This window comes from Clostridium sp. CAG:265 (assembly GCF_000436575.1).
Lineage (GTDB): Bacteria > Bacillota > Clostridia > Clostridiales > Clostridiaceae > Clostridium > Clostridium lentum.
Window position 1 is genome coordinate 69,424 of the sequence record NZ_FR886611.1, and the last position, 53,574, is coordinate 122,997.

The window sequence follows — 53,574 nt, forward strand, 5'->3', positions numbered from 1 at the left end:
AAAAGATGTGGTTTCCTATATTCCTATAAAGCCTGTGGAAGAAATAATTAAAGATGGAGAAAGAAGAGATAGGATTACTAGAGAAGAAGCTATTGAAATGAAAAAACAAGTAGATAGAGTTAAGAAGTTATGGTCACTACCTAGAAATAAGATATTATTAGAGCTTAAGAAATTTGTTAGAGATTTTAATAAAGCATGGTATGGTGATAGCACAGAATTTTTATATTTAAAGATATTTAATACACCAGAAGAGCTTTGTGAGTTTGTAATAAACTCTAGTTATATGAGTAGTTCTGTAGAGGAGTTTGAGCGAAATACTAGCAAGAATATAGAAGACTGGAGAATAATTTGTAGTACAGCAGATAAAGATAAGATAACGGGAGAAGCTTTCAAAAAAATTCTATTGAAATATTTAACAGAAGTTATATAGTATTGTTGACAGTAAAATTCCAAAGTGCTATAATTTTATTGTAAACGATAAGCGCTATTAGCTCAGTTGGTAGAGCACCTGACTCTTAATCAGGGTGTCCCCGGTTCGAACCCGTGATGGCGCACCATAAAAACGTTGTGATTAAATTTCACAACGTTTTTATTTTTAATACAAATAATAAAATAATTAAGTGGACGAACAAATGAAGAAGGTAAGCATAAGTGCATTACTACCATTATTGATATTTTTAATATCTTATATAGGATTATCGATAATAGCTGGGGATATGTATGGTGTATAAGTTATAATACTATTACAATAGGAAAAGAGCAGCTAAATAATCTAGCTACTCTTTTTTGTAAGTAGGCAGATACTTTGAGAAGAAATTCCTTTACCTTCACCGGTAAAGCCTAAACCTTCTTCAGTTGTTGCCTTTACATTAATTTGACCAATATCTATGTTTAAAGCTTCTGATATATTTTTTCGCATATTTTCTATATGTGGAGCCATCTTTGGCTTTTGTGCAATTATAGTAGAATCTATATTTTCGATAAGCCAATCATTTTCTTTTAATAATGAGCCTACATATTTTAATAGTTCAATACTTGAAATTCCCTTATATCTATCATCACTATCAGGAAAGTGTTTTCCTATATCACCTAAAGCAGCAGCACCTAATAAAGAATCCATGATAGCATGAAGCAATACATCTGCATCTGAATGACCTAATAATCCAAGGGAATAAGGTATTTTAACTCCACCCAAAATAAGATCTCTATTTTCAACTAATTTATGGACATCATATCCCATTCCTATTCTCATTTTATCACCTCGTATAAATTATAAAACAAATATATTAATTTATAAATAGTAATGGGACTTTAATTAATAATTTGATGTTTTTCTTTTGGCAGTATTATTTAAACGTTTACTACTCTTATTATACTTAGGTAATGGTAAAATTTTAACTAATGAAAATGTTATTTTATATAAAATCATTAGAGTTTTTGATTTAATTTTTTTCTTTGTAAAAGTGAAATCAACATATATAACATTTTTTTTACCTCTTTTCATAAAACCACACCCCTCTATATTATTATCTTATGATAAGTAATCATTTTTAAAACCCTTTATGATATAATATATGTAATAAAATTTATATATGTAACAAAATATAAACAGGTAATGGGAGGTCTATATGGATAAGTTTAGAAGAATAATAGGTATCTTACTAATCATTATTGGTGTGGTAATAATTGGTGATGTTGCCTATAAGAAAATTATAACACTTAACAAACAAAAAAAAATAGTAAAATTGTTTGAAAATGGTTTTTCTGAAGGTACTTCTACAGGAGAATCTACTGAGTCTAGTGAATCAGTAAATTTAGATATGGTAAATGGATATAAGCCAATAGCAATGGTTGAAATACCAAGTATTAATTTATCACAAGCATTAGTAGAAGGAATTAGTGATGATGTATTAAAATATTTTTTAGGACATTTTCCAGATTCGGCAGCGCCTGGACAAGTAGGTAATTTTGCTATTGCAGGACATAGGGTATCTGATTATACAGATGCATTTATAAATTTATATAAAGTTTCAGCAGGGGATAAAATTATAGTTAAAACACACGATAAAAAATATACGTATGTAATAGAAGAAAACTATATTGTAAATCCAGATCAAATAGAAGTTTTAGATGCTACAGAAAATGCCACTATCACATTAATTACATGTACAGTGGGAGCAAAGCAAAGAGTTATTGTGAAGGGAACATTACAATCAACAGAAGACTTATAAAAGGTGGAAAAAATGAGTGAATATAAAAAGGGCAAATATAGCTTTTCTTTAGCTCCAGCTTTAGTATTAGTTGGCAAGGAAATAGTTGAAGAAAGAAAGAATCAGGTAGAAAAGTTTATTAGAGAATTAGAGGATTATGACGTAATATTAAGAGATCTGGCAGAGGAAGAAGTTAGCTTTGATTTGAGAAATGATCTTTTAAATATAGCAATGTATATTTCTGAAACTGCAGAAATATACAATGAGTTTTATGAAAAAAAAGAACTTCCCATTAACAAAATAAGTAAAGGTGTTCTTAAGTCAAGACAATTTTTACAAAAATGGCGCGATTATATAATAGTATATTCTTTAATATTAGGGGATTATAATTATAAATATATTGCAGATTATTTAAAGATAATTCAAAAGAAAGAAGATGTTGAAGAGAAAATAGATAATAATGTAATAAGCTTTAATAATATAGATAATTTTAATTCTAAAGATAAAGAGGATGAAAATGATGAATATTCTAATGAAGAGTCAGAAGAGCCATCATTGTTAGAAGATAATTCAGAAAAGGTAAAAGGTGTTATTTTATATAAAAGAAAAGAAAAGGCAATTATCCTTACATCTAGTGGAGAATTCATTAAATCAAAAATAGATAACGAAAATATAGGTGAGGAAGTAAGCGTAAATATAAAAAAGAAGTTTAAAAATATAAAGTTTTATATAGTTATCTTAATATTATTTACAATATGTGGATTATCTATAGGGACATATAAATATTTTAAGGGAGTGACCACTATCATATTTGAAGCTGATGAGCAGATAACATTAGAAGTCAATGTTTTTAACAGGGTAGTTAGAAGTAAATCTAATGTAAGCAATGTAAGAAGCATATTAGAAAAAGTAGAAGTGCAGGATAGAGATGTGGATACTGCTATTTATAAGTTAATAAAGTATTGTAATGAAGAGGAACAGATAAGCAAAGGACAGGTATTGATTACTGTAACAGGAAATGCCATTAAACATGGAGTTTTAAGTGATACAAGCCAGTATATCTCAGAAGAAGGAATTAATGTGAAGTTTAATAATGCAGGGTATGAGTCAAACTTAAAATAATAGCAACTAATGATGATTTTACAATTAAACTAAAGGAAGGTTCATATGAAATCAAATAAAAAGAAAGATCCAATAATAGTACATAATGATAGAGGAGAAAGCATAAGGCTTAATAAATATATAAGTGAATCAGGATTTTGTTCAAGAAGAGAAGCTGATAAGTTTATAGAAAGTGGCAAAGTTACTGTTGATGGAGTGAAAGCAGTTATGGGAACTAAGGTACAAAAGGGCCAAAAAGTAAAGGTAAATGGTAAGCTTATAAGCAAAGTTGAGGAAATGATTTATATAGTATTAAATAAGCCGGTAGGAATAACATGTACTACAGAGCATAAGGTACGCGGAAATATTGTTGATTTTGTTAATCATGAAAAAAGAATATTTCCTGTAGGTAGATTGGATAAGGACTCTGAAGGATTAATTATATTAACTAATGATGGGGATATAGTCAATAAAATATTAAGAGCTGGAAATAACCATGAAAAAGAATATATAGTTAAGGTAGATAAACCTATTAATGATGAGTTTGTTAAAAAGATGAGAAACGGTGTAAAAATATTAGGTCAAGTAACTAAAAAGTGCTATGTGAAAAAAGAAGGTCCTAATACATTTAGAATAATACTTACACAAGGCTTAAACAGACAAATAAGAAGAATGTGTGAAGTACTTGGATATAATGTTACTAAGCTTAAAAGAATTAGAATAATGAATATAAATCTTGGCGAACTTAAAAAAGGTCAATGGAGGGATCTTACAGTAAGAGAGCTTAAAGGTCTTAATAATCTTATTGTAGATTCAGGAAAAACTAAAGAAGTAGACGAAGAGTAAAAGGATTGAGCAGAAGCTCAGTCCTTTTATTTAGTAAGAACATTAAGAAAGTTAAGAATTAAGATAGTGTGTAAATAACTATAACTTTGAGCGAAACGTGTTATAAATTTTTAGCATACAGCAGAGAAGGAAAGATAGAAATTATTAATAAAGTTTAGTAATTACCAGAGACTTTCTAATATATGAATTTATCCACCGAAAATTATAAAATGTGGATAATTCTGTGGATAATTTTACTGATAAATATAAGTAAATTAAAGAAAGTTTTAAATAGTAAAATCATTGTTTATATATATAAAATTGGAAGTTACGCACATAATCCACAGATGCTTGTGGATAAGTTGTGGTAAACTTGTTGATATATATGTTAATAATTATTTAGAGATTTGTAGATAATAATAAAAAAGATTAGAAAAGTATCGAAAGATAAGGGGTGAAAGTTACATGAAATGTCTAAAAAAGGCTATTTTACTGACTTGTGGAGTTTTATTTTTATTAACAAGTTATCCACAGGGGGTGTTGATAGATTGTGTATTAAATAATTATGCAGAAAAGTATAAAGTTGTGGATAAAAAGTATAAGAGTGAAAATGATTATCTTATTATTGATGTAATTATTCCAGTAATAGAAAACATTGATAGTAACCCTAATATAGATAAACTAAATAATAATATTATAAAGTGGACAGAAGATTGGATAAATGATGTGAAAAAGATTTCTGATGAATACTTTAAGGGATTAGTACCTCCACCAATCGGTCCATATCAACTTTATAGTCGATATAAGGTTACTAATAGTCAGAATATAACTAGCTTTTATATAGATTATTATCAGTTTACAGGAGGGGCTCATGGAATAACAACTAGGCTTTCGTATAATGTGGATAACATAACTGGTAAAGAACTTAAATTAAGCGATTTGTTTAAAGGTGGATATGAGTATAAGAATGTAATTAATTTAGAAATTGCTAATGCTATACAATTTGATAAGGATAAGTACTTTACTGGGAAGGATGGCTTTAAAGGTATTAGTGAAAAGCAAGGATTCTATGTAAGTTCAGGCAACGTTGTAATATACTTTAATGTTTATGAAATTGCACCTTATGTTACAGGAATTCCTGAATTTTATATACCATTTGAAAAATTTGATCAAAAAGAACTTAAATATGAATTACAACCATATAATATAAAAAATATATGAATAGAGTGTACTAATTTTAAGTTTTAATAAAAATTATTTATGAAAAATAAAAAATTATCTTATCCTATAATTAATGAACTATAGGAATAAGATAATTTTTTTATTTTTTAATTATTTTTTTTAGTAAATTTAAGCCCTGATAATATAGCTAATATTGCAACAAATAAACCTGTACATATAGCTATAAATTTAGGAATAAATGATTTCTTTGAATTTATAGTAGATGAAGATTCAATACTGGAAGGTATAACAGTATCATTAACAGATTTATCTATATTTGATGAAGTTGTAGCATTAGCTGAAGAGGTAATACTTTCAGGTGTATTTGTATCAACATCATTTTTAATTTCATTTATATTCTTATTGAGTTCATTAGTAGTATTAGTATTTATAGTATTATTTGCATATGTAATATTTGAACTTTTACTACTAGAAGTATTAATAACAGTAGATGTATATTTTTTATTAGAAGTATTAGAACTAATATTGTTATTTGTATTATCATTTCCATTAGTGTTGCTGCTACTATTATTACTATTGATATTGCTGTTAGTATTACTATTATTACTATTGATATTGTTGTTAGTATTACTATTATTACCGTTGTTGTTAGATTTTATGTATATTTCTTGAGATATAGAAGAGCCATCATCTAATCTAATGTTAATTTTATAATTATTAGAATTAGAACTTATATAAGATAAAGTTTCAATAGGAATAAATAGTTTATTATTTTCAATATACACACTATGTTTAGAATTTCTATAAGTATATCCAGTTCTTAAATAAGAATTATTATCTCTATAAATAACATCTAAAATTTTATTATTAATAGTAATAGAAGTAATTTTAGAACCTTCAGGAATTAAATTAGGAATTTCTATTTCTCCATTAGTATTTGCATTAACATTTATCATTGGTTTAGTAGTTATATTTGTAGAATTAATAACAATTAAATCTGAATATCCAGATAAAGTAACACCATTTGAAAAAGTAAATACAATTTGATGAGTATTTACATCTAGGTTTAATGATTTTAATACATCAGCAGATATAATTATTGAATTATCAGTTGTAGAGAATTTTGATGAATTTAAAATTTTATTACCTATTGTAATATTTTTAAGTTTAGTTCCATCAAAGTTAACATGAGTTATTTCAATTCCCATTGGATTAGATAAATCAAACTCAAAATTTTGAGTTATCATGTTTGGCTGTCTAATAGTATCATCAGTATATTCATCTTTATTCCCTGGATTAAGGATATCATTATCTACTATTTGAATTGCTGCAACACCTGAAACATATGTGCCGTTAGAGAATATAGCAGATGTATAATAAGTACTATTTTTTAAATATAAATCAAAAATAACTTCTTTAGGGATAGTTATGGAGTTTTCAGTTATTTTTAATTTATTTATATCTATTTTTCTTCCATATATATAAAATTCAGTTAAAGTTAATCCTTTAAAGTCTACATTTTTTATAACAACATCAGTAGCATTATCTCTATTGAATACTATAGTTTGTTTTTCTACTTCTGGTTGTATGATTTCAACTTTATCATCAGATGTGGGTGGTTTAGCAATACTATCATTTCCTGAGTTATTATCAGGATTAGGAGTTTCATTATTATTATTATTATTATTATTATTATTGTTGTTGTTGTCAGGATTGCTGTTAGGTGGTGGAGTAATTGCTCCAATGTTTTCATTAACTTGTGGAGGCTTAACATTAGCAACATTATCAGAATCAGTTATAGTAATAGATACATAATTTGATATAATTGCTCCATTAGAGAAATGGAAAGCTAAATAGTAAGTACCATTTTTAAATCCTAAATCAAAAATAGCTTCTTTAGATATTACTATAGAATTATCAACAACTTTTACTTTGTTTACGTCCATTTTAGCGCCATACATATATATATCAGTTATAGTTAATCCATTTAAGTCTACATTTTGTATAACCAAATCTTTAGCATCATCTCTATTGAAAACAAAATTCTCTCTGTTTATTGTAGGAATATGAGTGTTTTCAGTATCTCCATTAGGCTTATTATTATCGCTACTACCTTGATCAGGATTAGTTTCAGTATCATTTTTATTATCATCTGGATTATTAGGTGTATCTGTATTATCATTATCATCAGGCTTTTGCTCTGGTTTATTTGTTATATCATCTTTACCACTTGAATCTTCTTCAGGTTTAGAAGAACCACTATCAGAATCAGTGTTAGGTGGTATAGATGGATCATTTATTATATTAATAAAGATATATCCTGATGCATAAGAGCCATCTGTAAAATTTATTGATGTATTATAAAGTCTATTAGGAGTAAATTTTAATGCTAATATTTCTTCTTTAGGGATAGTAATAGAATTTTGAGTTATTCTTAATTTACTTGGATCTATTCTTTTAGCATAAACCATTAACTCAGATACTGTTAAACCTGATAAATCTATATTATCGATAACTAAGTCAGTAGGATGAGCCATATTAAATGTAATAGTTTTTTTAGTCAATCCAGGGATTTTTTTTGCATTTATTGAATTTTTATAATTTTCATAAGAGAAAGTATCAATTGATTGAGCAGATACAACTTGTGCACCTATAGTGCAGCTAACTAATCCCCCAGATAAAAAAACAGCTAATAATTTGTTTTTATTTTTTTTACTCAGTGTATTACGAGCATTTTGTTTTTGCAATATTTCTTTTGTATTCATAAGTAGCTCCTTTATTTAATTTATTGATTAAAGTGATTTTTTCTTTAGTTAAAGCCAATAAGCATTATGAAATAAATATCGAATAAAGTTTAATATAACTTAAATAGGCATGGTAATATTCTATAAATATATAAGAATTTAATCTGTACTGTTAATTGTATTGACCAATAATATTTAATTTTTGCAATAACAGAGTAGTTCATATAAAAGAATGAAATGATATTATAATTTCACAATTGATAAAAAGACCTCATATAATGAAATATAGCATTACATGGAGTTGAAGTGTGTGATATACGCGCTAATTTTAGCAGGGGGAAAAGGCACTAGGTTATATCCTTTATCAAGAATGAATAAACCGAAGCAATTTTTAAAAGTTATAAATAACAAAAGTTTTTTAGAAAATACAGTTGAAAGAATTACTCCCTTAATTAATAAGGATAATATCTATGTGGTAACTAATACTGATTATTTAGATAAAATAAAAAAAGAGTTATCATATATTAATTCTGACAATATATTCACAGAACCTTCAAATAAGGAAACTGCTACATGCATTGGGTTATCAGCAGTGAAATTATTGAAAAAGGATAATAATGCAGTAATGGTGGTGTTACCTTCTGATCATCATATAAAGGGTGAAAAGGAGTATACAGACACTTTATTAGAGGCTATTGAATTGGCCAATAGACGTAGGGGAATAGTAACTATAGGAATTACACCTACAAGACCTGAAACAGGATATGGTTATATAGAAATGGGGGACAGGCTCCAGTCATCAGCTGGTGCTTATAAAATATCTAGATTTACAGAAAAACCTAATATTGAAGTAGCTAAGGATTTCTTGCTTAAGGAAACTTATCTTTGGAATTCAGGCATATTTGTTTTTAGAGCTGATGTTATCTTAAGGGAAATGGAAAAATATCTACCTAAGATATATAAATCATTAATGGAAATATATACACACATAGGAGAAGATGACGAAGAAGAGGTCATTAAGGAACAATATAATTTAATTGATGGAATATCTATTGATTTTGGAATTATGCAAAAGACAAGAAAAGCATATGTCATTAAAGGCAATTTTTATTGGGATGATATCGGTACTTTTAATGCCTTAAGTAGATATTTAAATAAGTGTAGTGGAAATGAAATAAGTAAAAATGTATATGTACAGGAATGTGAAAATTGCTCTATCTTTGGTGATAAAAATTTAATCATAGGTTTTGGCGTCAAGGATTTAGTGATAGTTGATGCTGGTGATGTTATTTTGGTAATGGATAAAAACAAGGATCAAGAAATTAAACATCTATTAAATGATTTAAATGAAAATGTTGATTACGGAAGCTATATTTAGCTTCCGTTTTTTATGGTAATACAAAAGTTAAATTAACATAACATAAATTATAATATTATATTTTTACTTTTATTTTATGATAGAATTAATACTATAAAAAATGTAGTAGATAGGAGACAATTATAATGGCAAAGCTTACATTACAAGAGTTAGAATCAACACTTTGGCAATGTGCTGATATTCTTAGAGGAGAATTAACTGGTGCAGAGTACAAAGATTATATATTTGGAATGTTATTTTTAAAGAGATTAAATGATGAATTTGATGAAGAAAGAGAAGCTAGAAAAAAAGAGTTCCTAGAAGATGGTCTTGAAGAAGATGAAATAGAAGAACTTTTAGAAGATGCTAGTATTTATGAAACTTTCTTTGTTCCAGAACAAGCAAGATGGTCAAAGCTTAAAGATTTAACTTTAAATATAGGACCTGAATTAGATAAGGCATTTAAAGCAATTGAAGATGAACCTAAAAATTCAGAGCTTGTTAGTGTTTTAAGTACAACTAACTACAATGATAAAGAAAAGGTTCCAGATAAGAAATTATCTCAACTTTTAATATTATTTAATAGCATTAATTTAGCTAATTCAAATTTGGAATCAGAAGATATGCTTGGAGATGCTTATCAATATTTAATTAAACAATTTGCAGACCAAGGTGGTAAGAAGGGTGGAGAATTCTATACCCCTACGGAAGTAGTTAAGATTATTACTAATATCTTAAAACCTCAAGAAGGAGATAGAATTTATGACCCAACTTGTGGTTCTGGTGGTATGCTTATTCAAAGTATAGAATATGTTAAAAAGCATGGTGGAAATCCTAAAAATTTAAGTCTTTTTGGTCAAGAAATAAATCTTTCTACATGGGCAATATGTAAGATGAATATGTTATTCCATGGAGCTAAAGGAGCAGATATTCAAAAGGGTGATACTATAAGAGAACCTAAGCATACAGAAGGTGGAGCATTAAAGGTATTCGATAAGGTACTTGCGAATCCACCATTTTCTTTAAAGAACTGGGGAGTAGAAGAAGCAAAACATGATGCTTTCCATAGATTTAGTTATGGAATCCCACCAAAGTCTTATGGAGATTTAGCTTTTGTTGAGCATATGTTATCTAGTTTAAATATGAAAGGTAAGATGGTATCAGTTGTTCCACATGGAGTTTTATTTAGAGGTTCTGCTGAATGTAAGATAAGAAAAGGATTTATTAATGATGATTTAATAGAAGCTGTAATTGGTTTGCCTCAAAACATTTTCTATGGAACAGGTATACCTGCTGCTATATTAGTTCTTAACAAGGCTAAGTCAGAAGAAAGAAAAGGTAAGATTTTATTTATTGATGGTAGCAATGATTTTGTTAAAGATGGAAATAAGAATAAGCTTAGAGATGAAGATATAGAAAAAATAGTATCCACATTTGATGCTTTTGAAGATGTGGAAAAGTATGCAACTGTTGTGGATATTGAAACCATTAAAGAAAATGACTGCAATTTAAATATTAGTAGATATGTTGATACTACTGAAGAAGAAGAACAAGTTGATATTCAAAAAGTTTTAGGAGAAATTGTTGAGCTTGAAAAGAAAGAAGCAGAAACTAAGGAAAAGCTTAATGGATATTTAAAAGAGCTTGGTTTTGATGTACTGTAAGGTGGTGATTTAGTGAAGAAGGTTAGAGATAAATATAAGATGACGGAACTTGGGGAGATACCTAGTGAATGGCATATAGAAGTTTTAGGTGAATGTTCAAATGTAACTAAATTAGCTGGATTTGAGTTTACTGAGTATATCGAGTATATTGATGATGGAGAAATAATAGCTTTAAGAGCATTAAATTTAAAAAATGGTAAATTGAATTTAGAAGATATAAAGAAAATAGATAAAAAGGTTTCAGAAAGTTTAACTAGGTCTAAATTATATATAAATGATGTATTATTTTCGTACGTAGGAACTGTTGGGGAAGTTGCATTAATAGAAGAAAATGATAAGTTTCACTTAGCTCCTAATGTTGCTAAATTAACATTTAATGACTCAGTAGTGCCTAAATTTGCTTTACAGTATTTGATGAGTTCTAATATGCGAAATGAAATCAATAGATATGTTACAACAACTTCGCAACCAGCATTATCGATGGAGAATATAAGAAAATTAAAAATTATAGTTCCTAAAAAAGAAGAACAAGAAAAAATATCTTTTATTCTTTCAACTGTAGATGAGCAAATTGATAATGTTGATGCTCTTATTGAAAAAAATAAAGAATTAAAAAAGGGTTTAATGCAAACTTTATTTACTAAAGGAATTGGACATACAAAGTTTAAGAACACTGAGATTGGAGAAATTCCTGAGGAGTGGGATGTTAAAAAGATTGGAGATATATGTGAAGTTAAAGGTGGAAAAAGACTTCCTAAGGGATATCAATTAGAAGATGAAGATAATGCTTTCCCGTATATAAGAGTGGCTGATATGTATATGGGGGGGATAAGACAAGATGACATTAAATATGTACCTAAGGATATTGTTGATAAGATTAAAAATTATAAAATTTCAAAAGATGATTTATTTATATCAGTTGCAGGTACATTAGGTATAGTGGGGCAAGTTCCATATGAATTGGATGGAGCAAACTTAACGGAAAATGCAGATAAACTATGTAATATACAAATAAACAAGTTGTATTTGATGAAGGTATTACAATCTAATATTGTACAAAGTATAATTGAAGCAGAGCAAACTAAGAGTGCACAACCGAAGTTAGCTTTAACAAGAATAAAAGAGTTTTTAATTCCAGTTCCAAGTGATATAGAACAAGTAAAGATAGCATCAATATTAATGGAAGTCGATGAAAAGATAGGACAATATAAAAATAAGAAACAAAAGTTAGAAGAACTTAAAAAAGGTTTAATGCAACAATTATTAACAGGAATGATAAGAGTTACAGTATAAAAGAAATTTATAAATATATAAGACAACATAAAGAGAGGATATTTAATGAGAGAGTTTAATGTAATAACTGAATTTAAGAATAGTATTAATGCAAATAATATTGAAATTTATATTTATAAAATGAGAGTAAGGGATTTTGAAAATAAACATAATGAAAATTATGATATAGTTAAGGAATTAATTAAGCTAAATAACAATCCTACTATAATTTTCTATGAACAATATATTGCTTCATTTATTGAAATACAAAATTGGGGTAGTGAGAAATATATTGATGTAGAGAAGAGAATTATAACTTTAGATAGTAATGAAAAAAAGATATTGGAAAGATTACTATTAAAAGAAATAAAAGATAGTATAGATAAAGAAAAATATAAGGTTATTAAAAATTCAATTTATATTAACAAACCAGTATATTATGAAAAAGGAATAAAGATAGATAGATATTTTAATTTTGACATTAATATAAATTGTAATAATGAGATTATTATAGGCTTTGATGCAAAACATATTTTTGAATATATAAATACACTAGAGTGTGAGATAAAGAATGATAATGTAAAAATAGGAGATAAGGTTAAAGATTATTTTTATAATTTAACTTATGAATATGTTGGCATAGCTCCATTTACTATAAGTGAAGCTAATGAATATATGGGATGTTCTATAATAGATTATTATGAAAACAAAAATCAAGGTTATATAGTAAATAAGCTACCAAAAGATATGAAAGCTGTATTAGTAAAAAACAATAAAAATAGTATATTTCCTTACATACCAAGTAGATTAAAGAAAGTATGTAGATTTGAGAATTTACCACAAAATGTACTTAAAGATTTTAATAATAGAGTTAAGCAAAAAACAAATGAAAAGATGCAGTTTATGGTTAGTGAAGTTATAAATATAGTTAAAAATAGTGAGCATATAAATGTAGAAAAGATAAATATGTTGTGTGGTAATATTGGATACAAGCTTAAGGATTTACAACATCCAGATTTATTATTTGGAAACTCTAGAGCTCAAAAGTATCCTTTATATGGTCTTAAAAATTTTGGAGTTTATGAAAATAAAACAATTGAAATAAAATATTTTATAGATCCGATATTAGCTAAAAATAACATAAATTTAAAAAAGGTGATAAAGTTTTGTGATGAGCTTGAATGTTTTTCTAATATGTTAGGAGTAAAATTAGATAGGGTAAAGCTTAAGGATAAGGTTAATTTTAAAGAAATAAAAATTGATAATGAAGATATATTCAGTTATGAATTAAAGAAAATAGCGTCTAATTACAATGAAACCACTATAGTTATTTTAAGTGAAGAAAATCTAAGTAAATATTACAATATAATAAAGAAAACATTTAGTGGTGGAAATGAGATTCCAACACAGTGTATTGGATTTGATACTCTTAGTTATAATGAAAAGAATAAAGATAGTATTTTTTTTAATATATTATTAGGTATTTATGCTAAAAGTGGTATACAACCTTGGATTTTAAAAGAAAAGCTAAATTCAGATTGTTTTATAGGTTTAGATGTAAGTAGAGAAAATAAAGTTAATAAAGCAGGAGTTATTCAGGTTGTAGGCAAGGATGGTAAAGTATTAAAAACAAAAGTTATTTCAGCATCACAAAGTGGTGAAAAGATAAAGTTGGAAACATTAAAAGAGATAGTTTTTGAAGCTGTAGGTTCATACGAAAATGCATATGGATGTAGACCTAAGCATATTACTTTTCATAGAGATGGAATAAGTAGAGAAGAACTTGAAAACTTAAAAAATACTATGAATAATTTAGGAATAGAATTTGATTATATTGAAATAACTAAAGGTATTAATAGAAGAATAGCAACAATATCGGATGATAAGCAGTGGAAAACAGTTATGGGAAGATGCTATTATAAAGATGATTCAGCATTTATTTGTACAACTAAACCATACGAAGGAATGGGCATGGCTCAACCAATAAGAATAAGAAGGGTATTTGGTTCTTTAGATATAGAAAAAATTGTTGAAGATGCATATAAATTAACTTTTATGCATGTTGGTGCAATAAACAAGGTAAGATTACCTATAACAACATATTATGCAGATTTAAGTTCGACTTATGGAAATAGAGATTTAATACCAAGTAACATAGATACAAATTGTTTATATTTTATTTAATATGAAAGAGTCACAGACAAATCTGTGGCTTTTTAATATTAAATAGAAGATTAATAGTTTTTAAAATAGTATATAATTGAGATAATAACTTTATTTATAGGAGAAATTTTTATGAAAAATAAAATAAAAGATATTTGAAATGTACAATAGTATGGCTGAGTCGTCTACAATTCAAGTTGGATTATATCAAAAAATTGCTGAGTTAATAGGAAATGATTTTTCAAAGAAATGGTTTATTGATGATAAATTCAAAGAAGTAAGAGAAGAATATAGAGATGATATTAAAAATAAAGTATCACCTATTAAGATAGAAATAGCAAAATATATAAAGGATAATAGTTTAAATTTTGTAGAAGATCAAAAAAGTGAACTTGAGTTATTAAAAAAAGTTGGTAAAAAGAGTATTGCAGGGGTTATAACTACTAATTATGATTTGTTATTAGAAAATATTTTACTAGGATATAAAACATATATAGGACAAGAAGAATTAATTTTTTCACAACTACAAGGTGTTGGTGAAATATATAAAATACATGGATGTTGTACAAATCCATCTTCAATAGTAATAAATGAAGAGGACTATAAAGAGTTTGATGATAAAAATGCATACTTAGCATCTAAGATACTTACTCTATTTTTAGAACATCCAATAGTATTTATGGGGTACTCTATAGAAGATGAAAATATTAGAAATATATTAAAATCTATAGTTAGATGCTTATCTAAAGAAAATTTAAAAAAGTTAAAGAAAAGATTAATATTCATTGAATGGAGTTCTAATGATGAAAGTGAAATATCATCTCATACATTGAGCTTTGATGATGGAAAAGTAATTGAAATGACTAAAATTAAATTAAATAGATTTGAAGCATTATATGAAGCTATGCTAGAAAATAAAGCTAAATATTCTGCTCCCATATTAAGAAAACTTAAACAAGATATATATGAATTAGTTTTAACTAATGAAGCAACAGAGAAAATGAAAGTTGTAGGATTAACAGAAGATGATAAATTAGAAGATATTGAAGTTGTATTAGGTGTTGGTATACTTTCAGAATTAGGTAAAAAGGGATATGAAACATTTAGTGCAGAAGAAATTTATAATGATATAGTATTTAATCATAAGGATATAAATCCACAAATGATAGTTGAAACAAGTCTACCTAATTTGCTTAAACAGCATAGTAAAAGCATTCCAATATACAAATATATTAAAGAATTTAATGGAGTTTTACCTAGTATAGTAAGCCAGTCAATAAAAACAGAATTTGATGATTTTTTAAATAAAACATTAAAGGAAAGAAGAGAGAGTTTAAATTTAGGAGAGTTTACTATAAAAGATTTAAGAAAAGATTATGGTGATATGAGGTGTTTAGAATATATACCTCTACTTAATAAAGATAAAATATTTATAGAAGAATTGAGTGAATTTTTACAGTATATATTAACAGAATATCCAAAGTTATTAAGTACAGAAGGGAAACAGAGTGATAGAACAAATTTAAAGCGATTAATAAGAATTTATGACTGGATAAAGTATTACAAATAAATTAAAGAGCCCTAATTTAAGCAAGGAACATTCACTTACCTAAATTAGGACCCTTTATAACGATCAGTAAAAAGTACTATATTTTATTAGCGAAATCACCAATAAAATATGCACTATTTATTACATATGCAATTATAATTAAATTATACATTAAATTTGAAAAAAAGCAATAGAAATTAGGGGGATTGGCATGTCGTACTTAGGAAATGAAGAAACCTTAGTAGAGCTACCAGCAATTGAATATTTAGAGAATAAATTAGGCTATAACTTTATTCATGGAAAAGAATTAACTTCTATAAGTGGAGAAAGAGACTCTTTAGCTGATGTTGTATTATCTAAAAGATTAAAAGCTTCATTAAGAAAGCTTAATCCTTGGATGAATGAAGATAATTTAGATAGAGCAATAAGATATATTAGTAGAGCTGATAGTTTAGGAACAGGTTTATTAGAGATAAACGAAAAGATTTATGATGCTCTTGTAGATTTAACTTTTACTGTTGAGCAGGATTTACATGGTGATGGTCAAAAGAAGCATCATACTGTTCATTTTATAGATTGGAAAAATGTTGATAACAATGACTTTTTAGTAGTTCGTCAATTTGAAGTTCAAACTTTAAGTGGAAAATCTATTTTCCCTGATATAGTTATTTTCATAAATGGTATTCCTGTAGTTGTTTTAGAAGCTAAATCTCCTTTCTTAGAAAAAGGAAATAATGAGAGCATTGGAAAAAAACAAGCTTTTGAACAATTAAGAAGATATATGAATGTTAGAGATGAAGCTTTAGGTGAAGGAGCTCCAAGGCTATTTTATAGTAATTTCTTTACTGGAATTTTAAATAGATATAATGCTTATGTTGGAACAATAAGTTCAAAATATAATCATTATTCTCAATGGAAGGACCCACATCCATTTAAGAAAGAAGAGATAGAAAACTATAAAGATTGTGGACAAAACATATTTATTCAAGGATTTTTAGAAAAGACAAATTTACTTGATTTAATGAGAAATTTTATTGTCTTTGAAGCTGATAATGGAACTGTTATTAAAAAGGTTTGTAGATATCAACAGTTTAGAGCTGTTAATAAAGCTATAGATAGAATTGTTAATGGAAAAGATAAGCTTACTAGAGGTGGAGTTGTTTGGCATACTCAAGGTTCTGGTAAGTCTTTAACTATGGTTTTCTTAGCTAGAAAGATAAAGAGAACTAAAGGGTTAACTGATTCTACAATAGTTGTAGTTACAGATAGAATAGATTTAGATAAGCAAATTTATGCAACATTTGATAGAACTTTATCTAAAATAACTACTCCGGTTAGAGCAGATAAAATTGATATTATGAAGAAGCTATTATCTAATCCACAACCACAAATAATAATAACAACTATACAGAAGTTCCAAAATGAAACTGAAGAAAGAGAAGTATTATTTGAAGGTAAAAAAATTAAACAAAAATATGCTGTAGATTATCCTCTTTTAAGTACAAAACAAAATATTATTGTATTGTCTGATGAGGCACATAGAAGCCAATATAAAGACACGGCAGCTAATATGAGAACTGCATTGCCTAATGCTGTTTTTATTGGATTTACAGGTACGCCAATAGATAAAGAAGATAAATCAACACCAAGAACATTTGGTGGGTATATAGATAAATATTCTATTAAAAGTGCAGTTGAAGATGGTGCTACAGTTAAAATTGTTTATGAAGGCAGAAGACCTGATTTACAAGTAGTAGGTGATTCTTTAGAAGAATTATTTGACCAAGAATTTAGTGATAGAACTGAAGAAGAAAAAGAAGCTATAAAAGCAAAGTATGGAACTAAGAAAACTATTGTTGAAAGTGAAGAAAGAATTAACGATATAGTAGTTGATTTACTTAATCATTATAAGGAGCAAATACTTCCAAATGGATTTAAAGCTCAAATAGTATGTGTTTCAAGAGAAGCTTGTGTTAAGTATTATGATGCTTTAAATAAACACATGCCAGAAATATTAGGTGAAGATTTTGAAGCTAAAGTAATATTCTCTGGAGATAATAATGATTTACCACATTTAAAGAAACATTTTACTACAAAAGCAGAGCAAGAAAATCTAATTAATAGATTTAAACAACCTATAAATAAAGATAAACTTTGCTTCTTAATAGTAAAAGATATGCTTTTAACAGGCTTTGATGCTCCAATTGAGCAAGTTATGTATATAGATAGACCACTTAAGGAACATACATTACTTCAAGCTATAGCTAGAGTTAATAGAACTTGTACTAGAGAAGTAGAGGTAACTTTAGAAAGTGGAAAGACCACAAAAGAAAACATTATAAAACAATGTGGATATGTTGTTGATTATTATGGTATTTCCAACTTCTTAGAAGAAGCATTAGCTATTTTTGATAAAGAAGATTTAGGCAAACCTATGGAATCATTAGGTGATTTATATAATGAAATGCTTTCTTATAGAGAAGCTATAATGTCTATGTTTAGAGGAATAAATAAAAATAATTTAGATGAATTAGTTAATAAAATTGAACCGGATGATAAAAGAGCAGAGTTTGAGCTTATGTATAAAAAGTTTTCTGGAGCAGTAGAAAGTTTATTACCTTCTCATGTAGATACAGATATTTTAAATGATTTAAGATGGCTTTCTTATATTAGAGCTGCTGCAAAAGCTAAGTTCAATCCAAGTGATTCTATAGATATTTCTGATTGTGGTGAAAAGGTAAGAGAAATAATAGAGAATCATTTAAAATCTCTTGGAGTTAGGGGATGGATTGAACCTATAACTTTATTTGAAGATAATTTTAAAGCCAAAGTAAATACTCTAAAATCAGATGAAGCACAAGCATCAGCTATGGAACATGCTATAAAGCATATTATTAATGTAAAAATAAAAGAGAATCCTGTTTACTATGAATCCTTATTTGAAAGACTTCAAAGAATTTTGGATGAAACTAAAAATGACTGGATTGCAAGAAAGAAGCAACTAGAAGAGTTTATTAAAAATGATGTTGAAACAGGAGCTTCTAATAAAGCTAATGATTTAGGACTTGATGAAAAGGAGTTTGCTTTCTTTGAAGTTATTAGAAAGTATTTAGAAGATGATGCAAATGAATTTAAACTTAAAGAAGAAGAGGCAACATATATTAGCGATGAAACAATGGAAATTTCCAAGGAAATAGCGAAAGATGTCAAAGCTGTAGTTAAAGATAATTATGTTATTGATTGGGTAACTAATCAAAGTAAAACTAATGATATTCAAAGAGCTATTAAGCTTATGATAATTAAGAAGTATGCTAAGAGAATTCCTAGAGATGTTAGGGAAAAGATAATGGAACCATTATTAAATTTAGCTAAGATACATTTTGATGTATTAAATTAAAGAGGCGATAAAAATATGAAGTACAGTGTTAAGTACGGAACTAAAAATATAGAATTCAATGTTGAATTTAAGAATAGAAAAACAATGAGTATTTCTGTTGAGCCACCTAAGAAAATTACTGTAGTGGCTCCGGTAGGTACCAGTGAGAAAGAAATTAAGGAATCTGTTAAGTCTAAAGGAGCTTGGATAGTTCAAAAGCTTTTTGAGTTTAGAAATATTGAGAGTAAAAGAGTTAATAGAGAGTTTGTAAATGGAGAATCTTTTATTTATTTAGGAAGAAATTATTCTCTACAAATTCATGTAGATGAAAATTTACAGAATGGATCAAGTGTTAAATTATTTAGAGGAAAATTTCATGTTTATGTTAAAGAAAAGAATGATGAATTAATAAAAAAAGCCATGGAAGCTTGGTATAGGGAAAAAACTGATGAACAGGTAAAGAAAAGAATTAAATATTATCAGAAGTTCTTCAATAAAAAGCCAAGTGCCATAAAGGTTAAAGAACAAAAGAAAAGATGGGCTAGTTGCACTTCTAATAATGAACTTTTATTTAATTGGAGATGTGTAATGGCTAAATCTACAGCTCTTGATTATATAATTGTTCATGAGATGTGTCATATGTATTATATGAATCATTCACAAGAGTTTTGGGATTTAGTTTCTTCTGTAATGGCTGATTATGAAGTAAGAAAAGAATGGCTTAGGGATTATGGGATAAAAATGGATTTATAATTAAATATAAATCTAAAGATTACAGAAGGGGATTAGGATTTTATGATAAAAACAATTAAGAATTTTGTTTGCGAAGGAATTATAGTAGCCATAATAGTTGGTGTAATTTTAGATTATAAGAATATACCATCTTCTTTATTATTTTATTGATGATAGCAATGATTTTGTTAATTAAAGAATTAAAAATAGCATTAATATTAAATTATTAACTATAATTATTAGAAAATATAGCAACAATAATTCTAAGAAAAATTAGTTTTATGAAAAGAACTTACATTAACTGATATTGCATGGTTAGAATTTACTCCATTAATGGATAGTAAAATTAGTAAAGATAAAGTAATAGAGTTAAGTACAGATATTAGTGATAAAGATGTGAAAAACCAATGTCAAACTATTTTATTATCATTGGCATTAAAATTTAATATTGAAATTAGTGATGAATTAGGAAGGAAGATACGTATGTCACCATTAGGGCAAAAGATATTTAATGAAGGAATTGAAGAAGGAAAAATTGAAAAACAAAGAGAAATAGCAAGAAATTTACTAGATGTATTAAATGACCAAATGATTGCAAAAAAATGTGATTTATCATTAGAAGAAGTAAAGCAGCTTAGAAAAGAATATGAGAATAAGAAATAGGATATGGACATAGATTTTTCTATGACCATATCTTATTTTATTTATTAAGCTGATAATTCTCCAGAATAACCTTGAGATAAAAATCTAGGTGAAGTAAGTTTTATTCCAATGGCGCCTATAGGAGCTGTAATTAATACGCTTAATATGGCTAAAGCTTGCATTATTTCTCCACCAGCTATACCCATTTGTAGTGGAATACCAGCTTTGGCAGATTGAACAGTTGCTTTAGGAAGATAAGCTACTACACAAAAGATTCTTTCTTTTATACTTAAATTTGTACCTATCAATGAAATAAGGACACCTATGGAGCGAATACTTAAGGAAATCATAAGCATAATAACTCCAATCCAGATATATTCACCTACTAAAGTAGGGTTTATGGCCATTCCTACAAAAGCAAAGAGATATAGTTTGCCGTACTTCCATACAACATTAATTTTATCTTGTATATTCTTAGCAGTATCACCTAAATATGTTCTTAAAAAGAAACCATAAATCATAATTGTTAATAATGAATTAAAACCTCCTAAATGAAAATAGTTTTCCACAAATCTTATTAAAAGACAAAGAGAAAATGTGGATAATACTCTTATGTTTTGTGAATTAATATTTTTTAATAAGGCTTTAGTGGCTAATGATAAAATCCAGCCAATAAAAATACTGATAATAATAGTTAAAGGAATAGAAATAAGTTCATTAATAATAGAAACAGATTCACCATTTATACCTGCAAAATAAATGCTGATAAAAGTAGTAAACAGTGTTATGGCTACAGTGTCATCAGCAGATGCTCCAACTAAAAGCATTTGAGGAATAGCTTTATCCTGTCCTATTTTTCTATTTATCAAATCTACCATGGAAGGAACTAAAACAGCTGGACTTACAGCTGCAATAATAAATCCAAGTATGGCACCTTGTACAAAGGTGAATTTTAAAAATATGGTTGCTAAAAAAGCAATGGTCAATCCTTCTAATGTGGCAGGAACAACACTTAATAATATTGCAGGGCGTCCAATTTGCTTCATTTGCTTTAAGCTTATGCCAAGTCCGCCAATGAAAAGTACAGTAACTAAGGCAATATCCTTTAATGTAGGAGCTATATTTAAAGTTGCTTTTGGCACAAGATTAAGAAAAGAAGGACCTATAATCATTCCAATAAGAATCATGCCTATAAGAGAAGGTAATTTTAATTTTTCAGCTAGCTTTCCGCTAAAATGTGCTAAGAATCCTATTAAAATTAAGCTTAAAATAATTAGTATAATTTTAGTTAACATAAGAAACCTCCAGTTTAAAATAATAAAAAAAGCTAATGAATTCCACAACAAAAAAAGTTGTAGAAGTCATCAGCTATTACGCAGTTTTGATATTAATCAAGGGAGAACTTCATTCCCTACGTTAATGAATTATATCAAAATCTATCTTAGTATTCAATATATAAATAAGAAGTAAAAATAGAGGAAATATATGTAAAAAATATAGAGATATGGTATTATATACATATAAGTAAGAGGTAAATGGAGGAGAAATAATGAAAAAGGTTATATTAGCAGCAGTTATAGGAATATCAGCAATGTCTTTTGTTTCCTGTGGAAATACTGAAGTAAATGAAGATAATATTAAAAATAAATATAATGTTGATGAATATGTTGAAAAGGGAGCCACTGTAGAAAAATATTTGCCATCAGGTTCAGTAGTTATGAAGGATTCTAAAGGAACGAAGTTTTATTTAGGTAAAGATAGTTCCTATAAAGTAGCATTAAATGATGAGGGCATAATACTACCATATGTGGATGTAAATGATAATGTTTATTATTTTGATAGTTCGGTAAAAGCTTTACCAGAAGGCTTTGAAAGGTCAGGAAGAATAAGTAGTTATGGTGGGAGTGAAAATTTAGTGAAAAGTGATATTAAGGATAGTTATTCTTTTATTCAGAGTTTAACAGTATATAGTAATCCAAAAGAAAAAGATCTTATATATACACAATATAGAGGTGAAGATACCTATGATGTATGGAAAGTTTATGAAGAGCTATAATTAATCTAAGATTAAAAATAATATTATGGAAAATAAAGTCATAAAAAGTGTAGAATAGAGGGAAGTAAATTAATGAGTAAGATTTTTTTAGTGGATTGTGAAAATGAATTTAATGATGATTTTATAGAGCTGTATAATGCTAGAAAAGGAGATGAAGTACATTTTTTTATATCTCCAAATGCCCATAAGATAGATGGATATTTAATGAATAAACTAAAGGAAAAGCAAATAAAGTATTGGTTTGAAGAATGTGTAGTTGATGAAGATAATGATATGGGGAAATGCCTTATAGCCTTTTTAGGAGTTATGATATCTAGGTATCCCTTAAGTGGATGTGAATTTTATATTGTTTCTAATGATAAAGGATATGAAAATCCTGTTACCTTTATAAAAAATACCATTAGAGGAAATTATGAAGTCAATTATATTAATACATTTAAGGTAAGAAATAAGGATATAGAAACAGCTATAACTGAAATTCCTGAGATAGTTTTAGAATAATATAGCAATGATACACATATAATTTTAAAAATAACATAAGCACAAAATATTTATGATTTTAAAAGGGAGTAGTTTAAATTATAGCATCAACAATCCCGGCATTGCCTGGTGCTATAAGCCACCTAATGGTAACGAGACTTTTAATATAATTCTTAAAAAATAAGAATTATATTAAAGGTCTTTTTTATTTATTTAAAAATATTATTTAATAAATATTGGAGGAATTACATGGAAAAATTATATGGTAAGGATAGGAAAACTATCTTAAGGGAATTTCAAACTACGGAAAAGGGTTTATCAGATAATGAAGTAAGAAATAGAAAGGATATATTTGGTGATAATGCATTAAAGGAAAAAAAGAGAAAAGGCATTTTAAAAGTATTCCTTAATCAATTTAAGGATTTATTGGTAGGCATATTAATAGTTGCTGGAATTATATCTATAATTACCGATAATGTTGAAAGTACTTTAGTTATTTTTGTAGTAATACTTCTAAATGCAATTCTAGGAACTGTGCAATATTTTAAAGCAGAACAGTCATTAGAAGCATTAAAATCACTTACAGCAGCAAAATGCAGGGTTATAAGAAATGGAGTGAAGCAGGAGATATTATCTAAAGATATTGTGCCAGGAGATATTTTGTTTTTAGAGGCAGGGGATCTTATTGCAGCAGATGGTAGAATAATAGAAAATCATTCATTGCAAGTAAATGAAAGCTCTCTTACAGGAGAATCTTTAGCTGTTGAAAAAAGTGTAGAGGTACTTAGTGATGGGGAAATACCATTAAGTGAACGAAAAAATATGGTCTTTGGAGGAACATTAGTAACTTATGGACGAGCAATAGCTGTAGTAACTGCCACTGGTATGGATTCAGAGTTAGGAAAGATAGCAAATTTAATGGAAAATACTAAAGCAAAAGAAACACCATTGCAAAAGTCATTAGATAAGTTTAGTGGAAAGTTAGCTATAATAATAATTACCATATGTATTATAGTATTTGTTTTAGAAATATATAGAAATGAAAGTATATTAAATGCATTGATGTTTGCTGTAGCATTGGCTGTGGCGGCAATTCCAGAAGCGCTAAGCTCAATAGTAACGATTGTATTAGCTTTAGGAACAGAAAAAATGGCAAAAGAAAATGCCATAATTAAAGATTTAAAAGCAGTTGAAGGATTAGGAGCAGTTTCAGTAATATGTTCCGATAAGACAGGAACACTTACACAAAATAAGATGACTGTACAAAAGGTTTATATAGATAATAATCTTATTGAAGGACGAGAGCTTAAAAAAGATAATTTAGCACATACATTCTTAATTAATAATGCCCTTCTTTGCAATGATTCAGTAACAGTAGAGGGTAAAGAAATTGGTGACCCTACAGAAGTTGCTTTAGTAAATTTAGGTGAAGAACTTCATTTAGATGAACTGGTTATACGTGAAAAGTATCAGCGAATTTCTGAAATACCTTTTGATTCAGATAGGAAACTAATGAGTACGGTAAATATAGTAAATAATAAGAGCGTATTATTTACTAAAGGTGCGTTAGATGCATTAATTAATAAAGTTAATTATTTGACTACTTCTGATGGTGTAAGAAGGTTAAGTGATGAAGAAAGAAAGAAAATAATACTTGTAAATAAGCAATTATCAGAACAGGGGCTTAGGATTTTAGCCTTTGCTTATAAAGAATTGCAAGATAGAGAAGAAATAACAAAGGAAGATGAAAATGATTATGTATTTACAGGGCTTATTTCTATGATAGATCCACCAAGATTAGAAAGTAAAGATGCTGTTTATAAATGTATAATGGCAGGAATTAAACCAGTTATGATCACAGGTGATAATAAAGTTACAGCAGTGGCTATTGCTAAGGAAATTGGTATAATGTCAAAAGATGATATAGCTATTGAAGGACTTGAAATTGATAAATTAAATGATGAACAGTTAAAAGATAAAGTGAAAAATATAGCTGTTTATGCCAGAGTTTCTCCGGAACATAAAATTAGAATTGTTAGAGCTTGGCAGGCACTAGGAGAAATTGTAGCAATGACAGGTGATGGAGTTAATGATGCTCCTGCACTAAAGCAAGCAGATATAGGAGTGGCAATGGGCATAACAGGAACAGAAGTATCCAAGGATGCAGCCTCTGTAATACTAACAGATGATAATTTTTCAACCATAGTTAAGGCAGTTGAAAATGGAAGAAATATATATAACAATATCAAAAATTCTATAAAGTTTTTATTATCAGGAAATCTTTCAGCCATAATAGCTGTTCTATATTCAGCTATAATTAATTTGCCTATGCCTTTTGCAGCAGTACACCTATTATTTATAAATTTATTAACTGATAGTATGCCAGCTATAGCTATTGGAATGGAAAAAAGTAATGGTAATTTATTAAGGGAGAAACCAAGAGGTAGAAGTGAAAGTATTTTAAATAAAGAATTATTAAAAATAGTAGCATTTGAAGGTATTATAATATCTATTTTTACGATAATATCTTTTTATGGTGGAAACCCTCATTTAAATCCTAAAGCGGCATCTACCATGGCATTTTCAACATTATGTCTTGCAAGATTATTTCATGGATTTAATTGCAGAGGAAATAAATCTATTTTTAAATTAGGAATTACCACAAATATATATACTATATTTGCATTTTGCATAGGAGTGCTTTTATTAAGTATAGTTTTGTTTATGCCACCTTTAAAGCAAGTTTTTAATGTTGTGTCATTAAGGGGTAATCAGTATTTGTTATTAATATTTTGTGCAATTATGCCTACAGTAATTATACAATTGTTAAAAATAATAGTTTTGTATAAAAAAGTTCAAAATAAGTAATAAGGAAGCCCAGAAGTTTATGGGCTTCCTTATTAATATATAATAATTTTTTAATCATTATTTTAAAAGGAAATACTAGTAGTAACAATTTTTTTAAAAAATATATAAAATTGTTGACAATAGAAGGTAACAAGCATAATATATAAATATAAACATATGAACAATTATTCATATGAAAAAAGAGGTGCAGTTATGGAAAATAATGAAAGAAAAATTGAAAGTTGTAATGGAAATATAATTCATGAAGATATTGTAGTAAGAGTTAAAGATCAATTACCAGCAGAAGAAACACTATATGATTTAGCAGAGCTTTTTAAAGTTTTTGGAGATACAACAAGGATTAAGATAATATGTGCACTATTTGAATCAGAAATGTGTGTATGTGATTTATCTTGTCTTTTAAATATGACTCAATCAGCTATTTCTCATCAACTTAGAGTTTTAAAGTCAGCTAGATTAGTTAAGTTTAGAAGAGAAGGAAAAGTGGTTTATTATTCATTAGACGATGAGCATATAAAACACATATATGATGCAGGATTAAATCATATAAGCGAATAAAGGGGAGGATGGTTATGGAAAACAAAGAAGAATTGCAATTGACTTTAGAAGGATTAAATTGTGCTAATTGTGCAAGGAAGATTGAAGAAAAAGTTGGCAAGATGGAAGGAGTAAAAGAAAGTAATTTAAATTTTACAACTACAACATTAAATGTAAAGCTAGAAAGAAAAGTTAAGGAAGAGCATGCCATAAATGAAATTAAAAAGATAGTTGAAGCATTAGAACCTCATGTTAAAGTAGAAAAAAAGGTCTCTGGAAAAACAAATGTACAAAGGGCAAAATTTGAAGTAAAACCAACCCTTATAATTGGTACAATATTATATTTAATTGCTGTAATTGGTGATTTCCAAGGAACCTTAGGATTAATATTATTTGGAGCTAGTTATTTATTAATAGGTGGAGAAGTTGTTCTTACAGCAATTAAGAATATAGCCAAAGGACAGGTATTTGATGAAAACTTTTTAATGACTGTGGCAACTATAGGAGCATTTACTATCAATCAATATCCAGAAGCTGTAGCAGTAATGTTATTTTATGAAATAGGAGAAACTATTCAAGGGTATGCTGTTAATAAATCTAGAAGTTCTATATCATCACTTATGGATATAAGAGCTGATTATGCAAATATTATTATAAATGGAAAAGAAAAAAAAGTATCACCTGAAACAGTGAAGGTTGAAGATGTGATTTTAGTTAAACCAGGAGAAAAAGTTCCTTTAGATGGTGTTGTTATTGAAGGGGAAAGTTTTATTGATACTTCTGCACTTACAGGAGAATCAGTTCCAAGAAAAATAGTGCCTAATGATGAAATATTATCAGGCGGAATAAATACCAGTGGTTTATTAAAGGTAAAAGTAACTAAAAAGTTTGGTGAATCTACAGTTTCAAGAATATTAGAGATGGTAGAGAATGCAGCAAGTAAAAAAGCTGATACAGAAAAGTTTATCACTAAATTTGCCAAAGTTTATACACCTATAGTAGTAGTTTTAGCAATATTAATTGCTGTGATTCCTTCAATATTTATAAAAGATGCTTTATTTTCAACTTGGCTTTATAGAGCATTGGTATTTCTTGTTGTTTCTTGTCCATGTGCTTTAGTTGTTTCAGTACCTTTAGGCTTCTTTGCAGGTATAGGTGGAGCTTCAAAAAAAGGTGTACTAGTTAAAGGTAGTAACTATTTAGAACTATTAAAAGATTTAGAAACTGTTGTATTCGATAAGACTGGTACTTTAACAGAAGGAGTATTTAGTGTTGCAGAAATAAATACTAATGGCATTGATAAAGAAAAACTTATTGAAGTAGCAGCTATGGCTGAAAGTTTTTCTAATCATCCAATAGCTATTTCTATCATAAAAGAATATGGTAAAGAAATAGATAAGGAAGTTATAAAAGAGTATAAAGAAATATCAGGACGTGGAATAAAAGCTGTAATAAATAATGAAGAAGTGCTTGTAGGGAATTCAAAGTTAATGAATGAATTTAACATTTTATATAATGAAGTAGATTCAATAGGAACAGTAGTATATTGTGCTATAAATGGAGAATTTAAAGGTAGTATAGTGATTTCAGATAAGATTAAGGAGAATGCAGTTGAAGCTTTAATAAATCTAAAGAAAGCTGGAGTTAAAAAGACAGTAATGCTTACAGGTGATAATAAAAAGACGGCATACAAGGTTGGAGAAAAGATTAATATTGATGAAGTTCATTCAGAGTTACTACCATTAGATAAAGTAAAAGAAGTAGAAGAAATTATGAAAAGATCTAATAAGAATGGTAAACTTGCTTTTGTAGGTGATGGAGTAAATGATGCACCTGTACTTGCAAGAGCAGATATAGGTATTGCCATGGGAGGGATTGGATCAGATGCAGCTATTGAAGCAGCAGATATAGTATTAATGAAAGATGATATAAATGCTTTAGTAGATGCAATAAATGTGTCAAAGAAAACTAATAAAATATTATGGCAAAATATAGTTTTTGCACTGGGAATAAAGATATTAGTTATGGTACTTGGAACATTTGGCATAGCTAATATGTGGACAGCAGTATTTGCAGATGTAGGAGTAACCATAATTGCCATAATTAACTCTACTAGATGCTTTCGATAAATATTGACAAAAATCATCAACTTAACTATAATAAAGAAAGTCGAGAACATTTTAGGCATAGGGATGCATACAAAATTATTTTGTATCTTTATATAGAGCCGTTTGTTTAGGCATTTGGCTTTATATTTAGCTAGGGAGACTTATGTATAACGGATCTGCTACGTTATACATAAGTCTTTATTTTTATAATATATATTTAAAAAATGCTTAAAATAAGCTTATAGAAATAGTTGAGTTAATTGTTGGTTAAATTTTGAAAATGTATGAGGGAATATAGATTTAGAAAAAAAAGTATGTTATTATATTATCAAAGTATTTAAAGTTATGGGAGATACAGGGTAATAGAAAATATATTTTTAGGATAATTAAATTATCATGATGTTAGGTAAAATATAGGAAAGTGAGAGAATATACTATGGAAAAGAAGAAAAATGTTTCTATGGCAGTAATAAAAAGAATGCCAAAATACTATAGATATTTAGGAGAACTTGTCAAAAATGATGTTGATAGGATATCTTCAAAAGAATTAGGTGAAAAAATAGGTTTTACTGCTTCTCAAATAAGACAGGATTTAAATAACTTCGGAGATTTTGGTCAACAAGGTTATGGATATAATGTAAAAGAGTTGCATAATCAAATAGGAACTATTCTTGGTGTAGGAAAAGAATATAATGCAGTACTTATTGGAGCAGGAAATATAGGGCAGGCAATAGCAAATTATAGTAGATTTACAGATATAGGTCTTGGAATAACAGCAATTTTTGATGCAAATCCAAAACTAGTAGGTATGAGAATAAGAGATGTTGAAATAAAAGATATAGATGAACTTAAAGAATATCTAGAAGAAAATAATATAGATATGGGAATTCTTTGTGTTCCTAGAATAAATGCACAAAGAGTATGTGATGTTTTGGTAAATGGTGGAGTTAAAGGCATATGGAACTTTGCACCAATAGATCTTCATGTACCAGAAACTGTTAAGGTAGAAAATGTTCATTTATCTGAAAGTTTATTAACTTTAGTTTATCAGATGAATAAATAAGAAATCATAGAAAAGATCAATAGTAATATTGTTCTTTTTTTTATGTTAGTGAATGGAAAATAAAGTTGCAAATGTAAAAAAAAGTTATTATAATTAGAGTGTAATTAAGAATTAAATTAAGATTCACTTTATAAAAGGTATAAATTTTTTTGTTGATATTTGTTATATAATTAACAAATAGTATGTGGGATTGATGTATAGGGAGGCAACTATGGAATTTAATAATGTTCTTTTAGAAAAAGAGGGTAATATTGCTATTGTAACAATAAACAGACCTAAAGCTTTAAATGCTTTAAACTCTGAAACTTTAAAAGAGTTAAATGTAGTGATAGAAGATTTAGAAAATGATAAAGAGATTTACTGTGTAATTTTAACTGGTTCAGGAGAAAAATCCTTTGTTGCTGGTGCTGACATTTCAGAAATGAAAGATCTTGATTCAAAAGGTGGAAAGGAGTTTGGGTTACTAGGTAATAAAGTATTTAGAAGACTTGAAAATTTAGATAAACCTGTCATAGCAGCAATTTCAGGATTTGCTTTAGGAGGAGGATGTGAACTTGCAATGGCATGTGATATAAGAATTGCATCTGAAAAAGCTAAGTTTGCGCAACCTGAGGCAGGACTTGGTATAACTCCTGGGTTTGGTGGAACTCAAAGACTTCCAAGACTTGTTGGTGAAGGAAAGGCAAAGGAATTAATCTATACGTGTGTAATGGTAAAAGCTGATGAAGCATTAGCAATAGGATTAGTAAATAAAGTTGTGCCTTTAGATAAATTAATGGATGAAGCAAGAACTATGGCTAAAGCTATATGTTCCAATGCACCAATAGCTGTTAAAACATGTAAGGATGCTATAAATAGAGGTATGCAAGTGGATATAGATAAGGCTATAGAAATAGAGGCAGGGGATTTCGGAAGCTGCTTTGATTCTTTAGATCAAAAAGAAGGAATGAGTGCATTTCTAGAAAGAAGAGAAAAGAATTTCCAAAATAAATAATAATTTGTTTTAAATAAATGTGTTTAAGTATGTATAAGGGCAATTTATGGGAGGTAAAAGTATGAATTTTACATTGACTAAGGAGCAAGAATTAGTTAGGCAAATGGTTAGAGATTTTGCAGTTAATGAAGTTAAACCAATAGCTGCTGAAATAGATGTAACAGAAAGATTTCCAATGGAAAACGTTAAGAAAATGGGAGAGTTAGGAATGATGGGAATTCCTTTCCCTACTGAATTTGGTGGAGCTGGTGGTGATGTATTATCTTATATCCTAGCAGTGGAAGAGCTATCAAAAGTTTGTGCTACTACAGGAGTTATTCTTTCAGCACATACATCACTTTGTGCTTCATTAATAAATGAAAATGGTACTCCTGAACAAAAAGAAAAATATTTAAGAGACTTATGTACAGGAAATAAGATTGGTGCATTTGGACTTACTGAACCAGGAGCAGGTACAGATGCAGCAGGACAACAAACTACAGCAGTATTAGATGGAGATAACTATATATTAAATGGTTCTAAGATATTTATCACTAATGGGGGCGTAGCTGATACATTTATCGTATTTGCAATGACTGATAAATCAAAGGGTACTAAGGGAATATCAGCATTTATTGTTGAAAAAGGCTTCCTAGGATTCTCAATAGGAAAGAAAGAAGACAAGCTTGGTATAAGAGCATCTTCTACTACAGAGCTTATATTTGAAAACTGTGTAGTTCCAAAGGAAAATTTAATTGGTAGAGAAGGAAAAGGTTTTGGTATAGCAATGAAAACTCTTGATGGAGGAAGAATTGGTATAGCTGCTCAAGCATTAGGAATTGCAGAAGGTGCTTTAGAGGAAGCTATTAAATATATGAAGGAAAGAAAACAATTTGGTAGACCTATATCAGCATTTCAAGGATTACAATGGATGGTTGCTGAAATGAGCACAAAAATTGAAGCTGCTAGATTCTTAGTATATAAAGCTGCATGGTTAAAAGAAAATAAACAACCATATTCAGTAGATGCTGCTAGAGCAAAATTATATGCAGCAGAGGTAGCTATGGATGTTACAACTAAGGCTGTTCAATTATTTGGTGGATATGGATATACTAAGGAATATCCAATGGAAAGAATGATGAGAGATGCTAAGATTACTGAAATTTATGAAGGAACTTCTGAAGTTCAAAAGATGGTTATTTCAGGAAGCTTATTAAAGTAATTAAGGGAGGCTTAAAATAATGAATATAGTAGTTTGTTTAAAACAAGTTCCAGATACAACTGTTGTTAAAATAGATCAAAAAACAGGAACATTAATTAGAGAAGGTGTTCCTTCAATAATAAATCCAGAAGATAAGCATGCCTTAGAAGCTGCACTATGCTTAAAAGAAAGTCATGGAGGAAAAATTACAGTAATAAGTATGGGACCTCTTCAAGCAAAGGATGCTTTAAGAGAAGCTTTATGTATGGGTGCAGATGAGGCAATATTAATTACAGATAGAGCTTTTGGTGGAGCTGATACATTAGCTACATCAAGAACAATAGCATCAGCCATAAGAAATTTAGATTATGATGTTATATTTGGAGGTAGACAAGCTATTGATGGTGATACAGCACAAGTTGGTCCTGAAATTGCTGAACATTTAGAAATACCTCAAGTAACATATGTACAAGATGTTAAAGTAGAAAGTGATGGATTATTAGTTAATAGAGCATTAGAAGATGGATATGAAATAATTAAGGTTAAAACTCCAGTACTTTTAACTGCTATAGCTGAATTAAACCATCCTAGATATATGAATGTTGGAAGGATATTTGCCACTAAGGATAAAGAAATAACTGTATTTACAGCAAATGATCTTGATATTGATGCATCACAAATAGGATTAAAGGGATCTCCAACTAAAGTTAAGAAATCTATGACTAAAGAAGCTAAAGGTGCTGGAGAAGTGGTAAAGGAAAGTGCACCAGAAGCAGTTTCATATGTTTTAGGTAAATTAAAGGAAAAGCATTATATCTAGGATTGCTTAAGGGAGGAATTGAAAAATGAATATAGCAGATTATAAAGGTATTTGGGTTTTTGCTGAACAAAGAGAAGGTAAATTACAAAAAGTTTCTTTAGAGTTATTAGGAGAGGGAAAGAGACTTGCAAATGAATTAGGAGTTAAGCTTACAGCAATATTATTAGGAAATAATGTAGAAGGATTAGCATCTACTTTAGGAGAACATGGTGCTGACGAAGTACTTGTGGCTGAAAGTCCAGAATTAGAACATTATACAACTGATGGCTATACAAAAGTAATTTGTGATTTGGCAAATGAAAGAAAGCCAGGAATTATATTTATTGGGGCTACATTTATTGGAAGAGATTTAGGGCCAAGAGTAGCTGCAAGATTATCAACAGGGTTAACTGCTGACTGTACTTCATTAGCAGTAGAAGTTAGTAATGGTGCTTTATTAGCTACTAGACCAGCTTTTGGTGGTAACTTAATGGCTACAATTGCATGCCCAGATCATAGACCTCAAATGGCTACTGTAAGACCAGGGGTTTTTGCTAAATCTACTGAAAAGAATACTGAATTCGTTGTGAAAAATGTTAAAGTTCAAATAGAACCTTCAGATATAAGAACTCAAGTTTTAGAAATAGTTAAAGCTAATAAAGAAATAATTGATATCGGTGAAGCTAAGGTAATAGTTTCAGGGGGAAGAGGAGTAGGTTCTGAAGAAAATTTTGGATTATTAAAACAGTTAGCTGATATTTTAGGTGGTGTTGTGGCTGGATCTAGAGCAGCTGTTGAAAAAGGATGGATAGATGCAGCATATCAAGTTGGACAAACAGGAAAAACTGTTAAACCTATAATATATGTAGCTTGTGGTATTTCAGGAGCTATTCAACATGTTGCTGGTATGCAAGATTCAGATATGATTATAGCAATTAATAAAGATGAAACAGCTCCAATTATGAATGTTGCTGACTATGGAATAGTTGGAGATTTAAATAAAGTAATACCAGAAATGATTACTCAATTAAAAGAAATTCAAGAAGCGTAAAAATTAAAAATGAAGAAAAAACTAGTTTAGAATTTTATCAATAATTTTTCATTATTCATTAAAAGTTATGGAGGGGAATTGAATGGAAAAGATTTTTGTTTTAGGTGCTGGAACTATGGGAGCCGGAATAGTTCAAGCTTTTGCTCAAAAAGGTTATGAAGTTATTGTAAGAGATATAAAAGATGAATTTGTTGAAAGAGGATTATCTGGAATTAATAAAAACTTAAGTAAATTAGTTGCTAAAGGAAAAATGGATGAAGCTACAAAGGAAGTAGTTCTTTCAAGAATATCAGGAACAACTGATATGAACTTAGCAGCAGATTGTGATTTAGTTGTAGAAGCAGCAATAGAAAATATGGAAATTAAAAAATCTATATTTGCAGAATTAGATGGTATTTGTAAGGAAAGCACAATATTAGCTTCCAATACATCTTCTTTATCAATAACTGAAGTGGCTTCAGCTACTAAGAGACCTGATAAAGTTATTGGAATGCACTTCTTCAATCCAGCTCCAGTAATGAAACTTGTTGAAGTTATTAGAGGAATAGCTACATCAGATGAAACTTTTAATACTGTAAAGGAATTATCAGAAGCTATAGGAAAGAATCCAGTTGAAGTTGCAGAAGCTCCAGGATTTGTTGTTAATAGAATACTTATTCCAATGATTAATGAAGCATCATTTATCCTTCAAGAAGGAATTGCTTCAGCAGAAGATATAGACACAGCTATGAAATATGGTGCAAATCACCCAATGGGGCCTTTAGCACTAGGAGATTTAGTTGGTCTTGATGTATGCTTAGCTATTATGGATGTATTATATAAAGAAACAGGAGATACAAAATATAGAGCAAGTAATATATTAAGAAAATATGTTAGAGCTGGTTGGCTTGGAAGAAAGAGCGGAAGAGGATTCTTTAATTATCAATAATAATTAAGAATTAAAAATTAATGAGGGGTTTCCTTAAGGGGAAATTCCTTTTTATATTTTAAAGAAACTCTATGAGTTTTCTACTTAATTATCAATTAGCAGCATTTTTTATATCTCTATTTTTGATACTTTTATTTTTTTACGTTATAATATAAGAAATAATTATTGTTAATAGATAATTGTATTATTTATAGCTTATAAAAGTTGTTGAGTAATAATCAAGATATTAGTTAAAGATAAAATATAAATAATAGAGCAAAGGATGAGGTGTTTTATGGATTATAGAGAAATAATAGAGTCAAATGATTCAGTGATAATAAAAGGTGTTAAGAATTTTAACATTAAACAAATATTGGAATGTGGACAGTGCTTTAGATGGCAGAGAGTTACTGATACTGATTATATAGTTGTGTCTAATAGGAGAGTAATAGAGATTACTCAAGAAGATGATCAGGTAATAATTCACAATACTAATATGGATGACTTCAAAAATATATGGGAAAATTATTTTGATTTAAATACAGAGTATGGACCATTAAAAGAAGAGTTAAGTAAGGATGACTTATTAAAACAAGCTATAGAATTTGGTTATGGAATAAGATTATTAAACCAAGATCCTTTTGAAATGGTAATCAGTTTTATTATTTCAGCAAGAAACAGTATTCCTTCAATAATGAAGACTATTAAGAAAATTTCAGAAAAGTTTGGTGATAAGATAGAGTATAAAGGTGAAGTGTATCATGCTTTTCCAACACCAGAACAATTAAAGAAAGCAACCCTTGAAGATATACAAGAAACAGGAGCATCTTTCAGAAGTAAATACATAATTGATACAATTTATAATATAAATAGGGCTTTAGAAGCAAAGAAATCAGGAAAGTTAACTGATGAATTAAAGATGTATGATTTAGAGTATATAATGTCACTTCCAACAGATGAATGTCATATTGCATTACAAGCTTTTAAAGGAGTAGGTGCTAAGGTGGCAGATTGCATCATGCTTTTCTCTATGGGGAAAAAGTCTGCTTTCCCAGTAGATGTATGGATTAAGAGAGCAATGATTCATTTCTATGTTGCACCAGATGTTTCATTAAATAAGATAAGAGTATTTGGTAGAGAGAAATTTGGTGAACTTTCAGGTTTAGCGCAACAATATTTATTCTATTATGCAAGAGAAAATAGTATTAATGTATAATTGGTAAAAATAGTCAATATATTTAGTGTATTGACTATTTTTTATAGTTTTAAATTACATAATTATGAAAATATATAATAAATTAACAAAATGTAGTATAATATTATGTGGAGTATTGAGAAGGATTTGATAGGGGGAAAAGATATGTTTCAATTTGAAACTCAACTTAAAAAACTTAAGCATGAGGTTCTAACAGCGGTAGCAAAACTTGCTAAAGAAGATAGTGTAACTTTAAATAATATTGAAAAGATTCCATATGAAGTTATTAAAGGGAATAAGCCCACATATAGATGTTGTGTATATAAAGAAAGAGCTATAGTTTTAGAAAGAGCAAAGCTTGCATCAGGATGTTTAGCTGATGGAGATAAGGTTGAGTATAAGCTTGTTGATATAAGGCCAGATGAACAAATAATGTATGTTATTGAAGCAGCCTGCGATAGATGTCCAATTAATAAGTATAATGTAACAGATTCATGTAGAAATTGTATTGCTCATAGATGCAAAGAAGCATGTAATTTTGGTGCAATAAGCATTGTTAATGGAAAGGCATATATTAATCAAGAGCTATGTAGAGAATGTGGAATGTGTAAAAAAGCATGTTCATATGATGCTATATCGGAAGTTATGAGACCATGTAAGAGATCTTGTCCTACTGGAGCTTTGGATATTAATCCTGAAGATAGAAGAGCAATGATAAAAGAAGAAAAATGTGTAAATTGTGGAGCATGTATGACAGCATGTCCTTTTGGTGCTATTTCTGATAAGAGTTTGATAGTACCAGTGGCTAAGAGGTTAGGTAGAGGAAGAAGAATGTATGCCATAGTAGCACCAGCAATTACAGGACAATTTGGAGCAGCAATGAATTATGGTAAGATTAGAAATTCCATTAAAAAGCTTGGTTTTGTGGATATGATAGAAGCTGCTTTAGGAGCTGATGCAGTAACTGTTCATGAAAGCAATGAGTTTATTGAAAGAATGGAAAATGGTGATAAATATATGACTAATTCGTGCTGTCCTGGATTTTTAAGCTTTATTGAAAAGACAGTATCTACTGAAGTAGGAAAGATTTCAGGTACTGTATCACCGATGGTAGCAACAGCTAAATATGTAAAGGCACAAGATCCAGAAGCAAAAATAGTATTTATAGGACCATGTACAGCTAAAAAAGCAGAAGCTATTAGAAATGGTGTTGAAGGTGCTGTTGATTATGTACTTACTTTTGAAGAACTTTTAGCATTATATGCTGCCTTTGTAGTTAATCCATATGAATGTGAGGAAGATGATGTTACTGATGGTTCTGTATTTGGTAGAAACTTTGGTATGTCAGGAGGATTAACAGCAGCTATAGAAAATTACGTTAAAGATAGTGGAGCAACCATTGACTTCAAGCCAGTAAAAGTTTCAGGTTTAGAATGTAAGAAGACAATGACCATGGCCAAAGCAGGTAGACTTTCAGGTAATTTTATAGAAGGTATGATGTGTGAAGGTGGATGTATAAATGGAGCTGGAACAATAGTTACACCTGCTAAAGCTAAGGCAGCCTTTGTTAAGATAAATAATGGATCTCCTATAAAAGCAGTAATAAAAAATGAAAAGTTAGAAAAATTTAAAGACATTAATCTTGAGAGAAAAGTTATAGTAAATAAGTGATTTAGAAAATATAAATCTTATGATAGAAATATACATCAAAAGATTTACTTTAAATGTAAAAGATATAAAATTTTAAAAAATGAAGGAATGATAAGAAACATAGAGTAAATAAAATATAAATTTAAATATTAAGTTATATTTAACCATTAAAAGGCAATAATAAAAAAAGTAATATTTGAAAAGTAAGGAAAAAGGATATATTATAAAAATATAGATAGTAGCACTCTGAGATGGTGAGTGCTAACAAAAGTGATAGGAGGTATTTTTAAATGAATATTAGACCATTAGGAGATAGAGTTGTTATAAAGAAACTAGAGGCTGAATCAACTACAAAGAGTGGTATAGTTCTAACAGGTACAGCTAAAGAACAGCCACAAGAAGCTAAAGTTATGGCTGTAGGTCCAGGAGCTGTTGTAGATGGCAAAAGGGTAGAAATGGACGTAAAAGTTGGAGATAAGATTTTATATTCAAAATATGCAGGAACAGATGTAAAAGTTGCTGGAGAAGAATATATAATATTAAGACAAGATGATATATTAGCAATTGTTGAATAAAAAGGAGGATAATTATTATGGCTAAAATGATTGAATTTGGAGAAGAAGCAAGAAGAGCTATGCAATCTGGTGTTGATAAGCTAGCTAATACAGTAAAGGTTACATTAGGACCTAAAGGAAGAAATGTTATATTAGATAAGAAGTTTGGTTCACCATTAATCACAAATGATGGTGTATCTATAGCAAGAGAAATAGAATTAGAAGATCCATATGAAAATATGGGTGCACAATTAGTTAAGGAAGTGGCAACAAAGACTAATGATGTTGCTGGAGACGGTACTACTACTGCTACTCTTTTAGCACAAGCTATAATAAGAGAAGGACTTAAGAATGTTACAGCTGGTGCAAATCCAATACTTATAAGAAGTGGTATAAGAAAAGCTGTGGATGTGGCAGTTGAAGAAATAAAGAATATATCAAAGCCAGTAGCTGGTAAGGAAGATATTGCAAGAGTTGCAGCCATATCAGCAGCTGATGAAGAAATAGGAACTCTTATTTCTGATGCTATGGAGAAAGTAGGAAATGAAGGAGTTATCACTGTAGAAGAATCTAAATCTATGGGAACAGAATTAGATGTAGTAGAAGGTATGCAATTTGATAGAGGATATGTAAGTCCTTATATGGCAACTGATACTGAAAAGATGGAAGCATTACTTGATAACCCATTAATTTTAATAACTGATAAGAAGATTACTAACATACAAGAAATTTTACCAATACTTGAACAAATAGTTCAAAATGGTAGAAAACTTTTAATCATTGCAGAAGATGTTGAAGGTGAAGCAATGGCTACATTAGTAGTTAATAAGTTAAGGGGAACATTTAACTGTGTTGCTGTTAAGGCTCCTGGATTCGGTGATAGAAGAAAAGAAATGCTACAAGATATAGCAGTTTTAACAGGTGGAGAAGTTATATCAGAAGAATTAGGAAGAGATTTAAAGGAAGTAACTTTAGATATGCTTGGTCAAGCTGAAAGTGTAAAAGTTACTAAGGAAAATACTACAATAGTAAATGGAAAAGGTGAAAAATCACTTATTAAAGAAAGAATAAATCAAATAAAGACGCAAATCGAAGAAACATCTTCTGAATTTGACAAAGAAAAGCTTCAAGAAAGATTAGCAAAACTTTCAGGTGGAGTTGCAGTAATCAAAGTTGGAGCTGCTACAGAAACTGAATTAAAAGAAAGAAAGCTAAGAATCGAAGATGCTTTAGCAGCTACAAAAGCAGCTGTGGAAGAAGGAATTGTTCCAGGTGGTGGAACTGCTTATGTAAATGCAATTAATAAAGTAGCAGAATTAACTTCAGAAGTTGATGATACACAAGTAGGTATAAATATAATTGTTAAAGCTCTAGAAGAGCCAATGAGACAAATTGCTATAAATGCAGGACTTGAAGGTTCAGTAATCATTGAAAAAGTTAAATACAGTGAAGCAGGAATTGGATATGATGCATTAAATGATAAATATGTAAATATGCTTCAAGCAGGAATTGTTGATCCAACAAAGGTTACAAGATCAGCACTTCAAAATGCAGCATCAGTAGCATCTACATTCTTAACAACAGAAGCTGCTGTAGTAGATATTCCACAAAAGGAAGCTCCAGCACCAGCTCCAGGAATGGGAATGGATGGAATGTATTAATATAAAAAAACACCAAGCAAGTAAAATTGTTTGGTGTTTTTTTATATTTTCATTAAAGTTTTTATTTTTAATACATTATAAATTATTACTAAAATGTTAATAATTTTAATAATTATTATAAATATAAAGGAAGTGTTATATATTTGGAGATTATATTCATTGCAATTATTGGATTATGTATAGGTAGTTTTTTAAATGTATGTATTTATAGAATTCCACGAGAAGAATCCATTATATTTCCACCATCTCATTGCACCACTTGTAGCTATAAATTGCAGAGCTATGACTTAATTCCTCTTTTAAGTTATTTATTTTTAAAGGGGAGATGCAGAGGATGTGGAGAGAGGATATCTATTAAATATTCTCTTATTGAAATGCTCAATTCATTATTATATGTTCTTATATACTGTAATTATGGAAATTCAATTGATTCATTAAAAGGGTTTTTATTAAGTTCTCTTTTAATAGTTATTGCAGGTATTGATTTAAAAACACACTACATATATAAATCCACTACCATCTTTGGGATAGGAGCCTTTATCTTTATAGAGATAATAGATTTATTAATTTCATGGCAAATACCCTGGGAAAATTTATTAGCTGGAGCTTTAGGAGTAATAGTTATTGGAGCAATAGTATTTTTTACTGGAGGTATGGGAGAAGGTGATATTGAGATTGCTTTAATTATAGGATTATTTTTAGGTATTAAAGGGCTTATGCTTGCTTTGTTTATAGCATTTATTCTAGGAGGAATTATAGCTAGCATATTCTTGATATTAAAGTTTAAGGAAAGAAAAGCAGAAATAGCATTTGGTCCATACTTAGCTATAGGAGCAATTATTTCATTATTATATAGTACAGAAATAATTAACTGGTATATATCATTGATGAAAATATAGCATTTTTATTATATAATGAGGGAAGCTTTTATTAGCAACATTAGATTATAGGTATCATCAATGGTGGTAATTATAATAGGGTAAATTATGATATGTCAAAAGTGGAGAAAAATAGATTTGCTAGAGTTGTTTTAATGTTGACAATATAAAGTAAATACTCTATAATTAAAAAAAAAATCGCAAGGCAACAAACATTATGAAAACTTATATATACCCTGAATATGGCAGGGCGTTTCTACCGGAAACCATTAATTTCCGACTATAAGTAAGATTAAATGTCTTTATATCTTATAGAATAAGTTTAAGATTATTAGGCGTATTAACCTTACTTAAAGGTTAATATGCTTTTTTTTACAATTAAATAGATTATATTAGCAATTATTACATATTTTTATATATTTGGAGGGAATAACAATGGCTCAAATTATTAAAACTGCTTACACATTTGATGATGTGTTATTAGTACCAAACAAATCAGAAATTTTACCTAATGAAGTTAGTTTAAAAACTAAATTAACAAAGAAAATATCATTAAATATACCATTAATGAGTGCAAGTATGGATACTGTTACTGAATCTAAAATGGCTATAGCTATGGCAAGAGAAGGCGGAATTGGTATAATCCATAAGAACATGACTATAGAAGAACAAGCTATAGAAGTAGATAGAGTTAAGAGACAGGAAAATGGCGTAATTACTGATCCAATATTCTTAAATGAAGATAACACAGTAAGACAAGCATTAGAATTAATGGCTAAATATAGAATTTCAGGAGTTCCTGTAACAAGAGGAACTAAATTAGTTGGAATAATAACTAATAGAGATATAGTTTTTGAAACAAACTATGATAAGACACTTGATGAAGTAATGACAAAGAGCCCATTAATAACAGCAAAGGAAGGAACTACTTTAGAAGAAGCTTTAGAAATCTTAAAGAAGCATAAAATAGAAAAACTTCCTTTAATAGATGATGATAACAATTTAAAAGGATTAATTACTATAAAAGATATTGAAAAGGCAAAGGCATATCCTAATGCAGCAAAAGATAGTAAAGGAAGACTTTTATGTGGAGCTTCAGTAGGAATTACTAACGATATGATGGAAAGAGTTGAAGCCTTAGTAAAAGCAAAAGTAGATGTTATTACACTTGATACAGCGCATGGACATAGTAAAGGTGTTATTGAAGGTGTAAGAAAAATAAAGAGTGTTTATCCAGAACTTCAAATAATAGCAGGTAATATTGCTACAGCGGAAGCAGTAAGAGACTTAGTTGAAGCAGGAGCTGATTGTGTTAAAGTTGGTATAGGACCAGGATCAATTTGTACAACAAGAATAGTTGCTGGTGTAGGTGTTCCACAATTAACAGCAGTTATGGATTGTGTAGAAGAAGGAAGAAAATATGGTGTTCCGGTTATTGCTGATGGTGGATTAAAGTATTCAGGAGATATAGTTAAGGCTTTAGCAGCAGGGGCACAGGTTTGTATGATGGGTTCAATGCTAGCTGGATGTGAGGAATCTCCAGGAGAAACTGAAATATATCAAGGAAGAACATACAAAGTATATAGAGGTATGGGATCTTTAGCAGCTATGGAAAAAGGATCTAGTGATAGATATTTCCAAAATGGAACAAAGAAATTTGTACCAGAAGGCGTTGAAGGGAGAGTTGCTTATAAGGGACCAGTATCAGATACTATATTCCAATTATTAGGTGGAATAAAATCAGGTATGGGATATTTAGGAGCACCAACATTAGATAATTTATATGAAAATGCTAAATTTGTGGTTCAAACTGCTTCAGGTATAAGAGAAAGCCATCCACATGATATCAATATAACAAAAGAAGCTCCAAACTATAGCGTTAGAGAGTAATACTATAAAAGGACATTAGGAGGATTTCAATGAAGAAAGAATTAATACTAGTGCTTGACTTTGGTGGTCAGTATAATCAGTTAATAGCAAGAAGAGTCAGAGAATGTAATGTATATTGTGAGGTTCATCCGTATAATTTAAGTATAGAAAAAATAAGAGAAATGAATCCAAAGGGAATAATATTTACTGGTGGACCTAATAGTGTATACGGTGAAAACTCACCGCTATGTGATAAAGAAATATTTAATATTGGAATACCAGTGCTAGGAATATGCTATGGATCACAACTAATGGCTTATTTATTAGGAGGAAGTGTAGCAACTGCTCCAGTTAGTGAATATGGTAAAACAGAAGTTAGTGTGGATGCAAAATCAAAAATATTTGAAGGTGTACAAGACAAGACTATATGTTGGATGAGCCATACAGATTATATAGAAAAAGCTCCAGAAGATTTTAATATAGTAGGAAGTACTCCAGTATGTCCTGTGGCAGCTATGGAATGTGTAGAAAAGAACTTATATGCAGTTCAATTCCATCCTGAAGTTATGCATACTAAAGAAGGAACTAAGATGTTATCAAACTTTGTGTACAATATTTGTAATTGTGCTGGAGATTGGACAATGGATTCTTTTGTTGAAAAATCAATTGAAGAAATTCGTGAAAGAATTGGTAATGGTAAAGCACTATGTGCATTATCAGGTGGTGTTGATTCATCAGTAGCAGCAGTTCTTTTATCAAAAGCAATTGGTAAGCAATTAACATGTGTGTTTGTTGATCATGGTTTACTTCGTAAAGATGAAGGTGATGAAGTAGAAGCTATCTTTGGGCCAGAAGGACACTATGATTTAAACTTTATTAGAGTAAATGCACAAGATAGATTCTATGAAGCTCTTGCTGGAGTAGAAGATCCAGAAAGAAAGAGAAAAATTATTGGTGAAGAGTTCATTAGAGTATTTGAAGAAGAAGCTAAGAAAATAGGTATGGTAGATTTCTTAGTTCAAGGAACAATTTATCCAGATATAATTGAAAGTGGTCTTGGTGATTCAGCAGTGATAAAATCTCATCATAATGTTGGGGGGCTTCCTGATTATGTTGATTTTAAAGAAATAATTGAACCTTTAAGATTATTATTTAAGGATGAAGTAAGAAAAGCAGGATTAGAACTTGGTATACCTGAAAAATTAGTATATAGACAACCATTCCCAGGACCAGGATTAGGTATAAGAATAATTGGTGAAGTAACAGCTGAAAAGGTAAAGATAGTTCAAGAAGCTGATGCAATTTATAGAGAAGAAATTGCTAAGGCTGGTTTAGATAAAGAAATCGGGCAATACTTTGCAGCGTTAACTAATATGAGATCTGTAGGAGTTATGGGTGATGAAAGAACTTATGATTATGCAGTTGCACTTAGAGCAGTAACTACAAGTGATTTCATGACAGCAGAATCTGCTGATCTTCCATGGGAAGTACTTGGAAAAGTAACAACTAGAATAGTAAATGAAGTTAATGGAGTTAACCGTGTATTCTATGATTGCACAGGAAAACCACCAGCTACTATAGAATTTGAATAGTTGAAACTGAGCTGTAAAGCCTTTGTTTACAAGGGTTTTACAGCTTTTCCTTTAGAGGCAGTTCACTGAAATATCAAAACTGCTTTTTTATAAAGGTTGATTTTATTCTTTAAAAGAAATTGCTTAATTTTTTTTAAAATAAAGTAATAGTGTTTTACTTACAGTAAAAGAAATTACAGAACAAATAGCAGTTTCTATCAAAGCTTGTACACCAACCATAGATAATATTAATAAAAATGGATTAGTTAAACCAGTAGCTTGACTTAATCCTTGTATATAGTCAGTATTATAAAAAATTAGCATTAATAAGCTCATGTAAAAAAATGTGTTTAGCAAAGGAGCTGATATGCTACCAATTAAACAACGAAAATTATCATGTTTTGGTAGAAGTTTTTTTAGACCTAAGACAATAGCTCCAGTGGATAATCCCATTAAAATACGTCCACCTACAGTAACAATAAAGCTACCAATAATACTGGCTGAGAACATAGCTTGTGTCATCAAGCCAGTGCTGGAAAATCCTTTAGCAAAACTTATAAGACCAAAGACTAAACTAAGTATTAGTCCTTCAATTGGTCCTAAAACAATAGCTCCTACTGCTACTGGAATGGAAAGAAGAGAGGCTGCAATAAATCCTAATTGCAGATAACCAAGTGGAGTATAGCCCATAAGTAGTTCTAGTGCAATCAATAAGGCCAATTGGCACATACGACGCACGTCAAAATTTAATGTTTTCATATTTAAATTACCTCCTGCTGCTGTCTCCTATAAAGTGGAGTATAGCGCATATTTTTTGTAAATCAGTTTTTATTCTACAATTATCATTAATTTTTTTCAAGAAGTACGAGGATTTTAAAGCTATAAAGAAACAAAAAATCATTTGTTGTTGACTTGGACTAGACTCTAAATGCTATAATCTGAAAAAAGATGTAAGATGATTATGATAATTTTTTTTGTGAAATAAAAGATAAGTTTTACAGGAATTAAGATAAATGTAATAAATAATATAACTTATGTAATGTTTTTTATGATAAAATATTAAAGTTAAATCAATAAAAAAAGAAATAAGGAGTTAACTATGGACATTATATTAATTTTTAAGGCAATAATACTAGGTATTGTTGAAGGAATTACAGAATGGCTACCAGTAAGTAGTACAGGACATATGATTTTAGTTGATGAATTTATCAAACTTAATGTGTCACCTGCATTTAAAGAAATGTTCTTTGTAGTAATTCAATTAGGAGCTGTAATGGCTGTTGTAGTACTTTATTGGAAAAAGTTGTTTCCATTTTCAACAAGTGAAAAATTCTTAGTAAAAAAAGATACTTTTCAAATGTGGTTTAAAATTGTAGTTGCATGTATTCCAGCAGCAATAGTAGGAATATTATTTGATGATAAGATTGACGAACTATTTTATAATTATCAAACTGTTGCATTAGCATTAATTATTGTTGGTATTGCATTTATTATAGTTGAAAAGAAAAATAAAGGAAGAGTGTTTATGAAAACAAAGCTTTCTGATATTACATATAAGGATGCAGTTATTATTGGATTATTTCAACTTATTGCAGCAATTTTTCCAGGAACATCTCGTTCAGGTGCAACTATAGTTGGTGCAATAATATTTGGAGTTTCAAGAGGGTTAGCTACAGAATTTACTTTTTTCTTAGCGATACCAGTAATGTTTGGGGCAAGTTTACTAAAAATATTAAAATTTGGACTTACATTTACAGGAACTGAAATATCAGTATTATTAATTGGTATGATCGTAGCTTTTATAGTATCTATGATATCAATTAAATTCCTAACAGATTATGTTAAAAAGCATGATTTTACTGTTTTTGGATGGTATAGAATAATCTTAGGAATAATAGTTATATTATATTTTTTAGGAAAGACATTTATTTTTTAATATATATTTAAAAGTGTATATATGGAAATAACTTTCGATATTAGTTAATAAAAAGGAACTGTCACAATAGCGGATAAAAAATCTGTTAGCGATAGTTCCTTTTCTATATTTTTATAAAATTTAAGGAATATTTTATGATATATATAGACATTATTTAAAAATAGATTGAAGAAAAATTACAAATTAGTATAAAATAAATATGTGAAATAAGTTTAAAGAATTTTTTATATTTAAAAAGTTATGATAAAATCAAATAGGATAAGTTGGAAAAGGGGAAAAAAATGGACTTTAAAAAGAAAAAAAAAGATGGAGTTATATTTGCATTATTGATTGTTATAGTAATATCAGGAGCACTTATATTAGGCAGAGATAAAATATTTACTTCAGAGGTAGATAATAACATACACTTAGAAGATGAAAGCAATATAGTAACTGAAGGAGAGACTGAAAAAGCATCAGATAATAATGAAGAATTAGAAAAATTACTGAACATAAAAAATAATTCCTTAATGATGTTAGTAAATAGAAATAATACTTTAAGTTCAGATTATGTACCAGATGAACTTGTCTTAAGTGAAATAGACTTTGTAAGTTATATTGAAACAAGATATTTAGCAAAATCAACAGCTGAAGCTGCAAAAGCAATGTTTGAAGCAGCAAAGGAAGATGGCATAACTTTACTTGGAGCTTCAGGATATAGATCTTATGAGGTACAAGAGAGCCTTTATAATTCAAGAGTTGTAAATGAAGGACAAGAAGAAGCAGATAGGTATACAGCAAAACCAGGGCAAAGTGAACATCAGACAGGATTAGCTTTAGATATATTAAGTGAAGATTATCAAGATATGGATGATAATTTTGATTCTACAGAAGCTTATGCATGGCTTAAGGAAAATTGTTATAAATATGGCTTTATCCTTAGATATATGAAAGGAAAAGAGAATATAACAGGTTTTTTATATGAGCCATGGCATTATAGATATATAGGAAATAGTGAAGTGGCAAAAGAAATTATGGATAGGAATTTAACTTTTGAGCAATATATAGAAGAATTAGATGCAAAAATTCAAGAGCTAAGTTAAAGATATAAAGATTTTATTGTTAAAAATTTATACAAATAGATAAAATGTGTTATAATTAACTATGTTAATGATTTCACGATTCAATGGAGGTAAATAGATGAATAAAGGTTTAAGTTTAGATTTGTCAAAAGTAATGCCATATGCAGACTTTTCTGAAATAGAAAAGATGGAAGCTATGGTGAAATGCGCACATGAAACAGTTCATGAAGGAACTGGAGCAGGAAATGATTTTTTAGGATGGTTAGATTTACCTGTTAATTATGATAAGGCTGAATTTGATAGAATTAAAAAAGCAGCAGAAAAAATTAAGAGTGATTCAGATGTACTTGTAGTAATAGGTATTGGAGGATCATACTTAGGTGCTAGAGCAGCAATTGAAATGCTTAAAAATCATTTCTATAATGTTTTAGATAACAGTAAGAGAAACACTCCACAAGTATTCTTTGTTGGAAATAACATAAGTTCAACATATGTAGCTGATCTTTTAGAAGTAATTGAAGGAAAAGATATATCTGTTAACGTTATTTCAAAATCAGGAACAACTACTGAACCAGCTATAGCGTTTAGAATATTTAAAGACTATATGGAAAAGAAATATGGTGTTGAAGGTGCTAAATCTAGAATATATGCTACTACTGATAAAGCAAGAGGAGCATTAAAGAATTTAGCAGATACAATGGGATATGAAACTTTCGTTATTCCAGATGACGTAGGTGGAAGATTTTCAGTATTAACTGCAGTAGGATTATTACCAATTGCAGCAGCTGGAATTAACATAGATGATATGATGCAAGGTGCAGCAGATGCAAGAGAAAAGTATTCAAATCCTTCAATTAAGGAAAATGAATGTTATCAATATGCAGCTATGAGAAATGCTTTATATAATAAAGGTAAAAATATAGAAGTATTAGTTAACTATGAACCAGCTTTACATTACTTCAATGAATGGTGGAAGCAATTATATGGAGAATCAGAAGGAAAGGATCAAAAAGGTATTTTCCCAGCAGCAGTAGATTTCTCAACTGATTTACATTCTATGGGACAATTCATTCAAGATGGATCAAGAATAATGTTCGAAACAGTATTAAATGTTGAAAATCCACTTAAAGAAATTGTTCTAGAAGAAGCAGAAGTTGATACAGATGGATTAAACTTCTTAGCCGGAAAGACAATAGACTTTGTTAATAAGCAAGCATTTAAAGGAACTTTATTAGCTCATAATGATGGTGGAGTTCCAAATATGGTATTAAATATTCCAGAATTAAGCGCTTACTACTTTGGACAAATGGTTTACTTCTTTGAAAAAGCATGTGCAATAAGCGGATACTTATTAGGTGTTAATCCATTTGACCAACCAGGTGTTGAAGCATATAAGAAAAATATGTTTGCTTTACTTGGTAAACCAGGCTATGAAGAATTAAAAGCTGAATTAGAATCAAGATTAAAATAATATGACAATAATTGTAGATGGAGATGCCTGTTTAGGTATCTCCATTATTTTAATTAATATAGATGGAACTTAGAATAAACTATAGATAATAATGTATGGTTTATTCTTTTTTTACAGTTTATAGACAAATTTCAACTGTAAAATTAAAAAAAATTGCTGTATAATTACATTAGGGAAAATATGTAAAAGAGGGACTTGTTAGAGAGAGGTGCATGTATATGGGGGATATGTTAATAGAATTAAATAAAAAAAATGATTTATCTATAAATGAAGAAGTTGAAATATCAGTTTCATCTGAATTAAAAGATATAATAAATTATAAATTCATAGAAGGATATGATGGAGTATGGAACTCTATTCAGGATTATTCAGCAAAACAAAAATGTACATGGACTCCTAAGAATGTTGGAAGATATATGATTATGGTCTTAGGAGAAACTAAAGACTCTAGTAAGCCTTATTCTGAGAGGATAAACGTAGTAGTCAATGATAAGGTAAGGCTTATAAAGGATGTTCAGTTTGAAAAAAATAAGTTGCATATTGGAGATAAGATTAATATATCTGTACTATCTGATGAAGAACTATTATTATATAGATTTTGGATTAAGGGAGAAGTAGATTGGGAGCCTCTTAGAGATTATGGTACAGATAATTTATTTAGTTTTACAGCTAATAGTGCAGGACAAAAGGAAATATTGATTGAATGTAAAAGAGTAGATTCAGTAAATAATGTTGATGATTTTACTGTTATAAAATTAGAGGTAAAAGATATAGAAGAAGTAGAAATAACTGACTTTAAAACACTTACACCTAATATGATAGTGGGAGAAGAGCTTATATTTGTAGTGGAGGCTAATTATGATACTAAAAGGCCTTTGTTATATAAGTTTTTAAAGATATTACCAAATGGAAAAATAGTATGCATACAAGAATTTTCTTCTAAGAAAACAGTTGCTTTTAAGGAAAATAAAAGTGGTGAGTATAAGCTTTTATGTTATGTACGTGATATGCTCTCTAACAAAGAATATGATGATAGGGCAGTGATTTTATACAAAGTAAAACAGTATGAGCCTATAAAGATAAAAAGATTTGAGGCAGATATGTCATCTCCACAAAAGGCTAATATACAAATTAATTTAAATGTAAGAGTTATTGGAGGTAGAGAAGTTCTTTATAGATATATCATAGATGGGCCAATAGCTGATGATAGTGGATATATTAGAAGTAATAGTTATTTATGGACTCCAGAGGAAGAAGGTGAATATACAATAACCTTGAAAGTAAAAGATATTTCCTATAAGGGAGATTATGAAGATATAACTAAAATTCCATATATCATCAATGCAAGAGGTGAAAGACCAGTGAGGATAATAGATCTAAAATGTGATGGTGGAAAATATGTACTTAAGAATAATCCAGTAAATATAAAATGTAAAGCCTGTGGAGGTAGCAAAATTTTATACCAATTTAGGATTTTTAAAGATGGCAAACTAAGAGAAAGTATTGAATATGATAAAGGTAACTGGTTAAGCTTTATCCCTGATGAATGTGGTGAATACGAAATAGAAGTAAAGGCAAAGGATTTTTATTCAGCGAAAGAGTATGATTCAAGCATATCTACTGTTATTAAAGTACAAGACTTTATTCCAGCAGAAATAAAATATGTTTTATCAAATAGTAAGGAAATATATATTGTTAATGAGACTATAGATATAGAAGTAATAATGGAAAATACCAATAATTCATTAGTAAGGTTTGTTACTTCGATTAATGGACAAGAAGTTGAGGATACAGGTTATGTTGAAAGCAAACTTTTAAGGCTTAAGCCAAGATGCCAAGGTAAATACAATGTTAATATATTTGCTAAGAATGCTAAGTCATCTAAGGAGTATGATAGTAGGGAGTTATTTTCCATATATGTTCATGAAGTTATTCCAGTGAATGGAACTAAAGTTTTTGCATCTTCTGACGAAATAAAAGTAGGCAGGGATATTACCTTTGAAGCAGAATCTCAAGGGGGAAAAGATGTCTGCTATGAATTTTATATGATGAATAAAGGAAACTGGATTTTGGTGCAAGAGTATAGTAAAAAGAAATATTATAGCTTTATACCATTTGTTAGTGGAAAATATAAAATATTAGTTTTAAGCAAGAGTTTTTATAAGAAAGTTAATTATGAAGACTACGATATAATGGAATTTAATGTAGAAGAGTAATAAACATATACAAAGGAGAAGAAGTTATGGATATATCATCTGTAGAGCAATATATAGGATATACGGTAGCTAGTCAGTTAATGAAAGAGTCATTGGGGGATGGCATGGAGTATGAATTAGTATTTCAGGCATTGCTTGAACAAATGCAGAATAATAATGTATCATCAGAAGTAAGTGAAGAAGAAATTAAGGATATTATATCTAATTCATCTGTTAGTCTTGATTCGCTTCCTTTAATTAGAAATGGAGATAATATACCGTTATATGGAAATAAAAGTCTTACTTATAATTTAAGCGATTTATCATCTTTAGGTATAACAAGTAGTAATGATATAAGTGGTATTGATACAAGTTATTATGAAAATACTGATTTATCAGAAATATATGATACAGTAAATAAATATGCATCAATGTATGATGTTGACCCAGCATTAGTACTTGCAGTAATAAAAGCAGAATCTAATTTTGATGCAAATGCAACATCAGGTGCAGGAGCAATTGGACTTATGCAAGTTATGGATTTTAACTTAGAATCATTAGGTGTAGTTAATGGTTATGATATAGATGAAAATATAAGAGCTGGTGTAAGTATTCTTAAAGGTTATTTAGATGACTGTAATGGAGATATAGCTATGGCACTTATGGCTTATAATGCAGGACCAGGAACTATGATGAATAGAGGTGTAATTTCATCAGAACATCTTTATAAAATGCCTTTAGAAACACAAAACTATGTACCAAAAGTATTAACATACTATGATGAATATAATAGATAATTTATTAAAGTAGACAAACATATTTAGCTGTTTTAGTAGTTATTAGAATAAATTATGGAATATTTTTCAATAAAAAATTATAAAAATAATTATTGATATAAGTTTTTATAATTGGTATAATGAATAAAAATTATAGAAATTCGATAAAGAGAAAGAGTAAGTTATAGGATGTCCTACAGAGAGTTGGTGTATGCTGAAAGCCGATGTTCAAAATATAGCTGAAAATCATCTCCTAGAAGCAACGCAGAAAAGAAATGAGTAAGTGTTGACGTAGTCTTTCCACGTTACAGGATAAGCGTATTGATAGATGCGAGCAGAGTGCTATAAAAGATTAATATATAATTGATTTTTTATAGAATTAGGGTGGTAACACGGATGTAATCCGTCCCTTGAGTAATCAAGGGGCGGTTTTTTTATTTATTGAAAAACTATAATTAAGTAATATTAATAGGGGGAAAACAATATGAAAAAATTATCAAGAAAGGATCTATTATTTTTAGGACTAATGCTCTTCTCACTGTTTTTTGGAGCAGGAAATCTAATATTTCCACCATTTTTAGGACAATCAGCAGGAGATAAAGTATGGATTGCATTAGGGGCATTTTTAATTACAGCAGTAGGATTTCCAATATTAGGGGTTATTGCTGTAGCTAAAAGTGGAGGTTTAGAAAAATTAGCTAGAAGAGTAAATCCTCTTTTTGCGTCTGTATTTACAGTACTTATTTATTTATCTATTGGACCTTGCTTAGGAATTCCAAGAGCAGGAAGTTTACCATTTGAAATGGTGGTATCTCCATATTTACCAAGTCATATGTCAGAAACCATAGCTCGTTTATTATTTACTTTAGTATTCTTTTCAGTGGCATATTGGCTTTCATTATCGCCAACTAAGTTAGTTGATCGTATGGGAAAAGTATTAACACCAACATTATTAACTTTAATATTTGTAATTGTTATAGGAGCATTCTTTAAGCCATTAGGTTCATATGGTGAAGCAACAGGTGCATATGTAAATTCACCATTTGTTACAGGTTTCTTAGAAGGATACTTAACAATGGACACTATAGCAGCATTAAACTTTGGAATTGTTATTGCACTTGCTATTAAAACAAAAGGTGTTAAAGAAGAAAAAGCTGTAGTATCAACATCAATAAAAGCTGGATTTATTGCTGGTGGTTTACTTGTGTTAATTTATGCAGCCCTTGCACATTTAGGAGCAACTAGTGGAGGAAGATTTGGTGAAACAGCAAATGGAGCAGTTACATTAACAAATGTTACTACTTACTTATTTGGTAAACCAGGTGCAGTATTACTAGCAGTAATATTTACTCTTGCATGTTTAACAACAAGTGTAGGGTTAATTAGTTCTTGTAGTCAATATTTTGCAAGCTTATCTGATAAAATAAGTTATAAAGGATGGGTAAGAATTTTAGCTCTTTCAAGTATGATTCTTGCTAATATGGGATTAACAAAGATTTTATCTATTTCAGTTCCTGTTTTAGATATGATTTATCCAATAGCTATTATGCTAATTGTTTTAGCTATGGTTGATAAATTTATAAAAGGTAGCAGAATAGTGTATTCATTAACGATTTTATTTACAGGAGTAGTAAGTGTAATTTATGGATTAAAAGGTTTTGGTATAGAATTAGGTGATAAAATATTTGGTAATTTACCTCTTTATACTGAAGGTTTAGGTTGGTTAGTTCCAGCAATATTAGGTATAGTTCTTGGATTAATCATTAGTGCTATAAAAGAAAAATCACAAATAACAGAAGAAATTGTAAATGAATAAAAGTATAATTTAAAACAAAAGTGTTATAGAAGTAATAAACTTTACTTTTATAACACTTTTTTAAAGTACAGGAAAGTATAA

The 53,574-nt window shown here is 28.9% G+C and carries 42 protein-coding genes, 1 tRNA gene, 2 riboswitches and 1 other annotated feature (1 of these 46 only partly in view); of the genes, 38 read left to right on the plus strand and 5 right to left on the minus strand.

Translation table 11 applies throughout. The features are described 5' to 3' along the window. Both Q5O29_RS05910 and Q5O29_RS05915 read left to right on the plus strand, forming a co-directional pair. Window positions 1-430, plus strand: the 3' portion of a protein-coding gene (locus Q5O29_RS05910; RefSeq protein ID WP_022212052.1) for a hypothetical protein. 245 nt of this gene lie to the left of the window's left edge; only the last 430 of its 675 coding nucleotides appear in the window; its start codon lies beyond the left edge, outside the window; it ends in the stop codon at window positions 428-430. Between the two features lie 51 nt (window positions 431-481). After that, window positions 482-557, plus strand: a tRNA-Lys gene (locus tag Q5O29_RS05915). 215 nt (window positions 558-772) lie between these two features. Here the strand turns inward: Q5O29_RS05915 and ispF are convergent. Together ispF and Q5O29_RS05925 are read right to left on the minus strand one after the other, a co-directional pair. After that, complete coding sequence (ispF, locus tag Q5O29_RS05920; RefSeq protein ID WP_022212053.1) at window positions 773-1,252, minus strand: 2-C-methyl-D-erythritol 2,4-cyclodiphosphate synthase; 480 nt, start codon at window positions 1,250-1,252, stop codon at window positions 773-775. 63 nt (window positions 1,253-1,315) lie between these two features. Further along, complete coding sequence (locus Q5O29_RS05925; protein ID WP_022212054.1) at window positions 1,316-1,504, minus strand: hypothetical protein; 189 nt, start codon at window positions 1,502-1,504, stop codon at window positions 1,316-1,318. A 124-nt stretch (window positions 1,505-1,628) separates the two neighbouring features. On the opposite strand from Q5O29_RS05925, the gene Q5O29_RS05930 reads away from it, so the two are divergent. The 4 genes from Q5O29_RS05930 to Q5O29_RS05945 all read left to right on the plus strand — a co-directional run bounded on the left by Q5O29_RS05930 (window position 1,629) and on the right by Q5O29_RS05945 (window position 5,357). Beyond that, on the plus strand, window positions 1,629-2,231 hold the full coding sequence (locus Q5O29_RS05930; protein WP_022212055.1) for a class D sortase: 603 nt from the start codon (window positions 1,629-1,631) through the stop codon (window positions 2,229-2,231). Between the two features lie 12 nt (window positions 2,232-2,243). After that, window positions 2,244-3,332, plus strand: coding sequence for an anti-sigma factor domain-containing protein (locus tag Q5O29_RS05935; RefSeq protein ID WP_022212056.1), 1,089 nt, complete (start codon window positions 2,244-2,246; stop codon window positions 3,330-3,332). A gap of 45 nt (window positions 3,333-3,377) precedes the next feature. After that, on the plus strand, window positions 3,378-4,157 hold the full coding sequence (rluF, locus tag Q5O29_RS05940; RefSeq protein ID WP_022212057.1) for a 23S rRNA pseudouridine(2604) synthase RluF: 780 nt from the start codon (window positions 3,378-3,380) through the stop codon (window positions 4,155-4,157). 444 nt (window positions 4,158-4,601) lie between these two features. Then, window positions 4,602-5,357: a DUF3298 and DUF4163 domain-containing protein gene (locus Q5O29_RS05945; RefSeq protein ID WP_022212058.1), complete on the plus strand. Its 756-nt coding sequence runs from the start codon at window positions 4,602-4,604 to the stop codon at window positions 5,355-5,357. A gap of 107 nt (window positions 5,358-5,464) precedes the next feature. Here the strand turns inward: Q5O29_RS05945 and Q5O29_RS05950 are convergent, their stop codons facing one another. Continuing rightward, a complete protein-coding gene (locus tag Q5O29_RS05950; RefSeq protein WP_022212059.1) occupies window positions 5,465-8,083 on the minus strand; it encodes a hypothetical protein in 2,619 nt (872 codons plus the stop codon). 289 nt (window positions 8,084-8,372) lie between these two features. On the opposite strand from Q5O29_RS05950, the gene Q5O29_RS05955 reads away from it, so the two are divergent. The 8 genes from Q5O29_RS05955 to Q5O29_RS05990 all read left to right on the plus strand — a co-directional run bounded on the left by Q5O29_RS05955 (window position 8,373) and on the right by Q5O29_RS05990 (window position 20,838). Beyond that, window positions 8,373-9,440 (plus strand): mannose-1-phosphate guanylyltransferase, encoded by a 1,068-nt coding sequence (locus Q5O29_RS05955; protein ID WP_022212060.1) that lies wholly within the window; start codon window positions 8,373-8,375, stop codon window positions 9,438-9,440. A 125-nt stretch (window positions 9,441-9,565) separates the two neighbouring features. Continuing rightward, window positions 9,566-11,083 (plus strand): type I restriction-modification system subunit M, encoded by a 1,518-nt coding sequence (locus Q5O29_RS05960; protein WP_022212061.1) that lies wholly within the window; start codon window positions 9,566-9,568, stop codon window positions 11,081-11,083. Window positions 11,084-11,095: 12 nt separating this feature from the next. Next, window positions 11,096-12,376: a restriction endonuclease subunit S gene (locus Q5O29_RS05965; protein WP_022212062.1), complete on the plus strand. Its 1,281-nt coding sequence runs from the start codon at window positions 11,096-11,098 to the stop codon at window positions 12,374-12,376. Window positions 12,377-12,421: 45 nt separating this feature from the next. Next, window positions 12,422-14,539 carry a Piwi domain-containing protein gene (locus tag Q5O29_RS05970; protein WP_022212063.1) on the plus strand — a complete coding sequence of 706 codons (2,118 nt, stop codon included), beginning with the start codon at window positions 12,422-12,424 and terminating at the stop codon, window positions 14,537-14,539. A gap of 139 nt (window positions 14,540-14,678) precedes the next feature. After that, window positions 14,679-16,088 (plus strand): SIR2 family protein, encoded by a 1,410-nt coding sequence (locus Q5O29_RS05975; RefSeq protein ID WP_022212064.1) that lies wholly within the window; start codon window positions 14,679-14,681, stop codon window positions 16,086-16,088. A gap of 190 nt (window positions 16,089-16,278) precedes the next feature. After that, on the plus strand, window positions 16,279-19,464 hold the full coding sequence (locus Q5O29_RS05980) for a type I restriction endonuclease subunit R (RefSeq protein ID WP_022212065.1): 3,186 nt from the start codon (window positions 16,279-16,281) through the stop codon (window positions 19,462-19,464). Window positions 19,465-19,479: 15 nt separating this feature from the next. Next, the gene (locus Q5O29_RS05985) at window positions 19,480-20,196 is read left to right on the plus strand and encodes a M48 family metallopeptidase (protein ID WP_022212066.1); all 717 of its coding nucleotides are present in this window, start codon (window positions 19,480-19,482) and stop codon (window positions 20,194-20,196) included. A gap of 312 nt (window positions 20,197-20,508) precedes the next feature. Beyond that, complete coding sequence (locus tag Q5O29_RS05990) at window positions 20,509-20,838, plus strand: hypothetical protein (RefSeq protein ID WP_022167282.1); 330 nt, start codon at window positions 20,509-20,511, stop codon at window positions 20,836-20,838. Between the two features lie 44 nt (window positions 20,839-20,882). Here Q5O29_RS05990 and Q5O29_RS05995 read toward each other — a convergent pair whose 3' ends face one another. Next, the gene (locus Q5O29_RS05995; RefSeq protein WP_022212068.1) at window positions 20,883-22,112 is read right to left on the minus strand and encodes a cation:proton antiporter; all 1,230 of its coding nucleotides are present in this window, start codon (window positions 22,110-22,112) and stop codon (window positions 20,883-20,885) included. 53 nt (window positions 22,113-22,165) lie between these two features. Further along, window positions 22,166-22,238: riboswitch (Fluoride riboswitch) on the minus strand. A gap of 128 nt (window positions 22,239-22,366) precedes the next feature. On the opposite strand from Q5O29_RS05995, the gene Q5O29_RS06000 reads away from it, so the two are divergent. The 18 genes from Q5O29_RS06000 (at window position 22,367) to guaA (ending at window position 44,259) form a co-directional block, all read left to right on the plus strand. After that, window positions 22,367-22,873 carry a hypothetical protein gene (locus Q5O29_RS06000; RefSeq protein ID WP_022212069.1) on the plus strand — a complete coding sequence of 169 codons (507 nt, stop codon included), beginning with the start codon at window positions 22,367-22,369 and terminating at the stop codon, window positions 22,871-22,873. 72 nt (window positions 22,874-22,945) lie between these two features. After that, window positions 22,946-23,374 carry a PIN domain-containing protein gene (locus tag Q5O29_RS06005; RefSeq protein WP_022212070.1) on the plus strand — a complete coding sequence of 143 codons (429 nt, stop codon included), beginning with the start codon at window positions 22,946-22,948 and terminating at the stop codon, window positions 23,372-23,374. Between the two features lie 228 nt (window positions 23,375-23,602). Then, complete coding sequence (locus Q5O29_RS06010; protein ID WP_022212071.1) at window positions 23,603-26,221, plus strand: calcium-translocating P-type ATPase, PMCA-type; 2,619 nt, start codon at window positions 23,603-23,605, stop codon at window positions 26,219-26,221. A 192-nt stretch (window positions 26,222-26,413) separates the two neighbouring features. Next, window positions 26,414-26,779 (plus strand): metalloregulator ArsR/SmtB family transcription factor, encoded by a 366-nt coding sequence (locus Q5O29_RS06015; protein WP_022166629.1) that lies wholly within the window; start codon window positions 26,414-26,416, stop codon window positions 26,777-26,779. 14 nt (window positions 26,780-26,793) lie between these two features. Then, the gene (locus Q5O29_RS06020; RefSeq protein WP_022212072.1) at window positions 26,794-28,887 is read left to right on the plus strand and encodes a heavy metal translocating P-type ATPase; all 2,094 of its coding nucleotides are present in this window, start codon (window positions 26,794-26,796) and stop codon (window positions 28,885-28,887) included. 415 nt (window positions 28,888-29,302) lie between these two features. Continuing rightward, window positions 29,303-29,929, plus strand: coding sequence for a redox-sensing transcriptional repressor Rex (locus tag Q5O29_RS06025; RefSeq protein WP_022212073.1), 627 nt, complete (start codon window positions 29,303-29,305; stop codon window positions 29,927-29,929). 211 nt (window positions 29,930-30,140) lie between these two features. Next, window positions 30,141-30,923 (plus strand): short-chain-enoyl-CoA hydratase, encoded by a 783-nt coding sequence (locus tag Q5O29_RS06030; protein WP_022212074.1) that lies wholly within the window; start codon window positions 30,141-30,143, stop codon window positions 30,921-30,923. Between the two features lie 61 nt (window positions 30,924-30,984). Next, window positions 30,985-32,124, plus strand: a complete 1,140-nt coding sequence (locus tag Q5O29_RS06035; RefSeq protein WP_022212075.1) for an acyl-CoA dehydrogenase — start codon at window positions 30,985-30,987, stop codon at window positions 32,122-32,124. Between the two features lie 19 nt (window positions 32,125-32,143). Further along, window positions 32,144-32,923: an electron transfer flavoprotein subunit beta/FixA family protein gene (locus tag Q5O29_RS06040; RefSeq protein ID WP_022212076.1), complete on the plus strand. Its 780-nt coding sequence runs from the start codon at window positions 32,144-32,146 to the stop codon at window positions 32,921-32,923. A 25-nt stretch (window positions 32,924-32,948) separates the two neighbouring features. After that, window positions 32,949-33,953, plus strand: coding sequence for an electron transfer flavoprotein subunit alpha/FixB family protein (locus Q5O29_RS06045; RefSeq protein ID WP_022212077.1), 1,005 nt, complete (start codon window positions 32,949-32,951; stop codon window positions 33,951-33,953). Window positions 33,954-34,035: 82 nt separating this feature from the next. After that, the gene (locus Q5O29_RS06050; protein WP_022212078.1) at window positions 34,036-34,881 is read left to right on the plus strand and encodes a 3-hydroxybutyryl-CoA dehydrogenase; all 846 of its coding nucleotides are present in this window, start codon (window positions 34,036-34,038) and stop codon (window positions 34,879-34,881) included. A 274-nt stretch (window positions 34,882-35,155) separates the two neighbouring features. Next, complete coding sequence (locus tag Q5O29_RS06055) at window positions 35,156-36,076, plus strand: DNA-3-methyladenine glycosylase (RefSeq protein WP_022212079.1); 921 nt, start codon at window positions 35,156-35,158, stop codon at window positions 36,074-36,076. A 144-nt stretch (window positions 36,077-36,220) separates the two neighbouring features. Further along, window positions 36,221-37,726 carry a 4Fe-4S dicluster domain-containing protein gene (locus Q5O29_RS06060; protein WP_022212080.1) on the plus strand — a complete coding sequence of 502 codons (1,506 nt, stop codon included), beginning with the start codon at window positions 36,221-36,223 and terminating at the stop codon, window positions 37,724-37,726. Window positions 37,727-37,995: 269 nt separating this feature from the next. After that, window positions 37,996-38,280 (plus strand): co-chaperone GroES, encoded by a 285-nt coding sequence (gene groES / locus Q5O29_RS06065; protein ID WP_022212081.1) that lies wholly within the window; start codon window positions 37,996-37,998, stop codon window positions 38,278-38,280. A 17-nt stretch (window positions 38,281-38,297) separates the two neighbouring features. Continuing rightward, entirely contained in the window at window positions 38,298-39,920 is a 1,623-nt protein-coding gene (groL, locus tag Q5O29_RS06070) for a chaperonin GroEL (protein WP_022212082.1), read from the plus strand. A 143-nt stretch (window positions 39,921-40,063) separates the two neighbouring features. Further along, the gene (locus Q5O29_RS06075; protein ID WP_022212083.1) at window positions 40,064-40,819 is read left to right on the plus strand and encodes an A24 family peptidase; all 756 of its coding nucleotides are present in this window, start codon (window positions 40,064-40,066) and stop codon (window positions 40,817-40,819) included. Between the two features lie 184 nt (window positions 40,820-41,003). Continuing rightward, window positions 41,004-41,101: riboswitch (purine riboswitch) on the plus strand. A 132-nt stretch (window positions 41,102-41,233) separates the two neighbouring features. Continuing rightward, complete coding sequence (gene guaB, locus Q5O29_RS06080) at window positions 41,234-42,688, plus strand: IMP dehydrogenase (RefSeq protein WP_022212084.1); 1,455 nt, start codon at window positions 41,234-41,236, stop codon at window positions 42,686-42,688. Window positions 42,689-42,717: 29 nt separating this feature from the next. Beyond that, a complete protein-coding gene (gene guaA, locus Q5O29_RS06085; protein ID WP_022212085.1) occupies window positions 42,718-44,259 on the plus strand; it encodes a glutamine-hydrolyzing GMP synthase in 1,542 nt (513 codons plus the stop codon). Window positions 44,260-44,382: 123 nt separating this feature from the next. Here guaA and Q5O29_RS06090 read toward each other — a convergent pair whose 3' ends face one another. Next, entirely contained in the window at window positions 44,383-44,997 is a 615-nt protein-coding gene (locus Q5O29_RS06090) for an ECF transporter S component (RefSeq protein WP_022212086.1), read from the minus strand. 340 nt (window positions 44,998-45,337) lie between these two features. Here Q5O29_RS06090 and Q5O29_RS06095 point away from each other — a divergent pair, with 340 nt between their 5' ends. The 6 genes from Q5O29_RS06095 to brnQ all read left to right on the plus strand — a co-directional run bounded on the left by Q5O29_RS06095 (window position 45,338) and on the right by brnQ (window position 53,493). Next, the gene (locus tag Q5O29_RS06095; protein WP_022212087.1) at window positions 45,338-46,174 is read left to right on the plus strand and encodes an undecaprenyl-diphosphate phosphatase; all 837 of its coding nucleotides are present in this window, start codon (window positions 45,338-45,340) and stop codon (window positions 46,172-46,174) included. A gap of 281 nt (window positions 46,175-46,455) precedes the next feature. Next, window positions 46,456-47,256 (plus strand): M15 family metallopeptidase, encoded by an 801-nt coding sequence (locus Q5O29_RS06100; protein WP_022212088.1) that lies wholly within the window; start codon window positions 46,456-46,458, stop codon window positions 47,254-47,256. Window positions 47,257-47,353: 97 nt separating this feature from the next. Further along, window positions 47,354-48,706: a glucose-6-phosphate isomerase gene (locus Q5O29_RS06105; RefSeq protein WP_022212089.1), complete on the plus strand. Its 1,353-nt coding sequence runs from the start codon at window positions 47,354-47,356 to the stop codon at window positions 48,704-48,706. Between the two features lie 218 nt (window positions 48,707-48,924). After that, on the plus strand, window positions 48,925-50,922 hold the full coding sequence (locus Q5O29_RS06110; RefSeq protein ID WP_022212090.1) for a triple tyrosine motif-containing protein: 1,998 nt from the start codon (window positions 48,925-48,927) through the stop codon (window positions 50,920-50,922). 26 nt (window positions 50,923-50,948) lie between these two features. Beyond that, entirely contained in the window at window positions 50,949-51,698 is a 750-nt protein-coding gene (locus Q5O29_RS06115) for a lytic transglycosylase domain-containing protein (RefSeq protein ID WP_022212091.1), read from the plus strand. A 134-nt stretch (window positions 51,699-51,832) separates the two neighbouring features. Continuing rightward, window positions 51,833-52,091 (plus strand) — a binding site (T-box leader). Window positions 52,092-52,161: 70 nt separating this feature from the next. Next, window positions 52,162-53,493, plus strand: a complete 1,332-nt coding sequence (gene brnQ, locus Q5O29_RS06120; RefSeq protein ID WP_022212092.1) for a branched-chain amino acid transport system II carrier protein — start codon at window positions 52,162-52,164, stop codon at window positions 53,491-53,493. Window positions 53,494-53,574 lie beyond the last annotated feature (81 nt).

Bases quoted from the DNA above. Each gene is read 5' to 3' on its own strand.
- ispF (WP_022212053.1), bottom strand. From the start codon at position 1,252: ATGAGAATAGGAATGGGATATGATGTCCATAAATTAGTTGAAAATAGA.
- Q5O29_RS05960 (WP_022212061.1), top strand. From the start codon at position 9,566: ATGGCAAAGCTTACATTACAAGAGTTAGAATCAACACTTTGGCAATGT.
- Q5O29_RS06110 (WP_022212090.1), top strand. From the start codon at position 48,925: ATGGGGGATATGTTAATAGAATTAAATAAAAAAAATGATTTATCTATA.
- Q5O29_RS05970 (WP_022212063.1), top strand. From the start codon at position 12,422: ATGAGAGAGTTTAATGTAATAACTGAATTTAAGAATAGTATTAATGCA.
- Q5O29_RS06040 (WP_022212076.1), top strand. From the start codon at position 32,144: ATGAATATAGTAGTTTGTTTAAAACAAGTTCCAGATACAACTGTTGTT.
- Q5O29_RS06090 (WP_022212086.1), bottom strand. From the start codon at position 44,997: ATGAAAACATTAAATTTTGACGTGCGTCGTATGTGCCAATTGGCCTTA.
- Q5O29_RS06055 (WP_022212079.1), top strand. From the start codon at position 35,156: ATGGATTATAGAGAAATAATAGAGTCAAATGATTCAGTGATAATAAAA.
- Q5O29_RS05995 (WP_022212068.1), bottom strand. From the start codon at position 22,112: ATGTTAACTAAAATTATACTAATTATTTTAAGCTTAATTTTAATAGGA.
- Q5O29_RS06115 (WP_022212091.1), top strand. From the start codon at position 50,949: ATGGATATATCATCTGTAGAGCAATATATAGGATATACGGTAGCTAGT.
- Q5O29_RS05975 (WP_022212064.1), top strand. From the start codon at position 14,679: ATGTACAATAGTATGGCTGAGTCGTCTACAATTCAAGTTGGATTATAT.
- groES (WP_022212081.1), top strand. From the start codon at position 37,996: ATGAATATTAGACCATTAGGAGATAGAGTTGTTATAAAGAAACTAGAG.
- Q5O29_RS06100 (WP_022212088.1), top strand. From the start codon at position 46,456: ATGGACTTTAAAAAGAAAAAAAAAGATGGAGTTATATTTGCATTATTG.
- Q5O29_RS05985 (WP_022212066.1), top strand. From the start codon at position 19,480: ATGAAGTACAGTGTTAAGTACGGAACTAAAAATATAGAATTCAATGTT.
- Q5O29_RS06095 (WP_022212087.1), top strand. From the start codon at position 45,338: ATGGACATTATATTAATTTTTAAGGCAATAATACTAGGTATTGTTGAA.
- Q5O29_RS06015 (WP_022166629.1), top strand. From the start codon at position 26,414: ATGGAAAATAATGAAAGAAAAATTGAAAGTTGTAATGGAAATATAATT.
- Q5O29_RS06035 (WP_022212075.1), top strand. From the start codon at position 30,985: ATGAATTTTACATTGACTAAGGAGCAAGAATTAGTTAGGCAAATGGTT.
- Q5O29_RS06045 (WP_022212077.1), top strand. From the start codon at position 32,949: ATGAATATAGCAGATTATAAAGGTATTTGGGTTTTTGCTGAACAAAGA.
- Q5O29_RS06010 (WP_022212071.1), top strand. From the start codon at position 23,603: ATGGAAAAATTATATGGTAAGGATAGGAAAACTATCTTAAGGGAATTT.
- guaB (WP_022212084.1), top strand. From the start codon at position 41,234: ATGGCTCAAATTATTAAAACTGCTTACACATTTGATGATGTGTTATTA.
- Q5O29_RS06020 (WP_022212072.1), top strand. From the start codon at position 26,794: ATGGAAAACAAAGAAGAATTGCAATTGACTTTAGAAGGATTAAATTGT.
- Q5O29_RS05990 (WP_022167282.1), top strand. From the start codon at position 20,509: ATGGATAGTAAAATTAGTAAAGATAAAGTAATAGAGTTAAGTACAGAT.
- Q5O29_RS06060 (WP_022212080.1), top strand. From the start codon at position 36,221: ATGTTTCAATTTGAAACTCAACTTAAAAAACTTAAGCATGAGGTTCTA.
- Q5O29_RS06000 (WP_022212069.1), top strand. From the start codon at position 22,367: ATGAAAAAGGTTATATTAGCAGCAGTTATAGGAATATCAGCAATGTCT.
- Q5O29_RS05950 (WP_022212059.1), bottom strand. From the start codon at position 8,083: ATGAATACAAAAGAAATATTGCAAAAACAAAATGCTCGTAATACACTG.
- Q5O29_RS06005 (WP_022212070.1), top strand. From the start codon at position 22,946: ATGAGTAAGATTTTTTTAGTGGATTGTGAAAATGAATTTAATGATGAT.
- Q5O29_RS06030 (WP_022212074.1), top strand. From the start codon at position 30,141: ATGGAATTTAATAATGTTCTTTTAGAAAAAGAGGGTAATATTGCTATT.
- Q5O29_RS05980 (WP_022212065.1), top strand. From the start codon at position 16,279: ATGTCGTACTTAGGAAATGAAGAAACCTTAGTAGAGCTACCAGCAATT.
- Q5O29_RS06025 (WP_022212073.1), top strand. From the start codon at position 29,303: ATGGAAAAGAAGAAAAATGTTTCTATGGCAGTAATAAAAAGAATGCCA.
- Q5O29_RS06050 (WP_022212078.1), top strand. From the start codon at position 34,036: ATGGAAAAGATTTTTGTTTTAGGTGCTGGAACTATGGGAGCCGGAATA.
- Q5O29_RS05935 (WP_022212056.1), top strand. From the start codon at position 2,244: ATGAGTGAATATAAAAAGGGCAAATATAGCTTTTCTTTAGCTCCAGCT.
- Q5O29_RS05945 (WP_022212058.1), top strand. From the start codon at position 4,602: ATGAAATGTCTAAAAAAGGCTATTTTACTGACTTGTGGAGTTTTATTT.
- Q5O29_RS05925 (WP_022212054.1), bottom strand. From the start codon at position 1,504: ATGAAAAGAGGTAAAAAAAATGTTATATATGTTGATTTCACTTTTACA.
- guaA (WP_022212085.1), top strand. From the start codon at position 42,718: ATGAAGAAAGAATTAATACTAGTGCTTGACTTTGGTGGTCAGTATAAT.
- Q5O29_RS06105 (WP_022212089.1), top strand. From the start codon at position 47,354: ATGAATAAAGGTTTAAGTTTAGATTTGTCAAAAGTAATGCCATATGCA.
- Q5O29_RS05930 (WP_022212055.1), top strand. From the start codon at position 1,629: ATGGATAAGTTTAGAAGAATAATAGGTATCTTACTAATCATTATTGGT.
- rluF (WP_022212057.1), top strand. From the start codon at position 3,378: ATGAAATCAAATAAAAAGAAAGATCCAATAATAGTACATAATGATAGA.
- groL (WP_022212082.1), top strand. From the start codon at position 38,298: ATGGCTAAAATGATTGAATTTGGAGAAGAAGCAAGAAGAGCTATGCAA.
- brnQ (WP_022212092.1), top strand. From the start codon at position 52,162: ATGAAAAAATTATCAAGAAAGGATCTATTATTTTTAGGACTAATGCTC.